We start from the raw sequence: 54,921 nt of genomic DNA, 5'->3' as shown, positions 1-54,921 counted from the left end.
ATCAACAGGATCAGCAAAATCTGCAACGCGACCAGAATGGGCTCGATCCAGTACGCCGGAACCGGCAAGGCCAAAGACTCCATCAGGACAACGCTTCCAGCTCGGCCTGCATCGACTCCAGCACTTCCAGCGCTTCCATCCACGCCTCTTCCAGCTCCGACTCGCGGGTTTTCAGCTTGGCCTGTTCAGCCAGCAGATCACGCAGTTTGTCCTTGTTGGCGGCATCGTAGATGGCGCTGTCGCCTAACGCTGCCTCTATCTTCGCCAGTTTCTCGTGGACCGTGCCGAGTTCTTTTTCCAGCTTCTCGGCTTCTTTTTTGTGCGGGGCCAGTTGCTGACGCAACGCCGCAGCTTGTTGCCGCTGGGCTTTTTTGTCGGTCTTGTCCGGGTTCACCGGTGTGTTGCTGACCGGCGCGTTGCGCTGACGATAGTCCGCCAGCCAGCGGGTGTAGTCGTCCAGATCGCCGTCGAATTCCTCGACCGCACCATCGGCGACCAACAGGAAATTGTCGGTGGTGCTCTTGAGCAAGTGACGATCGTGAGACACCACCAGCACCGCACCGCTGAACTCCTGCAACGCCATGGTCAGCGCCAGACGCATTTCCAGGTCCAGGTGGTTGGTCGGTTCGTCGAGCAGCAGCAGGTTCGGTTTGTCCCAGGCGATCAGCGCCAGAGCCAGACGAGCCTTTTCGCCACCGGAAAAATTCAGCACCGGCTCTTCCAGCCGCGCCCCCCGGAAGTCAAAACCACCGAGGAAGTCGCGCAAAGTCTGCTCTCGTTCGGTCGGCGCGATACGCTGCAAATGCAGCAGCGGACTGGCCTTGGAATCGAGGGAGTCCAGTTGATGCTGGGCGAAGTAACCCACAACGGTGTTCTCCCCACGCTGCAAACGCCCGCTCAACGGCGACAGCTCGCCAGACAGGTTTTTGATCAGCGTGGACTTACCGGCACCATTGGGCCCCAGCAAACCGATCCGGGCGCCCGGCGTCAGTTGCAGTTTGACCTTCTGCAAAATGGTCTTGTCGCCATACCCCAGACGCGCATCAGACAAATCCAGCAGCGGGCTGGAGATCTTGTCGGACTCACGGAAGGTGAAGTTGAACGGCGAATCGACGTGGGCCGCCGACAGCTCCTCCATCCGCTCCAGCGCCTTGATCCGGCTCTGGGCCTGACGCGCTTTGGTGGCTTGGGCCTTGAAGCGGGCGATGTACTTTTCCATGTGCGCGCGCTGCGCCTGCTGCTTCTCGTAGGCCTGTTGCTGCTGGGCCAGACGTTCGGCACGGGCGCGCTCGAAGGCGCTGTAGCCACCGCGATAGAGCGTGATTTTTTTCTGCTCGACGTGGGCAACGTGATCGACCACGGCATCAAGGAAATCCCGGTCGTGGGAAATCAGCAACAGCGTGCCCGGATAACCCTTGAGCCAGTCTTCGAGCCAGAGAATGGCGTCGAGGTCCAAGTGGTTGGTCGGCTCGTCGAGCAACAGCAGGTCCGATGGGCACATCAGGGCTTGTGCCAGGTTCAGGCGCATCCGCCAGCCACCGGAGAAGCTGCCGACCTGGCGTTCCATCTGCTCGTTGGTGAAGCCCAGACCGGCCAGCAGCTTGCGAGCGCGGGCGTCAGCGGTGTAGCCATCGGCACTGTCCAGTTCGGCGTGCAGTCGCGCTTGAGCAGCGCCGTCGTGAGCTGCTTCAGCCGCCGCCAGGTCCTGCTGCACCTGACGCAGACGCAAGTCGCCATCGAGGACATAGTCCACCGCCAGGCGTTCGAGGGTATCGACCTCCTGACGCATGTGGGCAATGCGCCAATCGGCGGGCAGCGAGCAATCGCCGTTGTCAGGGGACAATTCACCCCGCAGCAACGCGAACAGGCTGGATTTACCGGCGCCGTTGGCCCCGATCAGGCCGGCTTTCTGACCGGCGTGCAGCGTCATCTCGGCATCTTCTAGCAGACGCTGCGGACCACGCTGTAAGGTAAGGCTTTGAAGTCTGATCATAATGGCGGCGGAGTCTACCAGCTTCGCCCAAAACGGGTAGATGACGATGCCTTCCGACCTTTGGAGTTTTACCCTCGATTTCTATGCGCGCCCCGGCGTTGAACAGGCTTGTCTCGCGCTACAGGCCAGCGGAGGCAACGTCTGCGCGCTATTGTGCGGGGTGTGGCTGGATCAGCGACGGATCCCGTTCGATCCGATACGCGCCGAAGAAATCAGACAATTGGCGACGCCTTGGCACGACGAAGTGGTCGGCCCTCTGCGGGCGATCCGCACGCAATGGAAAGCGGCAGCCGCTACCGACGAGGAACTCGATGCGTTGCGTGAGCGCTTGAAAGTGCTGGAACTGGATGCCGAACGGGAATTGTTGGTGAGGCTGCAACGTCTGGTTCAGGACTGGCCGGATCAGGCCATGCAGACAACCGGGGCGTGGCTAGAGGCGCTGGCGGGCAAAGCCGCGAGCGAAGCACCCGACGCGCTGCACGTGCTGCAACGCGTCGGGCAGGACGCCGCTTAAGACGCGCTGGACGGCATCGAACCGGTGGCTGGAGCAGCGGCCGGAGTGGTCGGCGCTACAGGAGCAGGGGTCGAGGTCGCTGCGGCTGGAGCAGGCGTCGCGGGCTTGGCAGCCGCAGGCGTAGCAGGCTTGGCCGCTGGTTTTGCAGCAGGCTTGGCAGCGGCAGGCTTGGAGGCCGCTTTGGCGGCGACCTTGGCCGTCGGCTTGGCGGCAGCGGGCTTGGCGGCAGGTTTGGCAGTGGCGGCAGGTTTTGCGGCTGCCGGTTTGGCTGCAGCGGTCGCGGCGGGCTTGGCTGGCGCCTTCGCAGCAGGCTTGGCCGCTGGTTTTGCCGCAGCGGTCGCAGGTTTTGCGGCAGCGGTTTTAGCCGGGGCTTTCGCGGCAGGCTTTGCGGCAGGCTTGGCGACGGGTTTAGCCGCAACAGGCGCCTTGGTGGCAGCCGGTTTGGCCGCTGCAGTTTTGGCGGCTGGCTTGGCGGCCGTCGTTTTCGCAGGGGCTTTTGCAGCAGGCTTGGCCGCTACTGGTTTGGCAGCCGTCGGTTTTGCTGCGGCTGGCTTGGCAGCGGCAGCTTTGGCTGGCGCCTTGGCCGGTGCTTTAGCGGCGGGTTTGGCTGCCGCTTTCGCAGGGGCTTTAGCGACCGGTTTGGCGACTGCCTTCGCCGGGGCCTTGGCCGCGCGATCACTCAACGCCTTGGCGACGGCTTCTTTCACACGACCCACGCCTTGGGCCAGCTTCAGGCTTTCCTGAGCATCGCGCTTGAGATTCTGAATGTAGGTGCGGGTTTCGGTCTGGCGATTTTTCAGCGCATCGAGCAACGCTTCGAGTTCAGCGACAGCGTCTTTGGCCTTGGCCTGTGCCTTGGCTTTACCGGCAGTCGCCGCGTCCTGCAATTTGGTGCGGGACTTGTGCAGTTTTTCCTGAGCTTTACCGCGTTGTTTTTCAAGCTTGGCGAGCAACTTCTCGGCGTCAGCCAAGGCTTGAGAGCAGGCATCTTCAAGATGTTCGAGCAAGCTGCTCGAGAGTTGTTGGAGCAAATGCAACGGAGTGTTTACTGGCTTCTTGGTGGCCGACATGACTTACCTCCTGGCTGATTTGAATGCGGCTCATACTAGACCTCTGCCCGCACCGCCGCTAGGGCATCTTGACACTACAATTTCCGGTCTGTTGCACGGAGCGGAAAAACAGCACATCCAGCCATCACATTCGATCCTCAGCGCTGGCATAATCGCCACTTCCCAGGCCGGAGAGCATTCATGTCGCGCTACCTGTTTATGTCGTTGTTCCTCTTGGTACCCCTTGCCCACGCGACCGATGCCCCACCCGCTGACAACGCTCATGATCTGGCCTACAGCCTGGGTGCGAGTCTGGGCGAGCGTCTGCGCCAGGAAGCCCCCGACCTGCAACTGCCTGCCTTGATCGAAGGCTTGCAGCAGGCCTACCAGAACAAGCCACTGGCGATCAAACAGGAGCGCATGGAGCAGATTCTCAGCGACCATGATGCGGCTCTTGCCCAGGCTGAAAACTCCGGCCAGTCCGAGCCGCAGACCGAAGCTGCGCTCAAGGAAGAGCGTCGCTTCATGGACGCCGAGAAAGCCAAACCCGGCGTACGCCAGCTGGCAGACGGCATCCTCATGACCGAACTGACACCCGGCAATGGCCCCAAGCCGGACATCAATGGCCGCGTTCAGGTGAAATACGTCGGGCGCCTGCCGGATGGCACGATCTTCGACCAGAGCCAGCAACCACAATGGTTCCGCCTGGACAGCGTGATCGCGGGCTGGACCACTGCGCTGGTGGACATGCCGGTGGGTGCGAAATGGCGCCTGGTGATTCCATCAGCCCAGGCGTACGGCGCTGAAGGCGCTGGCGATCTGATCGACCCTTACACGCCGCTGGTGTTTGAAATCGAGTTGTTGGCGGTTTCCCAGTAAACGCAGGTGCCATAAAAAAAGGGTGCCCTCAGAGCACCCTTTTTTGATCGCGGCCAAGTCAGGCTTGAACGGCATCCTGTTCCTTGTGCGCGTTGTGCAGCACTTCGATCAGGCAGTCTTCAAGTTCGAAGCGCTCATGCAGCAAGCCGCCCAGCTCCTTGAATTTCTCGGCAACACATTTGCCTTCATCACAAAGATCGTTGAACGCCAGCAGTTTCTCGGTGATGACGTCGATCCGGGGATAGATCGTATCGGCCAGTTCAAGACCACGCTGGTCGTTGAAGGCCTTGGCTTCGCCAGTCAGTTGTTCGTAGATTTCGAAGTGCCCTGCCGACACATAATCAACGAGCGTGCCGCAGAACTCTTGCAGTTGTTTACGGGTTTCAGACAGCGCTTCGGGTTCGGCACCCAGCACGTCGTAAGCCTGGATCAGCTCGTTGCGCTCGTGCAACCAACGGTCGATCAGCTTGTGAACCCCACCCCAGCGTTCCTGAGCATTCTGACAACTTTCCAGCATGATGTTCTCTCTTCCCTTCAGGGGCACTCCGACCCCGAATCATAAAGGTGATCCGGCGCGGGGCCTATGAAAACCGGCTGTGAAAAACGTCGACAGCAGCATGATCCGATGATGCGTGCGGCCCAGATTATGCCCGCTCGCCGAGGCCTTCAAGGTACGCAGTCGATAAAGTTCATACAAGCGTTTAATCCGAGGTCCCTGTATCCATTGGCCTAGCGCGGCGAAATTCGATGAAAACGTAGTACAGCGAAAACAGCATGAGTCCTGAGAACGCCAGCAAACTCCACTCGGGAACGCTGATACCAAAGAGGGTCCAGTTGATTTCGGAACATCCGGCAGCACCGATCAATGTCAGATAGAGCACTTTCCAGAACGGCTGGGTATCGAGCAGATACTTCAGATTCTCAAGGCAGGACGCCAGGTTGTCAGGCGGCGACTCCTGTAGCCAGACTTGTCGCGCCGCGACCGCCGCACCCAGGGACGCAATGAAAAACAGCCCACCCGAATAGCCACGCCAGCCACTACGACCCGGCTGATGCACAATGGCGAACAAGCAAATAGCCGAACAGACCGACATCAATGCACGCTGTACGAAGCACAATGGGCAAGTGTCTGATCCGGTCAAATGTCCCAGATAGACAGCCGCACCCACGATCAACGCGCAAGCGAGGAACGCCAGAAAAAACAGTGAGCGCGTACGAGCCAGATGCATGGAAAATCCGTAACAAAAGACGAGGGCGATAACGGTAGAGGAAAGCGAGACTCGCTTTCAAGGCGACCGAAGGAGGATGTTTCCGAGTGTGATTACGGATCTATCAACTACGCATACGGGAATTTACTCTCATCTCTCGACAAGCAAGAAAATAGCCTTCGAAGCATTAGGAAAAGCCCTACAGGAATTGGCGAAACGATCACAAAAAAGGCCCTCATTCCGGGCCTTTTGTGCATATGAATACCGGCGCTAAACGCGGGCCAGCGCCGGGAGCGGGCGAGCGAGTAAACGCTCATCCAGCAGGCCCAACCCCTCCTGAAACAATTGGTTGCTACGGTCCGTCTCACCCAATTGACCCAGCAGACGCGCAAGCTCGGCGCACGCTTCAGGATTGCGCTGGAGGTTCAAGCTTGCCTCCAGATAATCGCGAGCCTTGCCCCACAAGCTGCTTTGCAGACTCAAGCGACCTAGCGTCAACAGCAGGCCCGGGTCATCGGAATGCTGCTTGAGCCAACTTTCAGCCGTTTGCAGCTGCTTGGCCGGATCACTGCCACGTACCAGCCCGTACAAGCGTGCCAGATGGCTGCTGTATTCACGCTTTTGGGCGTTGCGCAGCACTTCCTCTGCCTGCACATCGGCACCGTGGCGGCGCAACTGCTCCGCATACGCCAGAATCAACGCAGGCTCCTGACGCTGCGCAGACGTCAGCTGCTGCCAGGCCTTCTCCAGCGCGGGCAGCCCTGCAGCGCCCGATTCGCTCTCCGAATCCCGATAAGCCGCCAACGAGAGGTTTTCGCCCCAGGCACGTTTTTCCAGCTCGGCCAGTTCTTGCGCAGGCAGAACTTTATCCTTGCGCAGTTCCGGCATCAGACGAATCAGATCGGACCACTCACCGCGCTGCCGATACAGTCGCTGCAACTGGCGCAAGACCTGTGGATTGTGCGGATGGCGATCATGCATCGCCTGCAACGTCGTCAACGCGCCGTCGCTGTCACCACGATCAAGCTGCAGTTGCGCGTGATTGAGCGCAATGGCCAGCTCAGCCTGAGGCTGACGTTCAAGTGCACGTTCCAGCAAATTGTCGCTGTCTTCGTAACGACCTTGCTCGTTCGCAGCACGTGCGGCACCGAGGTAATAGAGCAATGGCTGACGCTCAGCTTCGGCTGCGCGATGCAGGTGCTTTTGCGCGCTGGCCCAGCGACCTTCAGCAAGGTCCAGCTGGCCCTGCTCGATGGCCACCTGCACGCGACGACTGCGGTTGCGGCGCGACCATGGGTTGACCACGCCCCCCGAGGTCGTCAGCAGCCGGATCAGCCCTCGCAACAGCCAGACCACCAAACCAATGACCACCAGCAAGGCCAATGCCGCCCACAGGCTGGACTCATAACGGAAGGTGTCATACGCGATCAGGACGTAGCCTGCGTGACGGGAAATGGCCAGTCCCACACAGGCCGCCACGACGATCAGGATGAAGACGATCACATACGCCCGCTTCATGGTTTGCTCCCAGGCTTCGCCCCTTCAGCCGGTTGCTCCAGCGCGCCGCCTACGGGTGTGTGACGCTGCTCAAGGTAAGCCTGCACCGCGCTGAGGCTCTGGGCCAGGTCAGGCGTCAGAACCGAAACCGGCTGCTTGGCCAGTTCGTCCAGACGTTCGCCAATGACTTTGCTCTGCGGGTTGTCCTGATTGAAATTGGCATTCAGCACGCTACGCGCCTCAGCCACAGCTGTGCCGTAGACCTGTTGCTCGCCATTGAGCGCAGCCCACTGGGCCTGTTCCAGCGCAAGGCTCAATGCCAGGCGAACCTGAGTCAGACTTTGTCCCGCCAGCAACGGGCGAATGTTCTTGTCGGCGTGGAAGTCGATGCGGATGTACCGGGAAATCTTGTCCCACCACGTCGCCCAGTAGCTGTCTTCGGAACCGTCGGTGAGACCAAACAGTGACTCGCCTTTGTCCTTGTATTCCGGGGCAAGGGAATTCAACTGAATGGCTTGATCACGCAGTGCAGCCAGTTGCAGGAACAGGCCCGTGCGGTCCGGCTGATCGACGCTGCGCAACGCAGCCATGCTTTTGGCCAGTTGCTCGCGAGCGGCGTAGGCGCCAGGGTCGTTCTGTTCGCGCAGAATTTCGTCAGCCCCCTGAACCAGCGCCTGAGCGCTGTTAATGTCCTGCAACGCGGACAAACGCAGGCTCGCCAGACGCAACAAATGCTCGGCCTCGGCCAGACGCCAGTCCTTGCGGCTGGCACCGAGTACGGTCTCCACACGCTGGCTCAGTCGTTGCTGATCGCCCTGCAACTGAGTCACGAGCCGACGACGGTCCTCCAGCTCCTCGGCAGGTGGCAAGGTGGCCAGACGGGCTGCCAGTTGCTGCTCGCCCTGCTTGAGGGCCTGAGTTTGTGCGCCGATGTCCTGCAGCTGTCCGGCCTGCTGCTGATGACCGGTCTGAATGGCCCGCAGTTGCCACACACTCCAGCCACCGACGGCGACGCCCGCAGCCCCGAGCAGCAAGGCCAGTACGGCCAGACCCGTTCCGGAGCGGCGATTGGAAGGTTCTTTTTGCGCGGGTTCCGGCAACGGCTCAGGTTTGGCCAATACCGGTTCTGCGTCATCTTTTGGCAAGACTGTTTCGCTCACGTATCCATCCTTTGCATTTGGGCGTGATCGCGTAATCCGACGGGTCGATCATTACGCCTGAGAGGCAGGTGCAGGATAGTCCCGCAGCGCTGCCAGCAAGGCCGCAGCGCTGGCGCCACGGCAGTCCACTACGGTCTGAGCCCCGGCCTCACGTGCCAGTTCAGCGACCCGAGGGCTCGGTACGAATAACGGCATCCGCGACAACTCAGGCCAGCTATCGCCCGCCAGCTCTCGCAGATGTTGAAAACCTTGTCCACTGCTGACCACCAGCCCGTTCAAGCGTTCCGCCTGCACGGTATCGGGCAAGGCAAATGCCGGGTATTGCGGGAGCTTGCGGCGGTACAGCGGCAGATAATCGACACTAACACCCCGTTCGCGCAAGCGCTCGGCCAACCATTCGCGCCCGTCTTCGCCCCGCATGATCAGGACCTTGGGGTTGTAAACCGAAGAAAGCGTGGTGTGAAGTTGGGGCATATCGAGCAGCGCTTCGCTGTCGTCGCCGTGCTCGGGGAAGAAGACGCGCAAGTTGTAGTCATCGAGAATCTGCGCAGTGGCAGCACCGACCGTGAACCAGTGCTGCATGGGCGGCTGCGGCCAGATTTCATCGACCCTCTCCAGCCCCAACCGGGCTGCCGGTTTGCTGACGACGATCACGGCACAGTATGTCGCGAGGTTGTAAATGATCGCGCGGGTTTCTTCCGAGACCGGCAGCGGCTCGATGTCCAGAAGCGGCAGGCTGGCGCTGAATATGCCTTCTTGCGCCAGCGTCTCGGCGAGCGCCTGCGACTCTTCAGCCGGGCGCGTGATCAGCAGACGCCATCCATTCACGCCTCGTCCGCCTCGCCATAGACCGCCTTGAGAATCGTCGCAGCGCCCTGCCCCAACAGCGCCTCGGCCACTTGCACACCCAGTGCCTGTGCATCGGCCTGAGGCGCACGAGCTTCGGCACGCAGCAGCAGGCTTCCGGCAGGATCACCAACCAGACCGCGCAGCCAGAGCTGATCGTTCTCCAGCACTGCGTAGCAAGCAATCGGGACCTGACAGCCGCCGTTCAAGTGCTTGTTCAAGGCTCGCTCGGCCGTTACGCGCACAGCCGTTTCGGCGTGATGCAAAGGCGCCAACAAAGCGTGCAGCTCCACATCGACGCTGCGGCACTCGATGCCGACCGCGCCCTGGCCACCTGCCGGGAGGCTGTCTTCGATGCTGATCGCCGAGGTGATGCGGTCTTCGAAGCCCAGACGAATCAAACCGGCCGCCGCGAGGATGATGGCATCGTATTCACCGGCATCCAGCTTGGCCAGGCGCGTGTTGACGTTACCGCGCAGGAAATGGATTTTCAGGTCGGGACGATAGGCCAGCAACTGAGCCTGACGGCGCAGGCTGGACGTGCCGACGATGCTACCCGCAGGCAGATCATCGAGGCTGGCGAAGGTGTTCGAGACGAAGGCATCACGCGGGTCTTCACGCTCGCAAATGCAGAACAGGCCCAGGCCTTGCGGAAAGTCCATCGGCACGTCTTTCATCGAGTGCACGGCGATATCCGCTTCGTTCTCCAGCAGCGCGGTTTCCAGCTCTTTGACGAACAGGCCCTTGCCGCCGATTTTCGACAGCGGCGAGTCGAGCAGCTTGTCGCCGCGACTGACCATCGGCACCAGCGTCACGATGAGGCCCGGATGCGCCTGCTCCAGACGAGCCTTGACGTATTCGGCCTGCCAGAGTGCCAGAGCACTTTTGCGGGTAGCGATGCGGATTTCGCGAGAAGACATGGATCGATCCGTACTGAGTGAATGCGGCGAATGATAACAGCTCGGCCCAATCGGGCCGATGACTGTCTGCGACGCCTCATGATCTCAAATCGTCCGGGCAATGCCATGCGGTGGTGTGTCGCTTCCAATCGCTGTATCAGGTGGTGCACCGAATGTCTGCGGTTGGACGCAGCATCTGTGGGAACCGGCTTGCTGGCGAAAGCGGTGGGTCAGTTGCAATTAACCTGACTGATCGTTCGCGTTCGCCAGCAAGCCGGCTCCCACAAAGCCAGGCGCAATCCAAGAGTCCTTGGCTACAACTGCTGCATCATCTTGCGCACACCTGCCACGTGCCTGCGGCTAACGATCAGTGCGTCGCCATTCAAGCCTTTCAGGAACAACTGAAAATGCCCCAGCGGCGTGCGCTGCAAGCGTTCGATACGATCGCGAGCTACCAGCGCGTTGCGGTGGATACGCACGAAGCGGTCACCGAATTCGTCTTCCAACGCCTTCAATGGTTCATCGAGCAACACCTCGCCATCTTCGTGGCGCAGCGTCACGTATTTGTGGTCGGCAATGAAATAGATCACATGATCCAGTGGAATCAGCTCGATGCCCTTGCGGGTGCGGGCGCTGATGTGGGTACGTGGGCCATTGCCGCTTTCGGCCGCAGGACGCGTCATGGCTGCCAGTTGCACGCGATTGGGTCGCTCGGCCTTCTTCAGTGCTTCCAGCAGATTTTCCGGACGCACCGGTTTGACCAGGTAACCCACGGCGCTGACCTGGAAAGCCTCCAGCGCGAACTCGTCATGGGCAGTGCAGAACACCACCGCAGGCGGGGTGTCGCGTTCACATAATTTGGCTGCCACTTGCAGCCCGTCCAGACCCGGCATGCGGATGTCGAGCAACACCACATCGGGTTTCAGACTATCGATCAGCGTCAAGGCTTCTTCGCCATTGGTGGCGCTGGGTTCAAGGACCCGATAACCCTCGAGGTCGCCGACCAGACGGCTCAGGCGATCACGGGCTAGGGGTTCGTCATCAACGATCAGGACATTCATATTGCACTGGCTTCCTGCGTGAGTCTCGCACAAGGATAGCGTAGACAGGTGAAGTGACGACCGTCACGGCGTTCCACGCTCAGACTCGCGAGAGGGCCAAAAAGTGCCGTGATGCGGGCGCCGATATTTGCCAAGGCCTGCTGAGTGCCGCTTGAAGTCTGCCGCCGGGCGACTTCGTCGTAGGGATTACTGACACGCAATATGAATACTCCCCGTTCGTAGTCCGCCTCGACTCTGACCACGCCGCCTTCAACGCGGGGCGCGATACCGTAGATCAACGCGTTCTCAAGTAATGGCTGCAAGGTTAGCTGGGGAATCGGCAAGTCGTCGGGAATTGCACTGACGTCCCAGTCCAACTGTAGACGCTCGCCGAGCCGATATTGCTCAATCGACAGATATCGTTTGGCCAATTCCAACTCTTCGCGCCATGTGGTCAGGCTGCCGGGCTTGCCCAGGCTGGCGCGAAACAGGTCCGACAAATCCAGCACCGCCTGCTCGGCCTTGACCGGGTCGCTGGTCACAAGGCTCGCGATGCTGTTGAGGGTATTGAACAGAAAGTGCGGCCGGATGCGTGCCTGCAATGACTCGATCCGCGCTCGCAATTCTGCCTGTTGCTGTTTGCGCCACTGACTCTGCAGATAAAAGTAGCGCAACATCAGCGCCGACATGATGAGAGCAATCAACGAATAGCGAACATAGCGTTCAACCACCCCGTCGAGCGAAGTCGCTCCCGTCAGTTGGCAGTAATCCGTGACCGCCGTACACATCAGCGTCACCGCCACTACCAACAAACAACCCGCCGCGCCTGCAATGCCCGGCCTCAGCCGTGCCAGCCAGGGGCGCAGGCCGCACAGCAGACCCGCCGACAGCAGCACGATCCATTGCACGAAGAGCGAAATCAGCGCCAGCCGCACCCAGTCGAATTCGGGGTACATCGGTTCGACCAGCACCAGAACCAGCACCAACAGTTCCGCGAGCACGACCAAGACCAGCAGCGCCTGAGGCAGACACAGTTCCGGGAGGAAGAATTCTTTGCCGGGCGAGGCGCTCTGGCTCGGCGGGTTGCGCTCTTTTTGCATACGATCAGTCTCTGCGCTCATCCCCGCGCGGGCAAGCTGTCCGGCATAAAAAACCGGCAATCCTGTTATCATCGCCCGCGCCTTTTAAAATCGGCCACATCTCCATTCGTACAGTCAACAGCAGAGCAGCGAGCGAATCCATGAGCACCGACAAGACCAACCAGTCCTGGGGCGGCCGCTTCAGTGAACCCGTCGACGCCTTCGTCGCACGCTTCACCGCATCCGTCACTTTCGACCAACGCCTTTACCGCCATGACATCATGGGTTCCATCGCCCATGCCACGATGCTGGCCAAAGTGGGCGTACTGACCGATGCCGAGCGTGACACCATCATCGACGGCCTGAAAACCATTCAGGGCGAGATCGAGGCAGGCTCGTTCGACTGGCGCGTGGACCTGGAAGACGTGCACATGAACATCGAAGCGCGTCTGACCGACCGCATCGGCATCACGGGCAAAAAACTGCACACCGGACGCAGCCGTAATGACCAGGTCGCGACCGACATTCGCCTGTGGCTGCGTGATGAAATCGACCTGATCCTCGCGGAGATCACACGCCTGCAAGAAGGCCTGCTGGGCCTGGCCGAGCGTGAAGCCGAGACCATCATGCCAGGCTTCACCCACCTTCAAACTGCACAGCCGGTGACCTTCGGGCACCACATGCTGGCGTGGTTCGAAATGCTCAGCCGCGACTACGAGCGCCTGGTCGACTGCCGCAAACGCACCAACCGCATGCCGCTGGGCAGCGCTGCGCTGGCGGGCACGACCTACCCGATCGACCGCGAACTGACCTGCCAGTTGCTGGGCTTCGAAGCCGTGGGCGGCAACTCGTTGGACAGCGTCTCCGACCGCGACTTCGCCATCGAATTCTGCTCGGCGGCCAGCGTGGCAATGATGCACCTGTCGCGCTTCTCCGAAGAGTTGGTCCTGTGGACCAGCGCACAATTTCAGTTCATCGATCTGCCGGACCGCTTCTGCACCGGCAGCTCGATCATGCCGCAAAAGAAAAACCCGGACGTGCCGGAGCTGGTGCGTGGCAAAAGCGGCCGCGTGTTCGGCGCCCTGATGGGCCTGTTGACCCTGATGAAAGGCCAGCCACTGGCCTACAACAAGGACAACCAGGAAGACAAAGAGCCGCTGTTCGACGCCGCCGACACCCTGCGCGATTCGCTGCGTGCGTTCGCCGACATGATCCCGGCGATCAAACCGAAGCACGCGATCATGCGTGAAGCGGCGCTGCGCGGTTTCTCTACTGCCACCGACCTGGCCGACTATCTGGTTCGCCGTGGCCTGCCATTCCGTGACTGCCACGAGATCGTCGGTCATGCCGTGAAGTACGGCGTTGAAACCGGTAAGGACCTGGCTGAAATGTCGCTGGAAGAGCTGCGCCAGTTCAGTGATCAGATCGAACAGGACGTGTTCGCCGTGCTGACGCTCGAAGGCTCGGTCAACGCTCGGAACCACATTGGCGGGACCGCCCCAGCTCAGGTCAAGGCGGCTGTCGGACGTGGCAAGCGGTTGCTCGCCAGCCGCTAAGCACGGACTGTAGGAGCGCGCTTGCCCGCGATAGGGTTGTGCCAGACAGCAATTTCGTCACAGGCATACCGCAATCGCGGGCAAGCGCGCTCCTACAAGGCGTTGCTCGCTAGACTGCGACCGGCTTCACCCTCGCCAGAAACACGGGAAAGTCGGCCTCCCGCTCTACGGCGACAACACGTGCACTATCGCGCTCGTTAAGCCGCTCCAGCAATGCCCTCGCCCCCTTCACCTCATCGAGCAGATTCAATCCGAACAATCGCTCGCCCACCTGCTGCGCCAGATCCACGGTGTACATGAAATAGATGTCGGCCAGCGTGAACGTCGACCCCGCCACATAAGGTGCAAAGTGCCCTCTGCGCGCCAGCGCCGCAAAACCCTTGATCAAATCCCTTCGGGCTTTTGCCTTGAGCGCCTCGGGTGTCGCGCGCCCGCCAAACAGCACCTCCACATAGCAGAGCCGCGCGGGCAACTCGATGTACAGTTCGATTTCCTTGACCAGCGTCCAGACTTGCGCTCGCCGAAACGGATCAGCAGGCAGTAATGAAATCTGGGGGTGCACATCCTCCAGATAGCGCAGAATGACGTCGGTTTCGCTGATGAAACCTGCTTCGGTTTCCAGAACAGGGATCTTGCCGCGAGCACTGACGGCCAGCGTTTCAGGATTCTGACAGCCGTGCATCGACACGACGTCAAACGGCAATTGCTTCTCCAGCAACGCCAGCTTGACCATGTTGAAGTAGTTACTCGAAGCGAATCCGTAGAGCTTGAACATTGACAGGCCTCCTTGGCCTCTTTGGGCGATCATTGCCGCTCGGCCCGGCACAAGGGCCTTACGCAGAGCGGCTATCACGCTAGCAGCTCGCCATTGCAGGGTCGTTGATGCGGGTCATGTGCATGCAGAATCACGCGCCCCTCAATTGAAGGTAAACTGCGACTTTCCCGAGGAGTCTGCCATGAGCGACCAGATCGACAATGACGATGAAGCATTTGCTGAATCGACCTTGATTCAAGCCATCGAAAACCAGATCGAAAGCGACAACCCGCCTGCCGCAAAGGCCACGTTCAACAAACTGACTCTGGTCGGTTACGAGCGTGACGACATCCTCAATATGATGGCTCACGTGCTGGCGGTGGAAATCGACGGCATCCTTGAAGAAGATCGCCCGTTCAACACCGAATGGTACGAAAAGGCCCTGCGCGCCTTGCCGGAGCTGCCGCCGGGTGTGGAGCTGGATGACGAGGAGTGACACTCTCCGCCACAGGCTTACTGGGCCTGCGGGAGATTCTATGGTGGGATGCAAACGCTCTGTGTCCGACTGACTGACGATGCTGACTGGTCTATGGTCTTCGCCAGCAAGCCGGCTCCCACAGTTCCAGCGTCGAGAACAAAAATGTGATTCCGGCGCTATCCTTGTGGGAGCCGCCTTGGTGGCGAAAGCGGTGCGTCAGTTAAAGTTGCTGTGTCTGACCTGACGACCGGCCAGATACTTCCTGCAAAAACTCCAGACGCTTACTACACTCCAGATGCCCCGCTGCCGCTTGATCTACGGGGCCGTCCTGTCTGCGATTCCATCGCCGTGTCATCCATTAGAAAAAGTCTGGAGCACCTATGTCGTTCACCCCTGAATTGGTTGCCGAACTGGAAATCCTGTCGCTTTACAACCTGCGCAACACTCAAGAGGGCCTGAAGGTCCACCACATTGCGGCCCCCGCCGCCGTTGCCGCGGCCCAACGACTTTTCGACAAAGGCCTGACGACTCAGGTCGACGGCGGCTACTTGACCAGCCTGGGACTGGATGCAGCCGAACACGCCCAATCGTTGCTGATCATTTTGTCCCCCCAACAGGAAGCGGCCTGAGGCCGTCGCGTCGCGAGACCTTTGTTCAACCCCCTTGAAATAAAGGTTTCGCGAACCCTTCATTTATAAGATGCTGCGCCGATAAAATTCTGGCGCCAGAAAAAAGACAAAGCCGCCTCACGACCGCTAAACCTTCTTGCCTGTCGCCTTGCTCGCCACCCCAGCAGTGCCGTCCGTCGGCTTTGAGTCGCGATGATTCGTAGTTTCGAGATCCGCCCCGATCTGGATGAGGGTATTGACCGCAAGGTCCTCAGCCAGTTGCGCAACCGTTTTCTCACCCTCAACGAAGGGCGGCTGAGTCGCGCCAATGAGGGGCTGTCCACGCGTCAGCAGTCGGTACTGGCGTTGCTGCCACTGTTTTTTCACGTCAACCATCCTCTGCTGCCAGGTTATGTATCAGGCGCTACACCAGCCGGGGTTTCCCACTACGAACCCGACGCTCAGGCCCTGGCCGAAGCTCAGCGGCTGACCCGGTCTTTCTCCTACAAACCCCGTCGCGGCAATCCGCCTCAGCCCATTCATGGCATTTTTCTGATGGGCAGCCTGGGCACGTTGGCTCAGGCCGATAACAGCGACATGGACGTGTGGATCTGCCACGACACCCACCTGTCGCCCGATGAGGTCAACGAATTACGCAAAAAGTGCCAGGCGCTGGAGGCTTGGGCGGCGACGATGGGCGCCGAAGCACATTTCTTCCTGATCGACCCCGAGCGTTTCGTGCTGGGCGAGCGCGATGCCCAACTCAGCGGCGAAGATTGCGGCACCACGCAGCACTATCTGCTGCTCGACGAGTTTTACCGCACGGCCATCTGGCTGGCTGGCCGTACACCCATCTGGTGGCTGGTGCCGGTCTACGAAGAGGCTCGCTACGCCGAGTACACCCACACGCTGCTGTCCAAGCGCTTCATCCGTGAAGACGAAGTGCTCGATCTGGGCAACATGTCCCACATCCCTCCGGGAGAGTTCATCGGGGCCGGGCTCTGGCAGTTGTTCAAGGGTATCGAATCGCCTTACAAGTCCGTGCTCAAACTGCTGCTGACGGAGGCATATGCCAGCGAGCATCCGCAAGTGCAGTGCCTGAGCATGCGCATGAAGAAAGAGATCTTCGCCAGCCGGGTGGACCTCGACGAACTCGACCCCTACATGATGGTGTACCGCCGCATTGAGGAGTATTTGCTGGCGCGGGGCGAGCCTGAGCGACTGGAGCTTGTGCGTCGCAGCCTGTACCTCAAAGTGAACAAGAAGTTGACGGGCTCACCTCGGCAACGGGCAACCCGTTGGCAGCGTCTGCTGTTGGAGCGGCTGGCCAAGGAGTGGAAGTGGGACGAGCGCCAGTTGGCGCTGCTCGACAGCCGCAGCCAATGGAAAGTGCGACAAGTCGCCAGTGAGCGCCGCGCACTGGTCAGTGAACTCAACTTCAGCTATCGCTTTTTGACCCAGTTCGCGCGCACGCAAAACACCGTCAACTCGATCAACAAGCGCGACCTCAACCTGCTGGGGCGTCGTCTCTATGCGGCCTTTGAGCGCAAGGCGGGCAAGGTCGAGTTCGTCAATCCGGGCATCGCCCCGGACCTGGCCGAAGACACGCTGACACTGGTGCAATCCCCCAATAAACGCGAACCCGGCAAATACCAGTGGGGCCTGTATAACGGCAACCTCGGCGTGCATGAGTGGGAATCCTTCGCGCCGATCAAACGTAGCCGCGAACTGCTGGAGTTGCTTGTCTGGTGCCATCGCAACAACGTGATCGACAGCAGCACGCGGCTGGCCCTGCATCCCGGCACCAGCGATCTCACCGAATTCGAACTGTTCAATCTGCAAGGCGCGCTGCAACAGACCATCCCGATGCCACTCGGGATGGTGTCTGACGAAGCGCTGCTACGTCCGAGTGTGCCCAGCGAGATCTTGCTGCTAGTGAACGTCGGCGTCGACCCGCTCAAGCACCACAAGGACCTGAACATCCTGATGACGACCGAGCGCACCGACTCCTTGAGTTATGCCGGGGTCCGGGAAAATCTGGTACTGACCTTCGACCAGATCACGCTCAATAGCTGGAACGAAGTGCTGGTCAATCGCTTCGATGGTCCGAATGCGCTGTTCGATTGCCTGACCGAACTGCTGAACAACCTGCCGCAAACGTCGCCCAAACCCATCATTCACGTGCGCTGCTTCTGCCACAACCGAGCGCCCGCAATTGCCCAGCGGGTCGAGGAGCTGGTGAATACGGCGCAATTGTTGCTGTCCCGACAGTTGAATCATCGCTATCTGATTCAGGTCCAGTATCGCTACCACGTTCTGGAAATGACGCCCGGCCAAGTGAGTCACGTCGTACTGGATAACCTGCCCGCGCTTTACGAGTATCTGGGCGAGGAACTACAGACCTACAGCCCGATTCATCTGGACCCGCAGGCGCTGGACGACAGCGATCTGTCGCTGATAATTCCCCATGGCCAGCCCGAATGCATTCAGGTGTTCTATCGGCTCAACGAGCCAAACGCCGATATTTACGTGCTCGACGAACACAACGCTCTTTGGCATCAGCGCCTGCCCTATCACGACGAGCCGAGTTTGCTGGTGCCACTGCAACGTTTCCTGCAATCGTTGATGTTCCGACGCGGCGCGTTGCTGCCGTTGGACAACCCGCTTGAACCCTCGACGCTGGAAACCCTGTATTACCGCATCACGCCAGACGGCGCCGGCCGCGCGAGGCGGATCGAGCAACGGCTCGGCCCAGTGATGTCGACCGACAAACCCTTCTATGACGTACAAGCCATTGTCGAAGAAGCATCGCCAGGGCAGGTCAACGTCACGCTGTACTGCGACGGGATGGAGTTTTCGGAGCTGGAGTTCGGCGAGCAACTGTTTAGCGTCGTTGCTCGTCAGATTCTCGACCAGCGTCGCGAACCGCAGCGCTATCGGTGCTACATCACGGATCTTGATCTGTCGGGCATTCTGGCGGATACGCGGGGCGAGACGATTCTGTTCCTGCGCTACAAGGCCGAGCTGGAGAAGTCGCTGAATGAGGCGATGGAGGAGGCTTGAGCCGTCATTGTGAACACCGACCTGTGGGAGCCGCCTTGGTGGCGAAAACGGTGGGTCATGTTCATTGATGGCGCCTGACACGCCGCATTCGCCACCAAGGCGGCTCCCACAAGGTCCCGGCGAACCGTAAAGTCAGCGTGGAGCCCGGCGTTGATCCGCCTGCCGCACGATCTCCCGCCGACGCTCATCCGTCGCAGCCCGCCACTCGCGGATGTCTTCGACATGGCGGAAACATCCTGTACAAACTTTCTGCTCATCGAGCCTGCACACACTGATGCACGGCGATGGCACCGCCGGGCTGACGTTGCTGTACAGCGGCTTCGGCGGTCTGACAGGGGCAGCGCTGGTGGTCACGATCAGTTGCCGTCAACCGCGTCGAAATCGACCTCAACGCCTGCCTGGGTGTTCGCCAGACGCGTCAGCATCTCGCCCAGCAGCTCTTCGGTCTTGTCGCACACCCAGCGCTTTTCCTCTTCGTCGTAATCGAAGTGGAAACCACCAGCGACCGCCGCCAGCCACAACTGACGCAGCGGCTCCTGACGGCTGAAAATGAACTGAGTGCCGTTTTCGAATTTCACGGTCAGCACACCGGCCGAACTCTCAAGGTCCAGATCCAGGTCGCTCTCGTCGAAGATATCCTCAAGTTTTTCTTGAGTAGCATCGACCAGGTCATGAAAGCGGGCTTCGGTCAAACTCATTGCGGGAACCTCGAAAGTGTCTGCGGATGGCGCAGCGACGCAAGATACGGTCGCTTGCGCCCAATTGCAAAGCTTACCCGCCCATTTGCAGATTGCCGCGCCAAAAAACGCCCGCCAATCCCTCGCCTCCCGGGCGCCCGCGTCAAAGCCCCGCCGGACGGGAGCCGTGGCGCATAGGCAATCTGTCGGGTGGTCGGTATACTCGGGCGCAATTAATGCTTATACAAAGGATTTCGCCATGAAGCGCCTGATTTCCTCCCTGGCCGCGCTCCTCGCTGTTGCGTGCCTGGTCTCTGCCTGCGGTCAGAAAGGTCCGCTGTACCTGCCGGACGGCGAAACGTCCAATGCCCCTGGCGCGGACAACTCTTCGCACTCGCACAAGCACTCGACCTACTAGGGACTGACCATGGACGCCTTCAACTACCGCGACGGTGAACTGTTCGCGGAAGGAGTGGCATTGTCTGCCATTGCCGAACGTTTCGGCACGCCGACCTATGTCTACTCCCGAGCCCACATCGAAGCACAATACCGCGCCTACGCCGACGCCTTGAACGGCATGCCGCATCTGGTCTGTTTCGCCGTCAAAGCCAACTCGAACCTGGGTGTACTCAATGTCCTAGCGCGTCTGGGCGCCGGTTTCGACATCGTTTCCCGTGGCGAGCTTGAGCGGGTGCTGGCCGCTGGCGGTCAGGCTGACAAGATCGTGTTCTCCGGTGTCGGCAAGACTCGCGACGACATGCGCCGTGCGCTTGAAGTCGGTGTCCATTGCTTCAACGTCGAATCCACCGACGAACTGGAGCGCCTGCAGGTCGTGGCCGCCGAAATGGGCGTTCGCGCCCCGGTTTCCCTGCGCGTGAACCCGGACGTCGATGCAGGCACGCACCCGTACATTTCCACCGGTTTGAAAGAGAACAAGTTCGGCATCGCCATCGCTGACGCCGAAGACGTCTATGTCCGCGCCTCGCAACTGCCAAACCTGGAAGTGGTCGGCGTCGATTGCCACATCGGTTCGCAACTGACCACGCTGTCGCCTTTCGTCGATGCGCTGGACCGCCTGCTGGATCTGGTCGATCGCCTGAGCGACTGCGGCATTCAACTGCGTCATCTGGACCTGGGCGGTGGTTTGGGCGTGCGTTATCGCGATGAAGAACCGCCACTGGCAGGCGATTACATCAAGGCCGTGCGCGAACGCATTGAAGGCCGCGATCTGGCATTGATGTTCGAACCGGGCCGTTTCATCGTCGCCAACGCAGGCGTGCTGCTGACCCGCGTCGAGTATCTCAAGCACACCGAGCACAAGGATTTCGCCATCGTCGACGCGGCGATGAACGACCTGATCCGTCCGGCGCTGTATCAGGCGTGGATGGACGTGAAAGCCGTTCAGCCTCGCGATGGCGCGGCGCGTACCTACGACATCGTTGGCCCGATCTGCGAAACCGGCGACTTCTTGGCCAAAGAGCGCGAGCTAGCGCTGGCCGAGGGCGATCTGCTGACCGTGCATTCGGCCGGTGCCTACGGCTTCGTCATGAGCTCGAACTACAACACGCGCGGCCGTACCGCTGAAGTGTTGGTCGACGGCGATCAGGCATTCGAAGTACGCCGTCGTGAAACCCTGACAGAGCTGTTCGCTGGCGAAAGCCTGTTGCCGGAGTAATCCCATGCTGCTGCGTTTTACCAAGATGCACGGCCTGGGCAATGACTTCATGGTGCTGGACCTCGTGAGCCAGCACGCGCACATTTTGCCCAAGCACGCCAAACAATGGGGCGATCGGCACACCGGTATCGGTTTCGATCAACTGCTACTGGTCGAAGCGCCGAACAACCCGGACGTGGACTTCCGCTACCGAATCTTCAACTCCGACGGCTCCGAGGTCGAGCAGTGCGGCAACGGCGCGCGCTGCTTTGCCCGCTTCGTGCTGGACAAGCGCCTGACGGCCAAGAAGCTGATCCGCGTCGAAACCAAAAGCGGCATCATCGAACTGGACATCCGCAGCGATGGGCAGATCAGCGTCGACATGGGCGCGCCGCGTCTGGCCCCGGCCGATATCCCCTTCGATGCGCCGCAACAGGCGACCAGCTACACGCTGGACGTCGACGGCGAAAGCGTCGAGCTGGCGGCAGTGTCGATGGGCAACCCTCACGCCGTCCTGCGGGTCTACGACATCAATAACGCCCCCGTTCACAGCCTCGGCCCGAAGATCGAGCATCATCCTCGCTTTCCGGCTCGGGTGAACGTGGGTTTTCTGCATGTCGTCGACCGTCAGCGCGCCCAACTGCGCGTTTGGGAGCGCGGCGCCGGGGAAACCCAGGCCTGCGGCACGGGCGCGTGTGCGGCGGCGGTTGCGGCCATCAGTCAAGGCTGGATGGATTCGCCACTGCTGATCGATCTGCCAGGCGGACGCCTGTCCATTGAGTGGGCGGGGCCTGGTCATCCGGTGTTGATGACCGGCCCGGCCGTCAGGGTCTATGAAGGCCAAGTTCGTCTATGAGTGAGAGCATGCAATGACCGACAAGCCTCAGACTTCAATCGACACGCCCGGCGAGACCTTCGCCGATCAGACAGTGCCTGCGCTTGAAGCCGAGGCTGTCGCGGCCTGGCTGCACAAACACCCGGACTTCTTTGCCGAGCACGATGAACTGCTCGCCGCGATGCGCATTCCTCATCAGCGCGGCGACACCGTTTCTCTGGTCGAGCGCCAGTTGAAGTTGCTGCGCGAGCGCAACATCGAGATGCGTCACCGCCTCTCTCAATTGATGGATGTGGCGCGTGACAACGACCGACTTTTCGAGAAAACCCGTCGCCTGATCCTTGCGCTGATGGACGCCACCAGCCTTGAAGAAATCGTCATGGCGGTGGAAGACAGTCTGCGTCAGGACTTTCAGGTGCCGTTCGTGAGCCTGATCCTGTTCAGCGACAACCCGATGACCGTCGGCCGCTGGGTCAGCAGCGCAGAAGCACAGAAAACCATCGGCAGCCTGCTGTCCGGCGGTAAGACCGTGTGTGGCGCTCTGCGCGAGCACGAACTGGAGTTTCTGTTCGGTGCCGATCAAAGCAAAGAGGTCGGTTCCACCGCCATCGTCGCGCTGAATCATCTGGGCCTGCATGGCGTGCTCGCCATCGGCAGCCGCGACCCGCAGCACTACAAAAGCTCGGTGGGCACGCTGTTCCTGACCTACATCGCCGACGTGCTGAGCCGCCTGCTGCCGCGCTTCACCAACGCCTTGCGCTCGGTGCGCTAGCCATGGAACGGCAACTGGACGCTTACTGCACACACCTGCGCAGCGAGCGCCAAGTGTCGAGCCACACGCTGGAGGCTTATCGTCGGGATTTGAGTCGCGTGATGGGCTTTTGTGACAAACAGCGCATCACCGACTGGAAAGCGCTGGACCCGGCCGCCATGCGCACCCTTGTCGCTCAACTCCACCATCAAGGCCAGTCCTCTCGCAGCATCGCGAGACTGCTGTCTGCCGTGCGCGGTTTCTACCAGTATCTCAATCGCGAAGGGATCTGTGAGCACGATCCTGCCAATGGCCTGTCGCCGCCGAAAGGTGAGCGCCGGCTGCCGAAAACGCTGGATGCAGACCGCGCGCTGCAATTGCTGGAAGGGGGCGTTGAGGACGAGTTTCTCGCGCGCCGCGATCACGCGATTCTCGAACTGTTTTATTCGTCGGGCTTGCGGTTATCAGAGCTGACCGGGCTTAACTGTGAGCAACTTGACCTCGCAGACGGTCTGGTTCAAGTGCTCGGCAAGGGCAATAAGACTCGCGTGCTTCCGGTCGGCCGAAAAGCCCGTGAAGCGCTGGCGGCGTGGTTAAAACAACGCGCACTGGCCAACCCTCAGGATGATGCGGTGTTTGTCAGCCAACAAGGCCGACGTTTGGGGCCGCGCGCGATCCAGGTTCGGGTCAAGGTCGCTGGCGAACGCGAACTGGGCCAGAACCTGCACCCGCACATGCTGCGGCACTCGTTCGCCAGCCATCTGCTCGAATCATCCCAGGACTTGCGTGGCGTGCAAGAACTGCTTGGCCACGCCGACATCACCACGACTCAGATTTACACCCACCTGGATTTCCAGCACCTGTCGAACGTGTACGACAGCGCTCATCCTCGGGCCAAACGCAAGGATTCTTCTGAATGAGCATCAAGCTGATCACCTTCGACCTGGACGACACCCTGTGGGAAACCGCACCCGCTATCGTCAGCGCAGAGGCTATGTTGCGCGACTGGCTGGGTGCCAATGCGCCAAAACTGGGCCCGGTGCCGGTGGAGCACTTGTGGGAAATCCGCGCGCGCCTGGTCGAGGCCGATCCCAGTTTCAAGCACCGGATCAGTGCACTGCGGCGCCGGGTACTGTTTCACGCGCTGGAAGATGCAGGCTACAGCCACAGCGAAGCGCAGGATCTGGCGGAACAAAGTTTCGAAGTGTTCCTGAGGGGGCGCCATCAGCTGGATATCTTCCCGGAAGTGGTGCCAACGCTGGAAATCCTCACCAAGTCTTACACCTTGGGCGTCGTGACCAACGGCAACGCAGATGTCCGCCGCTTGGGTCTGGCAGACTATTTCGCCTTTGCGCTGTGTGCGGAGGATCTGGGCATCGGCAAGCCCGATCCTGCGCCTTTCCTCGAAGCCCTGAAGCGCGGCAAGGCCCAAGCCGCTCATGCCGTTCACGTGGGTGATCATCCGGGCGACGACATTGCAGGCGCCCAGCAGGCGGGCTTGCGGGCGATCTGGTACAACCCGAGCGGCAAGGCGTGGGAGGCGGACATATTGCCGGATGCCGAGATCAATAGTCTGACGCAGTTGCCTGAGGTGTTGGCGCGGTGGGGGTGAGGGCGTTTGGCTTTAGATCGCTACATTGATGCCTTTCAGGCCTATTCGCCAGCACGGCATCAGAGTAAGAATTCCAAGCCAAAACCCAAAATTAAAAAACCAAAGCCAAAAAAAAAGCCCGCAGCGACAGCGGGCTTTTTTCAGCAGGGATCAGACGCCTTCAGATAGGGCGGCTACCGTACTTGTTGTCAGGCTTCTTTGGCGGATCGGCGACCACATTGGCCTCCACTTCCTGGATCTTGCCACCACGGGCCAGGAACTCTTCCATCGCACGAGCCAGAGCATCACGCTCTTTGTTCTTGGCTTCAACGCTGGGCAGTTCATCGACCGAGACCGCAGCCTTGGCTTTACCTTTGGCGGGAGTCGCCGGGGCATCGGAACTGTCGTCTATTTCCGCGCCGTCGTCTTCAGGAGCAGCCGCAAGCTCCTCACCCTCGTCCTCACCTTCCAGATCGTCGTCAAGACTTTCGTTATCGATGTCGTCGTCGCTCATGTTCTACCTCATGACTTGCGAAAGCAGATTAGTTATAGCCCAGCTGCGCTTAATTTCTAAGACAGCCGGAAAAAATTCAACTACCGCCGACAATCAGCGGTCGTGCCCCTCTCCCTGAAGGGTTGCGAGGACTTTACGCGCACCGCCTGAATCGCGATGCTCTCCTAAATAGACACCTTGCCAGGTTCCCATCGCCAACCGTCCGCCCGTGACCGGAATGAGCAGCTGACAGCCCAGCAAGCTGGCTTTGAAGTGCGCTGGCAGGTCGTCCGGGCCTTCATCATCGTGTTCATAATCGCTGCGTCCTTGTGGGATCAGGCGATTGAAGAAACGTTCGAAGTCACGTCGCACTGCCGGGTCGGCATTCTCGTTAATGGTCAACGACGCCGAGGTATGCTGCAGCCACAAATGCAACAGGCCGACTCGGCAATCACGCAGTCCGGGAAGCCCTGCGACGATCTCGTCGGTCACCAGATGAAATCCGCGGGGCCTTGCCCGCAGGGTGATTCTGGTCTGTTGCCACATACAGTTCTCCGCCCTTCGGCGCGCATTCTAACGCGCTAGAAAAAAAAGCAAAGCGGGTAATGAGTGACGTTTATTGTAAGCCTCGAACCTTCCCGCGCAGACCGCCTCAATCCTTGCCGAATCGGCTCGGACCTCGCATTGAACAGGATCTGGATTGCATCTTCACGTCACTGGCTGGTCGCTCTGCCTATCGACAAACGCCAGACAAAAAAATGCCCGGAAATCCGGGCATTTTTTCTCAACAGCCGTGATTACAAGTTGTAGCCACGCTCGTTGTGCTGCGCAAGGTCCAGGCCCACGGCTTCTTCTTCCTCGGTGACACGCAGCCCCATCACTGCGTCCAGCACCTTGAGGATGATGAAGGTTACGATCGCGGTGTAGATGATCGTGAAGCCAACGCCTTTGCACTGAATCCAGACTTGAGCTGCGATGTCAGTCACGGTGCCGAAGCCGCCCAGCGAAGGTGCAGCGAAGACGCCCGTCAGGATCGCGCCCAGGATACCGCCGATACCGTGTACGCCGAAGGCGTCCAGGGAGTCGTCGTAGCCCAGTTTGCGTTTCAGGCTGGTGGCGCAGAAGAAGCAGACCACGCCCGCCGCCAGACCGATGATCAGGCCGCCCATTGGGCCGACAGTACCGGCCGCAGGGGTGATGGCAACCAGACCGGCAACCACACCCGAGGCGATGCCCAGTGCGCTTGGTTTGCCGTGGGTCAGCCACTCGGCGAACATCCAGCCCAGTGCAGCGGCAGCGGTTGCGATCTGGGTGACCAGCATCGCCATACCGGCAGTGCCGTTGGCCGCAGCAGCGGAACCGGCGTTGAAGCCAAACCAGCCTACCCACAGCATCGCAGCGCCCACCAGGGTATAACCCAGGTTGTGCGGCGCCATTGGGGTGGTCGGGAAACCTTTACGCTTGCCCAGTACCAGGCACGCCACCAGGCCAGCCACACCGGCGTTGATGTGAACAACGGTGCCGCCTGCGAAGTCGAGAACGCCCCAATCCCACAGCAGACCACCCACACCACTCCAGACCATGTGCGCGATTGGCGCGTAGACCAGAGTGAACCAGATAGCCATGAAGATCAGCATCGCAGAGAACTTCATGCGTTCTGCGAAAGCGCCGACGATCAGAGCCGGGGTAATGATGGCGAAAGTCATCTGGAAGGTGACGAACACCGCTTCTGGGAACAGGGCGGTCGCACCGGTAATGCTGGAAGGCGTGATGCCTGCCAGGAACGCCTTCGACAGGCCGCCGACGAAGGAGTTGAAATTAACGACATTGGCTTCCATACCAGTGGTGTCGAACGCCATGCTGTAACCGTAGATGCACCACAGGATGCTGATCAGGCCAGTGATGGCGAAGCATTGCATCATCACCGACAGCACGTTCTTGGAACGCACCATGCCGCCGTAGAACAGCGCCAGGCCCGGCACGGTCATGAACAGCACCAGAGCGGTGGAAGTCAGCATCCAGGCGGTGTCGCCTGAGTTCAGTACCGGGGCTGCAGGGGCTACCACTTCGTCCGCCGCCATGGCCAGGCCAGGGATTACGAGGGACAACAGGGCTCCTAGCCCTGCGATTTGACGCAGAGTCATATTGTTTACTCCTGGGGCGTTGGGTGTTGGCGGCTTAGATTGCGTCGGTATCGGTTTCGCCGGTACGGATGCGAATAGCCTGTTCCAGATTGACCACGAAGATCTTCCCGTCACCGATCTTGCCGGTGTTGGCCGCTTTGGTTATCGCCTCGATAACGCGGTCCAGATCCTTGTCGTCAATCGCAACATCGATCTTCACCTTGGGAAGGAAGTCGACTACGTATTCCGCACCGCGATACAGCTCGGTGTGGCCTTTCTGACGTCCGAAGCCTTTGACTTCAGTTACCGTGATGCCCTGCACGCCGATTTCGGACAACGACTCGCGTACGTCGTCGAGCTTGAACGGCTTGATGATGGCAGTGACTAGCTTCATGAAACTTTCTCCCGAATTGGTGGACTTGCCCCAGGAAAACAAACCCGACTCAAGTCTAAGCGCAGTGTCTGGCTTTGTAACGCGTCGATGGCCCGAAACAGACCTGACCAACTCCAGAAAACCGCTTCTGACGAAACACTTCCCCGCTCCGCCTGCCGCACTGCATTCGTCACAGCGACTGCATCAGTGCATGGGTCATATGCCACTAAGCAGAAACCTTGCCATTTCGTGAAAACCCGCGAATTACGCCGCCTTGTGCCCGGTATCGAGGGGCCAGATCGCCATCATCCAATCCGCCCGCACAACAACAGTGCGCACGTGCACCGCCTCATGCGCGAAAACCGTGCAAACCAAGGTGCGTGAAATGACTATAGACGCTGCGTGATACACTGCCGCCCATCTGATTCGGGAAGACCCTCATGCTCGCACCCAAAGCTTTTCTGGACGCCCTGAGCGGCCACGCCTCCCGCCTGTTCAACGGCGAGACGCCACTGCCGCGCAATGAATTCGAAACCCAGTTCAAGGCCCTGCTGCAAAGTGGGTTCAGCAAACTGGACCTGGTCAGCCGCGAAGAATTCGACAGCCAGATGGTCGTCCTGGCGCGCACCCGTGCCCGCCTTGAGGCACTGGAGGCGAAGATGGCAGAGATGGAAGCGCAGTTGGCGGGACAACCGAAGGTATGAAACGCAGCATGCACCGGCATTGGCCGGGCATGCTGGTTGTGCTCATGCGCAGTGCGTGATGGGTTGAACTTGTGCCCTGATCGCAGAGCCTCGCTCCATTTCAGCCTTGCGCAAGTCGTGGATGAGCTGCAGGTTCATCCAAAACTCTGGAGTCGTTTCCAGGCACGCCGCCAAACGTAGCGCCACATCGGCGCTCACACCTCGCCTTTGCAACACGATGTCATTGACAGTGGGTGTGGAAACATTGAGCGCCCGCGCCAATGCTGCCGAGGTCAGGCCCAGCGGCTCCAGATATTCCTCTTTGAGCACCTCGCCGGGGTGGACCGGACGCATTCCATTTCTGTTCATGGCTACCTCAGTGGTAATCAACGATTTCGACTTCTTCCGGCCCATTCGCGCCCCACACGAAGCAAATACGCCATTGCGCGTTGATGCGTATGCTGTGCTGTCCTTTGCGATCACCACCGAGCGCCTCTAGCCGGTTCCCGGATGGTGACTTGAGATCTACCAACGATGTGGCAGCATCAAACATGGTCAATTTGCGTTCGGCCATCGAGAGAATTGAGGACCACACACGGGTTTTGCCATGCCGAAAAAGCGATTCTGTGTCCGTACATTTAAAACCTGCAATCATTGCTAACGCTTAACGTTACTCGTTAAGAATCTATGCTAGATCGCCTTTCTCACCAGAGCAATGCGGAAATCCGTTGTGAAACGTATACAGACGATCCACATCGTCTCGGTGAAATGATCGATCATGACCCTTTCGCCACACTGAACCCCGAAAACAGGCTCGTCGCCGGGCTGTGGTCGCCTTCGTTTCGGTACTGGCCGAACTTGGCGTAAGAGTCGCTGCTGTGGGTATCGAACATGGTCGAGATGCCTTTTTTGTCGAAGACGTTCTCGCCGTTCTTGGTCACCGAGATTTCGCCATCGCCGATACCGCGTTTGAAATCGATCTGAAAATCCGCCCACTTTCCAACATCTTTGGCGGCATCGCCAGGCTTGCCAATGTTGAACACTTTCGAAGGCGCGTTGCTGTCTTCACTGGTTTTCAGGTGCAACTGATACTGACCATCCTTGGTCGCCAGCCAAGCGCGAGGGCTGGGCTTGGCGTTGTTGTGGTCCAGCACCTGGAAGAACGTGCCGTCATTGTTGGCCTCGCGCTTCATGCCGAATTTGAAACTGTAGGGCTCGCCTTCCTGCAGCTTGGTGCCGTCCTTGATCTCGGCGCGGGGGCTGGTGGAGTGTTCGGTGTAATGACCTTTGTTGAAGTCGACCTTGATTACATCACCACGCTCAGGGTCTTTGGCCATGCCGATCTTGTCTTCCGGGGATTTCTGCACGCTCAGTTGATTACCCAATGAGTGCTCGGAAAACTGGCCATTCGCGGGACTGCTGCCGCCCTTGCCCGCTTGAGGCGTGCCTTGAGTCGAGGCGTGATTGTCCACGGGGTTGTGTCCAGAGTTTCCACCCACCTTGCCACCGCCAGTGACTGCGTTGTTGGACGGGGTGTTCACCGATCCCGAGTTGCCCTGCATCAAGGCCTGCAAGCGTTGCAGCAGGTCTTGAATCAAGGTCATCAGTTGGGTCAACGGATCCGCCTGCCCTCCATTTGCTGAAAAATTGCTCTGCGGCTGTTGGAGCGCGTTGTTCGCCCCGCCAAAGTTGACCTGCGCGTTCTGCGGCTGCGACATGAAAGAAACGGGCGTATTGCCGCTTCTGGCAGATATCCCTTGCTCCTGTTGCGATCTGGAGTCTGGAAAATGCTGCGTGCTCGACACGTCGAGCGGCGTGGTACGAATCAGCGAGTTGATCGGTGTCATGGTCTGGTCCTGGCGTTGAGAGTCAGAAGTTCGATGCCCGAGAAGGCACTTCAATGTGAGGACTGAGTGGCCGGATCGAGGCCGCAGTTCCCAGTTGGGACACATGCCGTAGAACTTGCGTGAGCGGCCGGATCAATTCGCTGACTATCCTTCAGCCCGCCGCAGGAAGCGGTGCCGCCCCAAGGATCGACATGTCCCTCGCCATCGTTCTCAGCCGTGCCCAAGTGGGTGTCGAAGCTCCCGCCGTTACCGTCGAAACTCATCTGGCCAACGGATTACCAAGCCTGACGCTGGTCGGCTTACCCGAAGGCGCGGTGAAAGAAAGCAAGGACCGGGTGCGCAGTGCGATTCTGAATTGTCGGCTGGAGTTTCCGGCGCGGCGGATCACGTTGAATCTCGCTCCGGCGGATCTGCCCAAGGATGGCGGGCGGTTTGATCTGGCGATTGCATTGGGGCTGCTTGCTGCGAGCGCGCAGGTTCCGACGCTGGCGCTGGACAATGTGGAATGCCTTGGCGAGCTGGCGTTATCCGGGGCAATTCGGCCGGTGCAGGGCGTCTTGCCCGCCGCACTGGCCGCTCGGGATGCCGGGCATACGTTGATCGTCCCCGCTGTAAACGCAGAGGAGGCATGCCTGGCGTCAGGCTTGAAGGTCATCGCGGTCGGTCATCTGCTGGAGTTGGTGTCGCACCTTAATGGCCATACGACGATTGCACCTTACAAATCCAACGGGCTGATCCTGCAACCGCTGCCTTACCCCGATTTGAGCGAAGTTCAGGGCCAGACTGCCGCCAAGCGTGCGCTGCTGGTCGCCGCAGCCGGGGCGCACAACCTGCTTTTCAGTGGGCCTCCAGGGACCGGCAAGACGTTACTTGCCAGCCGCCTGCCGGGGCTTCTTCCACCGCTGGATGAGCGCGAGGCGTTGGAGGTAGCGGCGATTCAATCGGTCGCCAGTCACGCACCATTGACCAGTTGGCCGCAGCGTCCATTCAGGCAACCTCATCACTCTGCGTCTGGTCCGGCATTGGTGGGTGGCGGCAGTCGTCCGCAGCCTGGCGAAATTACGCTGGCGCACCACGGTGTCCTTTTTCTGGATGAGCTACCCGAATTTGACCGGCGCGTATTGGAGGTTTTGAGAGAGCCGTTGGAATCAGGCCATATCGTTATCTCACGGGCGCGGGACCGTGTACGGTTTCCCGCCCGATTTCAGCTGGTCGCGGCCATGAATCCCTGCCCTTGCGGCTATTACGGAGAGCCAACCGGGCGCTGCCGTTGCTCGACCGACCAGATCCAGCGCTATCGCAACAAACTGTCCGGCCCGCTGCTGGACCGGATCGACCTGCACCTGACAGTCGCCCGCGAGACGACCTCACTGGCGGCCCCTGCACAGATCGGCGAAACCAGCGCGCAGGCTGCCCAGGTGGTGTCCGAGGCCCGCGAACGTCAGCAAAAACGACAAGGCTGCGCCAACGCCTTTCTCGACCTGCCAGCCCTGCGCCAACACTGCGTGTTACTGCCTGAAGATGAGGCCTGGCTCGAAACAGCGTGTGAGCGTTTGAACCTTTCGTTGCGCGCAGCCCATCGATTGCTGAAGGTGGCACGCACGTTGGCGGATTTGGAGCGAGCGAACGCGATATCAAGAGCGCACATTGCCGAAGCGTTGCAGTACCGGCCATCGTCGGGGTGAAAATGACTCATTGCCTGTATCTCATATGAGATACATAGTGAGCCTTTTAGAGGGATACATCATGGCCACTCAGACATCGATGCTGCACGTAAGAATTGACGACGAACTCAAGACTCAAGCCGCCGAAACGCTCGCAAAATTCGGACTCACGGTATCTGATGCTGTGCGAATCTTGCTGACGCGTGTCGCCAGAGAAGGCGCTCTGCCTCCCGGCTTCACCTGCGATGCAGAGGCTTACGACAAGTGGTTCAGGGCCAAAGTGCGCGAGGCCATGGAGGACACAAGCCCGACCGAATCTCACGAAAGCGTGATGGCCGAGGCGACCAATCTACTCAAAAGGAAGCACGGTGCTGACAGTTGAATGGAGCAAATACGCCAAGGCAGACCTGCTGGCGATTCTGGCTTACATCTCAGATCACGACTCGGCGGCTGCCTGGCGATTGAAAGACGAAATTGATCTGCGAATCGGGCATCTGCCTCAACACCCAAGGCTTTATAAAACAGGTCGAGAGCCCGGGACGAGGGAAATGGTGGTCATGCCCAATTATCTGGTGATCTACGCCGAAAACGCCTGCTCGATCACCATCCTGCGAGTTCTGCACGCCGCTCAGCAATGGCCATCATCGGCAGAATGAGTGGCCAGCCGAGGTTTATCTAAACCGATCCACTTCCTTACGCAAATCCGCCGCCAGCGCGTTCAGCTCTTGCGCTGTCACCGCCAGGTTCGACACCACTTCACGTTGCTCGCTGTTGGCCAGCGCAATGCTTTGCAGGTTGGCACTGAGTAGCGTCGCAGTGTTGCTTTGCTCCTGAGTCGCCGTGGTAATCGAGGCGAACTGCTCGCCTGCCGAGCGGCTCTGTTCGTCGATCTGGGCCAATGCAGCCGCGACCTTGGCGTTGCGCGAGAGGCCTTCTTGCATCAGCGTGTTGCCCTGCTCCATGGTGCTGATGGCGTTGCCGGTTTCCTGCTGGATACTGGCAATCATGCCGGAAATCTCATCGGTGGCCTGACGGGTGCGCGAGGCGAGATTGCGCACTTCATCCGCAACCACAGCAAAACCACGGCCTTGTTCGCCCGCACGCGCAGCTTCGATGGCGGCATTGAGGGCCAGCAGGTTGGTCTGTTCGGCGATGGAAGTGATGACACTGACGATCCCGCCGATTTCCTGCGAGCGCTGACCAAGCGTGTCGATGACCGCAGCGGTGCTTCCCAGCGACCCGGCGATTTGCTCCAGCGACGCCGAGGCCTCTTCCATCGATGCACGACCAATGCGCGTCTGTTGGGCATTGCCCTGCGCCAAGCGTTCGGTATTGCCCATGTTGTCGGCGATGGTCAGCGCCGTGGCGCTGAATTCTTCGACGGCCCCGGCCATGCTGGTGATTTCGCCGGATTGCTGCTCCATGCCTTCATACGCGCCGCCGGACAAACCGGACAACGCCTGCGCCCGCCCGCTGACTTCCTGCGCCGCCGTACGAATGTGTGAAACCATGGTTTCCAGTGCTTGGCCCATCTTGTTGAAGCTACCGGCCAACTGGCCAATTTCGTCGTGACTGGCAATATTCAGACGCACGCTCAGGTCACCCGCACCCAGCGCCTCGGCCTGATTGACCAGATCGGACAATGGCTGCAATTTGCTGCGCAGCAGCCAGATGGCCGAACCCACAGCGATCAGCATCGCCAACAGGCTGCCGATCGCTAACTGAGTGCCAACGCTCCAGGTCACCGCACTGATCTCATCTTTTGGCATCACCGCCAGAATCGACCACGGGCCGCCGTTGAACGGCTCGGCCACGGTGTAGAAATCATTGCCGGCGTCTTGCCAGAAACGGCCCACGCCCGGGGTTTTGACGAAGTCAGCCAGTCCCTTTGCTGCCTGATCAAGATCCTTCACCCCGGCAGGCGGCACCAGCCATTTGTTCTGCTCGTCGAGCAAGGCCAGCGAGCCCGTCGAGCCGATACGGAAACTCTTGAGGTTATCGAACTGCGCCTTTTGCGCGTCGGTGTAATCGAAGCCCACGAACAATACGGCGATGACCTTGCCACTGCTGTCGCGCACTGGGGAGTACTGGGTCATGTACAGGCGATCGAACAGCAGCGCGCGGCCCACGTAGCCCTGCCCGGCCAGCAGCTTTTCGTAGGCCGGATGTTTGTGATCCAGCACCGTACCGATGGCGCGGGAGCCGTCTTGCTTGCTCAGCGAGGTGCTGATCCGGATGAAATCGTCACCACTTCGCACGAACACGGTCGCCACGCCTGCGGTCATTTTCTTGAAGTCGTCGACTTCGGCGAAATCGTTGTTCAGTGGGTTGCCATTGAGCAACAAAGCCGGGGTCTGTACGCCCGCGACAGCGATCTGTTGGTCGGCTTGAACCGTCAGGCCACTGAAGCGTTTTTCGAACAGGCCGCTCAAGCGTTGAGTGCTGTCACGCAGGGTGCTGTGGAAGGTATTCAACTGATCAGCCAGCAACCGCGCTTCGCTGCCCATGTGCTCTTCGCGGATAGCCAAGTTCGCCGAATCCAGCGAGCGCAGGGCAAACAGCGTGCTGCCGCTGATGACGACGGCCAGAATGACAGCCAGGGCAATGCCGAGCTGCGAGGCAATACGGGCACGGGGTTGAGGCATGGAGACTCCTTGCCGAACGACCGGATCGTCCTGATCTCAGGCAAACCATTCGGACTGTTTCTAATAGAGGGTATTGATGGGCCGATAGAGAAGGATCGGCTCTGCAATGAGGAATCGGCTGACAGCCTGAATACTTGAGTCCTACGCCGGGTTTTAGGACAGATGGCTTCTGGCCGAAGGCCGAAGGAGCGTGGCTTGCCCGCGATCTTCTGCGAAGCGGCAGTAAAATCTGCTACCTCGTCACTTCAGACATACCGCATTCAACTGGGTTGCCGCCGCTTCGCGCCAGATCGCGAACAAGTTGCGCTCCTACGGCCTTCGGCCAGAATCAAGAGCACGTTTGCGCCTTATTCCAAAATGGTCACCTCAGGCAACTCCATCGCCTGCACTTCACTCTGCAAAAAATCGCTCAATCGGCGCAGTCGCTCACCACCGGGCCGGGTCTTGGGCCAGACCAGATAGTAGTTCTCGCCACTGACCACCGCCGTTCGCCAGGGCAGGCTCAAGCGACCTTGCAGCACATCCTCAGCCACCATCAACAGGTCGCCCATGGACACGCCATACCCCCGCGCCGCCGCGATCATGCCCAGCTCCAGCGTGTCAAACACCTGGCCACCCTTTAGCGACACCTGATCCGACAAGCCCATGCGCTCCAACCAACTGCGCCAGTCACGACGATCGGGGGTGGGGTGCAGCAGTTCAGTACTCGCCAGCCGTTCGGCGTCCCAAGGCGCATCGTCGAGCAAGCTGGGTGAGCCGACCGGAATCAGCAGTTCGGGAAACAGGTAAGTCGCCTCCCAGTCCGGCGGAAAATGGCCACGACTGAGCAACACAGCACAATCGAACGGCTCCTGAGTGAAGTCCACATGGTCGACGTCCATCCACGCGCTGGTCAGTTGCACCTCGTTGCCGACTTGCAAATGGCGAAACCGGCTGAGTCGTGCCAACAGCCAGCGCATGGTCAGGGTCGACGGGGCTTTCATGCGCAGGATGCCCTCTTCGGCCATCAGTGCGCTGCACGCCCGCTCCAGCGCAGAGAACCCTTCGCGCACACCCGGCAACAGCTCTCGCGCCGCTTCGGTCAGTTGCAGGTTGCGACCATTGCGGCGAAACAGCCGACAGGCGAAGTGCTGCTCCAACGTGTGGATGTGCCGACTGACGGCACTTTGAGTGATCGACAGCTCTTCAGCCGCGCGGGTGAACGAGCTGTGTCGCGCAGCGGCTTCAAATGCACGCAGCGCATACAAGGGCGGAAGACTACGAGGCATCTGGCGCTTTCCTCTTTGCCTGATGGCGATGCAAAGCACTCTACTGCAAAACACTCAGGATGAGTTTTACTCATGCAACTGATCGTATTTATCCCTTTGTGCATCGCGGGGCGAATCACCACAATGGGCAGCTCACCAATGCCTCTCCCTCCCGAGCGTCCAACCATGCAACAGCACGCCTTCAAAGAACTGTGGATCATCCTGCGCCTGGCCGGGCCGCTGATCGCTTCCCAGATGGCGCATATGCTGATGGTCTTCACCGACACCGTGATGATGGGCAAGCTCGGCCCTGAATCCCTGGCGGGCGGTGGGTTGGGCGCGGCCAGCTACAACTTCGTGTCCTTCTTTTGCGTCGGCGTGATGGCTGCCGTCGGTACACTGGTGGCCATTCGCAAAGGCGCTAACGATGACGCGGGCGCCACCCGTCTGACTCAGGCAGGGCTGTGGCTGGCGTGGGGCATGGCGCTGATCGCCGCACTTATCCTCTGGAACCTCGCACCGATTCTGGCTCACTTCGGTCAGGACGAAGCCAACGTGCACATGGCCAGTCAGTTTCTAATCACCTTGCCGCTGGCGCTGCCGGGACTGCTGAGCTTTATGGCGCTGCGGGGCTTCACCAGTGCGCTGGGCCGGGCCACCCCTGTCATGGTCATCAGCCTGGTGGGCGTTGTGGCCAACTTCGGACTCAATTACGCCTTCATCCACGGGTTGTTCGGCTTGCCGCATTGGGGGCTGATGGGGATCGGGTTGGTCACGGCGATTGTCACCAACAGCATGGCGCTGGCCCTGTGGCTGCACATTCGCTACCACCACGCGTACGCGGCGTACCCGATTCACAAAGACCTGATGAACCTGTCGCGGACCTGCCTCAAAGAGCTGTGGCGTCTGGGCCTGCCGATTGGCGGCACTTATGCGGTGGAGGTCGGCCTGTTCACCTTCGCCGCGTTTTGCATGGGCGCAATGGGCAGCACGCAAATGGCGGCGCACCAGATCGCCCTGCAATCGGTGTCGATGGCCTTCATGATTCCCGTCGGGATTTCCTACGCCGTGACCATGCGCATCGGCCTGCATTACGGCGCAGGCAATCTGCTGCTGGCGCGTACGGCGGGCCGCATGGGCATCGCGTTCGGCGGCCTGTTGATGCTGACGTTTGGCATCCTGTTCTGGGTCGCGCCCCATGCGGTGATCGGCTTGTTCGTGGATCTGAACGACCCGAAGTATCAGGACGTGGTCGAGTTGGCCGTGAAACTGCTGGCAATTGCCGCGTGGTTCGAAATCCTCGACGGCACGCAGACGATTGCGATGGGGGCAATTCGGGGATTCAAGGACGCCAAAACCACCTTTCTCATTGGCCTGATCAGCTATTGGCTGGTGGGCGCGCCGTTGGCGTGGGGCTTTGGCTTTGTAGGCCACTACGGCGCTGAGGGGGTCTGGTGGGGCCTGGCGTTGGGGCTGCTGTGCTCGGCCGTGGCGCTGACCTGGGCGTTTGAGCGCAAAACCACGAAGCTGCTGCGCAAAGAGGCAACGGGCGTTGTGGTGATGGGCTGATTCTATGTGGTCTGATCAACCGCATTCGTCACCCAGCTGGCTCCCACAGTTTCAGCGCTGAATACTAGATTTGGATGCGGCGCGATATTTGTGGGAGCCGGCTTGCTGGCGAAAGCGGAGTGTCAGCTGACTCATCAATGTCTGGCCTGACGCATTCGCCAGCAAGCCGCCTCCCACAGATTCAGCGTTAGCCGGACATATTCACTTATTCACAACCCCCGCATCACCCGCCCATCCCGCTCCCCAAACATCAGGTAATCCAGCAACTCCGGCAACGGCAGCGGATGACTGATCAGATACCCCTGCGCCTGATCGCAATCGAAACTGCGCAACAACGCCAGTTGTGCCGGGGTTTCGACGCCTTCGGCCACCACTTCAAGGCTCAGGTTATGCGCCAGGTTGATCATGGCGTGGACCAGTTTGCGGTTCTCTTCACGCTGCTCCATTTCGCCGACAAAGCTCTTGTCGATCTTGAGCAAGGTGATCGGCAGGCTGTTCAAGTGCACGAATGACGAGAAGCCGGTGCCGAAATCATCCAGCGAGAAGCGCACGCCCAAGCGGCCCAGAGCGTCCATGGTCTGTTTGACCAGGTCGCTGCGGCGCATGACTGCGGTTTCGGTGAGTTCGAATTCCAGCCACTGCGCATCGATGCCGCGATCAGCAATCAAACGGCTCAGCGTGGGCAGCAGTTGGTTGTCCTGAAACTGGCGAAACGACAGGTTGATCGCCATGTGCAGCGGTGGCAGGCCTTTTTCGCGCAGGGTTTGCATGTCACGCAACGCACGAGAAATCACCCAGTAGCCCAGCGGCACGATCAAGCCGCTTTGCTCGGCCAACGGCACGAACTCACTCGGTGGCAACAGGCCCCGCTCGGAGTGGCGCCACCGCACCAAGGCTTCCAGCCCCAGAATCTTGCCGGTATTCAGGCACAGACGTGGCTGGTAATGCAGCTCCAGCTCATCGCGGCGCAACGCACGGCGCAGCTCGCTTTCCAAATCGGCGAGGCTGCGGGCATTGCGGTTGATGCGCTCGTTGAAAACGTGAAAGGTGCAGCCCTGCGTGCTTTTGGCCTGCTGCATGGCAATGTGCGCATGCCACATCAGCGGGTCGGCCCCAGCGTCGGCTCGGGCGTGGGCGATACCCAGACTGCAACCGATCAACAGGCTTTCACCGTCGATCCAGTAGGGCTCGGACAACGCCTCGGTAATGCGCTCGGCCATCCATTCGGCGCGCTCCGGGGCGCGGCGGGTGTCGATCAACAAGGCAAACTCATCGCTGCCCAGGCGCGCTAGCTGATCACACGCCTCAAGCTGACTCTTGAGCCGCGCGACCACCTGCAAAATCAAACGATCCCCGGCCTGATGCCCCAAGGCATCGTTGGCACGGCGGAAGTTGTCCAGGTCCAGATGCCCCAGCGCCAACCCGCGCCCGTCGAACTCGGCCAGTCGTGCCGCGAGCAGGGTCTGAAAGCCCTGGCGGTTGGCGATGCCGGTGAGCGGGTCCTGCTCGGCGAGCCGTTGCAGGGTGTTTTCCAATAAGCCGCGCTCACGCACGTGGCGCAAACAGCGGCGCAGGCTTTGCGGCGTCAGCGAATCACGCACCAGCCAGTCGGCCACACCAATCGGATCGGTATCCGGTTCGCTATCGAGCAGCAGGACCGTTGGCCAGTTGCATTGGCCAGCGAGGGGTTGCAGATGGGGCGGTGTGAACAAAATGAACGCATGAGCGGGGTCGGCAGGATCGCCAATAGCGTCCCAGCCCGACGCGCAGTCGAGAAATACGGCGCCGCCCAGTGGCGCCAGGCACTCGCGTAGTAACGCTGGCCATTCCGGCGTGTCCGCCAGAAGCAGCAAACGCAAGGGTTCGACAGGCGTAGACAAGCTAGCTCCCCACACAAACAAAAGTCTTCGGCGCCCACTCAATCGAATGGCGTCAAACGCGGTGATCCATCGCGTGATGCGCAAATGTAACAAAACGGCGAAATATAGATAGCGTGACGCATCACAGTGTCAGACGGTCGCTGCACAATCCCTGGACCCTGTTAAAATGCCCGCCCATTTTTCTGGTTACCCCCTTTTTCCCCATGTCCCGACTCAATCCCCGGCAACAAGAAGCCGTGAACTACGTCGGCGGCCCTCTTTTGGTGCTCGCCGGTGCTGGCTCCGGCAAGACCAGCGTGATCACGCGCAAGATTGCCCACCTGATTCAGAATTGCGGCATCCGCGCGCAGTACATCGTCGCCATGACCTTCACCAACAAGGCGGCGCGGGAAATGAAGGAACGAGTCGGCACCCTGCTGCGCAAAGGTGAAGGGCGCGGGCTGACGGTTTCCACGTTTCACAACCTGGGCCTGAACATCATCCGCAAGGAATATGCGCGCCTGGGTTACAAACCGGGTTTCTCGATCTTCGACGAGACCGACGTCAAGGCCTTGATGACCGACATCATGCAGAAGGAATACTCGGGCGACGACGGCGTCGACGAGATCAAGAACATGATCGACTCGTGGAAGAACGACCTGATCCTGCCTGCAGAAGCGTTGGCCAACTCGCGCAATCCCAAGGAGCAGACCGCCGCCATCGTCTACACCCACTACCAGCGCACGCTCAAGGCGTACAACGCGGTGGACTTCAACGACCTGATCCTGCTGCCGGTGAAACTGTTCGAAGAGCACGCCGACATCCTCGAAAAGTGGCAGAACAAGGTGCGCTACCTGCTGGTAGACGAATACCAGGACACCAACGCCAGCCAGTACCTGCTGGTGAAAATGCTCATCGGCACCCGCTGCCAGTTCACCGTGGTCGGCGACGACGACCAGTCGATCTACGCCTGGCGCGGCGCGCGGCCTGAAAACCTGATGCTGCTCAAGGAAGACTACCCGTCGCTGAAAGTGGTGATGCTGGAGCAAAACTACCGCTCGACGAGCCGCATCCTGCGCTGCGCCAACGTGCTGATCTCCAACAACCCTCACGAATTCGAGAAGCAGTTGTGGTCCGAAATGGGCCACGGCGACGAAATTCGGGTGATTCGCTGCAAGAACGAAGACGCCGAAGCCGAGCGCGTGGCGGTCGAGATTCTCAGCCTGCATTTGCGCACCGACCGGCCCTACAGCGATTTCGCGATCCTCTATCGCGGTAACTACCAGGCCAAGCTGATCGAGCTGAAACTTCAGCACCACCAAATCCCGTATCGTCTGTCGGGCGGCAACAGCTTTTTCGGGCGTCAGGAAGTGAAAGACCTGATGGCCTACTTCCGCCTACTGGTGAACCCGGACGACGACAACGCCTTCCTGCGCGTGATCAACGTGCCGCGCCGGGAAATCGGCTCGACCACGCTGGAGAAACTCGGTAACTACGCCACCGAACGCGGCGTCTCGATGTACGCCGCCACCGACGAACTGGGACTGGGCGAACATCTGGACAGCCGTTTCACCGACCGTCTCAAGCGCTTCAAGCACTGGATGGACGGCGTGCGCCAGCAATGCGCGCTCAACGACCCGATTGCCGCCTTGCGCAGCATGGTCATGGACATCGACTACGAGAACTGGATTCGTCAGAACAGCTCCAGCGACAAGGCCGCCGATTACCGCATGGGCAACGTGTGGTTTTTGATCGAAGCGCTGAAGAACACGCTGGAGAAAGACGAAGAAGGCGGCATGACCATCGAGGAGGCCATCGGCAAGCTGGTCCTGCGTGACATGCTCGAACGTCAGCAGGAAGAGGAAGACGGCGCCGAAGGTGTGCAGATGATGACGCTACACGCCTCCAAGGGTCTGGAATTTCCCTACGTGTTCATCATGGGCATGGAGGAGGAAATCCTCCCGCACCGCTCCAGTATCGAAGCCGACACCATCGAGGAAGAGCGCCGACTGGCCTACGTGGGCATCACCCGCGCCCGCCAGACGCTGGCGTTCACCTTCGCCGCCAAGCGCAAGCAATACGGCGAAATCATCGACTGCCTGCCCAGCCGCTTCCTCGATGAACTGCCCCCGGACGACCTGGCGTGGGAAGGCAACGACGACACACCGACCGAAGTGAAGGCCGTGCGCGGAAACACCGCGCTGGCGGACATCCGGGCGATGCTCAAACGCTAAGCTCTGACACACAACCTTTATATTTGCGCGTTTTGCGCCCTGAGGAACACCAACGTGGAAGCACTGCACAAGAAAATTCGCGAGGAAGGCATCGTACTTTCCGACCAGGTATTGAAGGTCGACGCGTTTCTCAACCATCAGATCGATCCAGCTCTGATGCAGCAGATCGGTGACGAGTTCGCCACGTTGTTCGCAGACTCGGGCATCACCAAGATCGTCACCATCGAAGCCTCGGGCATAGCGCCTGCAGTGATGACCGGCCTGAAACTGGGTGTTCCGGTGATCTTCGCGCGCAAACACCAGTCGCTGACCCTGACGGAAAACCTGTTCTCGGCGACCGTTTACTCGTTCACCAAACAGACCGAGAGCACCATCGCCATCTCCACGCGCCACCTGACCAGCAGCGACCGCGTGCTGATCATCGACGACTTCCTGGCCAACGGTAAGGCGTCCCAGGCTCTGATCTCGATCATCAAGCAGGCAGGCGCAACCGTGGCCGGTCTGGGCATCGTCATCGAGAAGTCCTTCCAGGGCGGCCGCGCAGAGCTGGACGAGCAAGGCTATCGTGTAGAGTCGTTGGCACGGGTCAAATCGCTGGCCGGTGGTGTGGTTACATTCGTCTGACCCATCGACGCATACCCTGCAGGAGCGTGGAGACATCTTATGATCATCGGCGAAAAACTGAGCATCGAAGCGTTCTTCGACCCAAACACCTGGACCATCAGCTACCTGGTCGTGGACCGCTCGACCCTCAAGGCCGCACTGATCGACAGCGTGCTGGATTACGACCCGAAGTCCGGCCGCGCGAAGACCGAATCCGCTGACAAACTGATCGCCCGCGCCCGCGAACTGGGCGTTAGCGTGGAGTGGATTCTGGAAACCCACGTCCATGCCGATCACGTTTCCGCTGCGGCCTACCTCAAGGCGCAGCTCGGCGGCACGGTTGCCATTGGCAGCCATATCACCCGTGTGCAGAAGGTCTTCGGCACCCTGTTCAACGCCAAAGGCGAATTCGCCCGCGATGGCAGCCAGTTCGATCGGCTGCTGGAGGACGACGCGCATTTCCAGATCGGCTCCCTGCAGGCCCGCGCCATGCACACTCCCGGCCACACCCCGGCGTGCATGACCTACCTGATCGAAGTCGGTAACGAAACCGTAGCGTTCGTCGGCGACACGCTGTTCATGCCCGATTACGGCACGGCCCGTTGCGACTTCCCCGGCGCCGACGCGCGAATGCTCTACCGCTCGATTGGCCGGATTCTCAGCCTGCCGCCGCAAACCCGCCTGTTCATGTGCCACGACTACCTGCCCAACGGCCGCGAGCTGATGTACATGACCACCGTCGCAGAGCAACGCGCCAGCAATATCCACATCCGCGAAGGCATCGATGAGGACGCGTTCGTCGAAATGCGCGAGAAGCGTGACGCCACACTGGACATGCCGGTGCTGATCCTGCCCTCGGTGCAGATCAACATGCGCGGCGGGCACATGCCCGAACCCGAGGACAATGGGGTCAGCTATCTAAAGGTGCCAATTAACGCCCTATGACAGAACACGAACTGATCGGAGCCGGCCTCGGTACGATCATTGGCGCCGTACTTGCCCTGACCGGCGCAGGGGGCGGGATTCTTGCGGTGCCGTTGCTTGTCTTTGGCCTTGGCCTGTCAATGGTCGAAGCCGCGCCAGTCGGACTGCTGGCTGTAGGTCTGGCCGCGGCCGTCGGCGCACTGCTTGGTCTACGCCAGGGCATCGTGCGCTATCGCGCCGCGCTGTTCATCGCCGGAATCGGCGTCTGCTTCACCCCACTGGGCCTGTGGTTTGCGCATCAATTGCCCAATACGCCACTCGCTTTGGGGTTCTCGTTGGTGCTGTGCTACGCCTGCGCACGTATCTATCGCAAAGCCGCTCACGAACTGCATCACGGCAAACCGCCAGAACGGGCCGAGTTTTTACCGTGCGTGCTCAATCCACTGGAAGGCCGTCTGCGCTGGACCCTGCCCTGCGCACGTTCACTTGCGATAACCGGGGTGATGTCCGGGTTGCTGTCCGGATTGCTGGGGGTGGGTGGCGGTTTTGTGATCATCCCGGCACTGACCCGCTACACCGATCTGGACATGAAAAGCATCGTCGCGACGTCATTGGCTGTGATTGCGCTGGTGTCCATGAGCAGTGTGGTCAGCGCCAGCGTGAGCGGGGTAATGCACTGGGCCGTGGGCTTGCCGTTCGCGATAGGTGCGGTGGTGGGATTGATTGCCGGACGACAGGTGGCGCGGTTTCTCGCCGGGCCAAGGTTGCAGCAGGTGTTTGCGGTGACCGGGTTTGTGGCGGCGGGGCTGTTGGTCATCAAAACCCTGTCCTGACACCCCGCGCTCTGCTTCTGTGGGAGTAAGCTTGCTCACGAAAGCGGTATTTCAGCCGCTTCAGGTGTGATGATCTGGCCCCATCGTGAGCAAGCTCACTCCCACAGAGGGAACTGCGCTGTCCGAGTACTAACTCGTCGCCTGCAACCCCGCCAGCAATAGCCGCTGATACAGCTCCTCGCGCAACCCCTGCGGATCATCCAGCCCCATGCGCTTGAGGTGTTCAGGAAATGCGCCAGGCTCTGGCGCCTCCAGTGTCGCTTTACCCAACTCAAAAATCTCAGTGAGTTTGAATTTGCTCTTCAGCCAGTTCAGCGCCCGCAACAAATCGCGTTCTTCGGCACTGAAATCGCTGCCCAGAGGGTACTCAACGAACAGCGACGGAAACTGATCGCGAATTTCCTTCAGTCGCTGCGGCGTGTTCTGGCTGAACAACGGGTCGAGACGAAAGCTCTTCGGCAACTTGCCCGCCTTCTGCGCCTGGTCGATCAACCCCTGCTGAAAACGCGAATCGGTGACATTTAGCAGCGCTTCAATCACGCCTGCATCCGTCTTGCCTCGCAAATCGGCAATACCGTATTCAGTGATGACGATGTCGCGCAAATGCCGGGGAATCGTCGTATGCCCGTATTCCCACACGATGTTCGAACTGACCTCCCCGCCCGATTCACGCCAACTGCGCAGAATCAGAATCGAGCGCGCCCCTTCCAACGCATGGCCTTGGGCGACAAAGTTGTACTGCCCACCGACGCCACTGACCACCCGCCCGTCTTCCAGTTGGTCCGACACAGCGGCCCCCAGCAACGTGACGGTGAACGCGCTGTTAATAAATCGCGCATCACGTCGCTGTAGGCGTTTCAACGTCTCATCGCCATAAAGTTCGTTGATGTAGCTGATGGCCGTCATGTCGATTTGGGCTTTTTGCTCGGGAGAAAGCTCCCGAAGCCGCTGATAGAAGCTGCGCGGCCCCAGAAAGAACCCGCCATGAATCGAAACGCCATCGCCATGCAGAGACTCGTCCAAGGCTCCGGCATTGGCCAACGTCTGTCGCTCGACGTCGGGGTAAACCTTGCGCCGAATAATCCCCGCATCGAAGAGCACCAACAGGCCGTTGACCAGCATTTCACTGCACCCATACAGGCCGTCCGCGAAAGGCGTGACCCCGCCTTCGCCTTCGATCAACGGTTTCCAAGTGGAAATCCCATGCAGCTCGGCCAGACACGCGCGGTAGCTTTCGTTGTTGGCTTGGCGAGCGAGCAAGGCAGCGGTCAAGGCGTCTCCCATCGACCCGATACCAATTTGCAACGTGCCGCCATCACGCACCAACGTGCTGCCATATAGGCCGATAAAGTGATCTTGAGTGCTCACCGGCATGTTGGGTGTGGAGAACAGCGTGCTGCGCTCCTCGTGCTCGATCAACAGGTCGAATGTCTCGACGCTGACCTCGGCATCGCCCGGCATATAAGGCAGATCGGCATGCACATGGCCTAGCACCAGAACCGGCTCGCCTGCTGCGCGACGCTTTTCCAGCATAGGCAGCAAATCGAGGGTGATATCGGGGTTGCAGCTCAGGCTCAACGTGTCTGGACGATCAGTGTCATGGCCAACCAGCTGCGCTATGAGGTTCACACCACTGGCATTGATGTCCCGGGCTGCATGGCTGTAGTTGCTGCTGACGTAATCCTGCTGCGCCTGGACGCTGCCCAGCAGGCTGCCGGGCTGCATGAAGAACTGCTCGACATGCACGTTGAGAGGCAGGTTGCTTTTATGCAGATCCGTGAGGAAATCCAGTTCGGGATAATCGCCGAAAACACGCTCCAGAAACGGCTCAAGGAAACGCCCCTGCAAACCGTCGCCAGCTTTTGGACGCCCCAGACACAGCGCGGTGTAGATCGTCAGTTGTCGGTCAGGCAGGGATTTGATCCGGTTGTACAGCGCATTGGCGAAGCGATTGGGCTTGCCCAACCCCAATGGCATGCCCATGCGAATGTGGTTAGGTAGCTCGGCCAGTACATGATCGACAGCTTGCTCGATCGAGCAGGAATGCGGCATCCGGCCTCTCCTGGGTTGTTATTAGATGGAGGTTGGACCGGGGATGGTAACGAATTTCTCCACACGCTTTTGCTCTCGTAGAAGCGCGCTTGCCCGCGAACATATTTCAGTCGCATCGGTTTTGACTGGCACGACGCCTCGCGGGCAAGCGCGCTCCTACAGAAAAAGGTTCTATTGCAACCCCGACATCTTCTTGATCGCGCCAATCAACTCATCATCCGAACAATCGGCGCAGGTGCCTTTCGGGGGCATGGAGTTGATGCCGGTCTTGGCCTTGGCCAGCAGGCCTTCAAGGCCGCCCTGCTCCTTGGCCCGCTTGCCCCAGTCGGCGCTGTCGCCGATCTTCGGCGAACCCAGCAAGCCGGTGCCATGGCAGGCGTTGCAGTGTTTGCCGATCACGTCATCAGGGGATTTGGCGCCGCCCGCACCACCCGCCGTCGCGGCCACGTCCATACCGGGACATTCCTTACCCTGAACGCAGACTTGTCCGACGGGTTCGAGCCGTTTGGCCAGGTCGTCCTGGGTCGTGGCTTGCGCCGCAAATATCCACCAGGCAAGCAGTGCAACAACAGCCAGGATCTTATTAGTTATGTTCACGCTTTCACCCTCATGGTGGCTATCACGCTGCTGCGGTCACGGTCAGCCGCAGGTTGCGAAAGTATAGCGGGTGCCCCGTCGGGCGTCGGGCCACTGAGTGATGCGAAGTTGTTGGGGGGGGGGGCAATTCGCCCCACCCGCTGGACGCAGGTGAGGCGGCGATCAGAAGTTCGCTGGCGTAGCGGCACTGATCAGTCGTGCAGGCGCATCGAACGGATTGCGGAAGCGATGGGGCCGCGTGCTTTCGAAGTAGTAGCTGTCGCCGGCTTCGAGCACATAGGTGTCGATCCCGACCACCAGTTCCAGTCGGCCTTCGACCAGAATCCCGGTCTCTTCGCCTTCGTGAACCAGCATTTCCTCGCCCGTGTCTGCACCCGGCGGGTAGACCTCGGTCAGAAAGGCAATCGCACGACCCGGATGGGATTTGCCGACCAGCTTCATGGTGACAGCCCCGTCCGAAATATCGATCAGTTCGCTGGCCTTGTAGACCACCTGAGTCGGGTTTTCTGGCTCCAGTTCTTCGGAAAAGAACTCGACCATGGACATCGGAATGCCGCCCAGCACCTTGCGCAGCGAGCTGATCGAAGGGCTGACGCTGTTTTTCTCGATCATCGAAATGGTGCTGTTGGTCACACCCGCTCTTTTGGCGAGTTCACGTTGCGACAGACCTTTTAATTTGCGAATGGATTGCAGTCGTTCACCGACGTCCAATGCGGGGGTCCTCCTGGTAGTCAAGCACGGTCACGTGGTCGCCATGATGGCAACAGCGTTCAGTATTTACAACACTTGAGCAGACAAGGAAATCCGCGAGGAGACTGGCGGCCAGCGCGGGCCGCCGAGGGTTTTGCACAGACGGGCTGTCAGGCCCCGGAGTAGAGCCTTGGCACGCGCTTGAGGTTGCAGAAGATTTGATACGGAATAGTGCCCGCACTGGCGGCGACCTCACTGGCCAGCACGTTATTGCCCCAAAGCTCGACGCGACTCCCGACACCCGCCGTTGGCACGTTGGTCAGGTCGACGCACAGCATGTCCATCGATACGCGGCCCAACAACTGGCTGCGCTGGCCGTCGATCATGACGGGCGTGCCCGTTGGCGCCTGACGCGGATAACCGTCGGCGTAGCCCATGGCTACGACGCCGATGCGCATGGTGCGATCCGTGACGAACGCGCCGCCATAGCCCACCGGCTCACCGGCAGGCAATTCGCGCACGCAGATGACTTTGGATTCCAGGGTCATGACCGGTTGCAGGCGATCGGCCACCGACTGCGGCTGATCGAAAGGGGTTGCGCCATACAGCATGATGCCAGGGCGCACCCAGTCGCTCGGCACGTTCGGCCAGCCCATCACGCCCGGTGAGTTGCGCAGGCTGACTTCTGCCGCCAGCCCTTCGCGGGCGGCCTGAAATATCGCCACTTGTTCGTCGGTTCGTACGCTGCCCAGTTCGTCAGCGCGGGCGAAGTGAGTCATCAGCACGACTTTTGCGACTTTGCCGGTCGCCAGCAAACGCTGGTAAGCGGCCTGATAATCTGCCGGGTGAACCCCGACGCGATGCATGCCCGAGTCCATCTTCAGCCAGATGTTCAGAGGCTTGCCGACGCTGGTTCGCTCGATCGCTTCCAGTTGCCACAGCGAGTGCACCACGCACCAGAAATCGTGCTCGACGATCAGCGCCAGTTCATCGGCCTCGAAAAACCCTTCCAACAGCAGAATCGGCGCACGAATCCCGGCCTGACGCAGCTCCAGCGCCTCTTCGATGCACGCGACGGCAAAGCCGTCTGCTTCGGCTTCCAGCGCCTGTGCCACGCGGACCGCGCCGTGACCATAGGCATCGGCCTTGATCACGGCAAGAGCCTTGGCGCCAGTGGTTTCACGGGCCAGTTGGTAGTTGTGGCGCAAGGCCTGGAGATCAATGAGGGCGCGGGCTGGACGCATGGTGGGGCTTCTTATCAGAAAGTTTTGAACTGGGGGATGTAAGCAATTACGGCAGTGCAGCGATCACCGACATCTCGATCAGCACGTTCGGCGCGGCCATCTTCGCCTCAACGGTTGCACGCGCAGGTGCGACGCCTTTGGCCAGCCATGTGTCCCAGATGCCGTTCATGGTGGCGAAGTGCGAGCCGATGTCGTTCAGGTAAATCGTCACCGACAGCAGACGGCTTTTGTCGGTCCCGGCCAGATCCAGCAAACGCTCGATGTTGCCGAGCACCTCACGGGTCTGCTGTTCGATACCCGCTGTCAGGTCGTTACCCACTTGCCCGGCAAGGTAAACGGTGCCGTTGTGAACGACGATCTGACTCATGCGCTCATTGGTGAGCTGGCGCTGTACTGACATGCTTGGCGATCTCCTTGGAACTTCCATAACGGGAAATATCGAGGCCTTCGGCGCTGATCTGTGGTTTTTTGCGGGCAATCAGGTCTGCCAGCAAACGGCCGGAGCCGCAGGCCATAGTCCAGCCCAATGTCCCGTGGCCGGTATTGAGGAACAGGTTGCGATAAGGCGTGGCACCGACGATTGGCGTGCCATCGGGCGTAGTCGGGCGCAGGCCGGTCCAGAAACTGGCCTCGCTCAAATTGCCGCCCTGAGGATAGAGATCGTTGACGATCATCTCCAGCGTTTCGCGCCGACGCGGATTAAGCGACAGGTCAAAACCGGCGATTTCCGCCATGCCGCCCACGCGAATGCGGTTGTCGAAGCGGGTGATTGCGACCTTGTAGGTCTCGTCGAGAATGGTCGAGGTCGGTGCCATGTCCGGATTGGTGATCGGCACGGTCAGGGAGTAGCCCTTGAGCGGATAAACCGGGGCCTTGATGCCCAGCGGCTTGAGCAATTGCGGTGAGTAGCTGCCGAGCGCCAGCACATATCGATCCGCCGTTTCCAATTTGCCGCTGATGCGAACGCCATTGATGCGATCGCCCGCGAAATCAATCGACTCGATGGACTGGCCGAAACGGAATTCAACGCCTAACTTCACACACATCTCGGCCAGGCGGGTGGTGAACAGTTGGCAATCACCGGTTTGATCGTTCGGCAGACGCAGTGCGCCGCTGAGGATGTTGCTGACGCTGGCCAGTGCCGGTTCGACGCGGGCGATGCCTTCGCGGTCGAGCACTTCGTACGGCACACCGGCTTGTTCAAGCACGGCGATGTCCTTGGCGGCGTTATCCAATTGCTCCTGAGTGCGGAACAGTTGCGTGGTGCCCAGGCTGCGGCCTTCATAGGCGATACCGGTCTCGGCGCGCAGTTCGTCGAGGCAGTCGCGGCTGTATTCGGACAGGCGCACCATGCGCTCTTTGTTCACGGCGTAGCGACTTTGCGTGCAGTTGCGCAGCATTTGCGCCATCCACAGGTACTGATCGATGTCGCCGGTGGCCTTGATCGCCAGCGGCGCGTGACGTTGCAGTAGCCATTTGATGGCCTTGAGCGGCACACCCGGCGCGGCCCACGGCGATGCGTAGCCCGGTGAGACCTGGCCTGCGTTGGCGAAGCTGGTTTCCAAAGCGGCAGCAGGCTGACGGTCGACGACGGTCACCTCGAAACCCGCGCGGGCCAGGTAGTAAGCACTGGTGACACCGATTACGCCACTTCCAAGGACCAGGACGCGCATGTTGATTACCTCATCGCGGATATCCGCTGACGTTTTGAAGTTTTAAGCAAGGATGTGCGCAGTATAAGCAGCGCCAAGCAGTGCTTTTCACTATATAAACGCCTATATTCGGCGGTAATTCTCGACAACCATCGGTTTAGCAGAGGGGCTTCGCCAATGCGTACCCAACACCAGTCAAAACGTGAACTGGACAAGATCGATCGCAACATCCTGCGCATCCTGCAAAACGACGGCCGGATCTCGTTCACGGAACTGGGAGAACGCGTCGGCCTGTCTACCACGCCGTGTACGGAGCGGGTCCGTCGTCTTGAGCGCGAAGGCATCATCATGGGCTACAACGCCCGTCTCAATCCGCAAAACCTGAAGGCTAGCCTGCTGGTGTTCGTAGAGATCAGCCTGGATTACAAATCAGGCGACACTTTCGAGGAATTCCGCCGAGCGGTCCTCAAACTGCCCCATGTGCTGGAGTGCCATCTGGTGTCGGGGGACTTCGACTATTTGGTGAAGGCGCGGATTTCCGAAATGGCCTCCTACCGCAAGCTGCTGGGCGACATCCTGCTCAAACTGCCCCATGTACGGGAGTCCAAGAGCTACATCGTGATGGAAGAGGTGAAAGAGAGTTTGAATCTGCCGATTCCAGAGTGAACGTACCGATCACCTGCGAGCATTGTGGGAGCCAGCTTGCTTACGAAAGCGGTGAATCAGGCGCAATCAATGTGCTTGACCTGACGCATTCGCCAGCAAGCCGGCTCCCACAATGAGCAAGGCGATTTCAAGAGCGGCGTCAGACCAACACCTGCCGCGTCGACGCCATGAAGTCATGCACCTGTTTCTCCACCCGAGGATGAATCAGCACCTCGGGGCGTCGGCCATTGGGGCATGGCAGCGTAGGCGTTGTGCCAAACAGACGGCAGATCAACGGACGCTCGTCGTAGACCGTGCAGCCGTTCGGCCCCAAATGCACGCAATTCAGCTCGTTCAGCGCCGCTTCCTGCTCGGCAGCGGTCTTGCGCGGCAGACGGGACATTTCCTCGGTGGACGTGGTCACCGGGCCACAGCAATCGTGACAGCCGGGCACGCATTCGAATGACGGAATCTGCCGCCGTAGATCGCGGATTTTCTGGCTGTTGCAGCTCATGGCAGCATTTTTCCCTGTGAAAGACGTCATTGTGCATGAAGCGCGTCTTCATGAAATCCCTCATGGCAGCACGGGTTGCCCCTGCCATCCCACCTCGCTACCCTCCGTACATTTTCAAGCCCGCCGTCCGAGACTGACCGAATGAACACCGCCCCCCACGCCGCCTCTTATTACGCGGCCAGTAGCCACGCCCAGCCCGATTACCCAACCCTGACGGGCGAGGTGAAGGTGGATGTCTGCGTGGTAGGTGGTGGATTTTCGGGGCTGAACACCGCCATCGAATTGGCAGAACGCGGTTTGAGCGTCGCTCTGTTGGAAGCACACAAGATCGGCTGGGGCGCGAGCGGGCGTAATGGCGGGCAGTTGATTCGCGGCGTGGGCCATCATGTCGAGCGCTTTCGCAACGAGATCGGCGATGAAGGCGTGCGCCAGCTAAAGCTCATGGGGCTGGAAGCGGTCGAGATCGTGCGTCAGCGTGTCGAGAAATATCAGATCGACTGCGACCTCACGTGGGGCTACTGCGACCTGGCCAACAAACCCAAGGAGTTCGAAGGCTTCGCCGAGGACGCCGAAGAACTGCGCAGTTTGGGCTACACGCACGACTTGCAACTGATTGCCGCCGACAACATCCGCAGCGTGATCGACTCCGGCAACTACGCAGGCGGCCTGCTGGATATGGGTTCCGGGCACCTGCACCCGCTGAACCTGGCGCTGGGCGAAGCCCGTATTGCGCAGTCTCTCGGCGTGTACGTGTTCGAACATTCCGCCGTGACCCGCCTGGAATACGGTCCACAGGTCAAAGTGCATACAGCGCAGGGCCTGGTGCGCGCCGATACGCTGGTGCTCGGCTGCAATGCGTATTTGAATGGCCTCGATCCGACATTGAGCGGCAAGGTCCTGCCTGCTGGCAGTTACATCATCGCCACCGAGCCGTTGAGCGAAGAACTGGCGCAACAACTGCTGCCGCGCAATACCGCGATGTGCGATCAACGCGTCGCTGTGGATTATTTCCGACTGTCGGCGGATCGTCGCTTGTTGTTCGGCGGCGCCTGCCACTATTCAGGGCGCGATCCGCAAGACATCGGTGCGTACATGCAACCGAAGATGCTCAAGGTGTTTCCACAGCTCAAAGACGTGAGGATCGATTATCAATGGGGCGGCATGATTGGCATCGGTGCCAACCGATTGCCACAGATCGGGCGCCTCAAGGAACAGCCCAATGTGTTTTATGCGCAGGCCTATTCAGGCCACGGGGTGAACGCCACGCACCTTGCAGGCAAGTTGCTCGGTGAGGCCATCAGCGGCCAACACAGCGAGGGGTTCGAGCTGTTCGCCAGGGTCCCGCACATCACCTTCCCCGGCGGTAAGCATTTGCGCTCGCCGTTGTTGGCGTTGGGGATGTTGTGGCATCGGCTCAAAGAGCTGACGTGAGGGCAACGCTCCTACAAGGAATCGAGCGCACCATGCCCCCCCATCAATCCCTCCAAAACGGCTTCAACCCTTCACGCCGGGCCTGTTCATAGCTCAGGCCGATGTCACGCAATTGATCATCCGTCAGCCCCAACAGCGCGCGCCGGGTGGTGCGGCGGTGTTGAAACAAGCCCCACACGCTCAATCCTTTCGGTGTGTTGAGACGCACTTTGGCGTCCTGCTTTTCCACCAGCTCCTGTGCATACAGCGTTAACCGGACATCACTGATTCCACTCATTTGCAGACACCTCATCATGGGTTTCAAGTGATTCCATGATGCGTCTGTATGGAAAACCATTACAGATCCAAAAAACTCATATTTTTTTAATACAGATTCCGCACACAAGCGCCTGAATGCTGTATTTTTGCCCCATCTGTATCGGTAGACCGACAGACCGCTGTGCGGAGTACGCCATGACCCTCTACGTCAACCTTGCCGAGCTGCTCGGCACACGCATCGAAAACGGCTTCTATCGTCCCGGCGACCGGCTGCCATCCGTCAGGGCTTTGAGCGTTGAGCATGGCGTCAGTTTGAGCACGGTTCAGCAGGCCTATCGTTTGCTCGAAGACAACGGTCTGGCGTCACCGCGACCGAAGTCCGGTTACTTCGTCCCCTCAAGTCGCAAGGCACCTGCCCTGCCCGCTGTCGGACGCCCGGCGCAACGGCCGGTGGACATTTCGCAGTGGGACCACGTTCTGGAACTGGCCAAAGCGGCACCCAGCCCGGACGTCGTGCAACTGGCGCGCGGCATGCCGGACATCACTAGCCCGACCCTGCGCCCGCTGACCCAAGCCTTGGGCAAGATCAGCCGCCGCCAGGACATGCCAGGCCTGTATTACGACAACATTCACGGCACCCAAACCCTGCGCGAGCAGGTCGCGCGCCTGCTGCTGGATTCGGGCACCAGCGTCGCGCCTGACGATCTGGTCATCACCACCGGCGCGCAAGAAGCGCTGGCCGTGAGCCTCCGCTCGATCTGCCAACCAGGCGACATCGTTGCCGTCGACTCCCCCAGCTTTCATGGCGCAATGCAGGCCCTCAAAGGGCTGGGCATGAAGGCACTGGAGATCCCGACCGACCCACTGACCGGCATCAGCCTCGATGCGCTGGAACTGGCGCTGGAGCAGTGGCCAATCAAGGCCATACAGTTGACCCCCAGTTGCAACAACCCACTGGGCTATAACATGCCCGAAGACCGCAAACGTGCGCTGCTGATCCTCGCACAGCGGTTCGACGTGGCGATTATCGAAGACGATGTGTATGGCGATCTGTCTTACACCTATCCTCGCCCCCGCACGATCAAGTCCTACGACGAAGACGGACGCGTCCTCTTGTGCAGTTCATTCTCGAAAACGCTCGCTCCTGGCCTGAGGGTGGGCTGGATCGCACCGGGTCGCTATCTGGACCGCGTGCTGCACATGAAATACATCAGCACTGGTTCGACCGCGACCCAACCCCAACTGGCGATCGCCGAATTTCTTCAAGCTGGGCATTACGAGCCGCACTTGCGCCGCATGCGCGCGCAATACCAACGCAGCCGCGATCTGATGACCGATTGGGTCATGCGCTATTTCCCGGACGGCACCCGGGTCAGCCGCCCACAAGGGGGCTTCATGCTGTGGGTCGAATTCAACGAGGATTTCGATTCGCTGCGCCTGAACCGGGCGCTGGAAGGGCAAGGTGTACAAATCGCCATTGGCAGCATTTTCTCAGCGTCCGGCAAGTACAGAAATTGCCTGCGTATGAACTTCGCTGCCAAGCCGACACCGCAAATTGAAGCGGCTGTGCGTAAAGTGGGTGAAACGGCAGCGCGGCTTATGGCTGAATCCTGACCGAACAGGCTTAACCTTTTGCCGAACGTACGGTCATATCGCCATGGCGTGACTTCTGGATGACAGCGTTGACGAACAATTGGGCACTACCTCTTCTTCTGGCCTTTGCCCTCGGCGTCAGCGGCTGTGCCAGCACGCCTGCGCAACAGGATGGGCCGACTCAGGCCATCCCTGCTTCCGCGTCACCCTTTGGACGCTCTATTCTGGCCGAGGCGGCGCCTTATGGAGGGCGTTCCGGCTTTCGGTTGCTGTCCAACAGCACCGAAGCGTTCACGGCGCGTGCGGAATTGATCCGCAACGCCAAAACCAGCCTGGACTTGCAGTACTACATCGTCCACGACGGCCTCAGCACCCGCACGCTGATTGACGAGTTGTTGAAAGCCGCCGACCGGGGCGTGCGGGTGCGCATTCTGTTGGACGACATGACCAGCGACGGGCTGGACGAAAGCATCGCGACGCTGGCGGCTCACCCCAATATTCAGATTCGCCTGTTCAACCCCCTCAACCTGGGGCGCAGCACCGGCGCCACACGCTCGCTAGGCCGCCTGTTCAATCTGTCTCAGCAACATCGACGCATGCACAACAAACTGTGGCTGGCCGACAGCGCGGTGGCGATCGTCGGCGGGCGCAATCTGGGTGACGAATACTTCGACGCTGAGCCGAATCTCAACTTCACCGACGTCGACCTGCTCAGCGTCGGGCCTGTGGCCGAGCAGTTAAGCCACAGCTTCGACCAGTACTGGAACAGCACCCTGAGCAAGCCCGTGGATGATTTCATTTACTGGCCGCCAGACATGAAGGACCTGGCCGAAGCGCGCAAACGCCTCGCCGCCTCCCTGGAGCAAGCCCACGTCGAAAAAAAGGCGCTCTACGAACGGTTGATGGCCTACAAAACCCAGCCGCACTTGAAAACCTGGCTCAACGAACTGATCTGGGCGCACAACCAGGCACTGTGGGACGCGCCCACAAAGGTGCTGTCCCGGGGCGATCCGGACC

57 protein-coding genes (2 of these 57 only partly in view) are annotated in these 54,921 nt (G+C 60.0%); 25 read left to right on the top strand and 32 right to left on the bottom strand.

Features of this window, described 5'->3' with window-relative positions; genetic code table 11:
* Both ACI5GA_RS17145 and ACI5GA_RS17140 read right to left on the bottom strand, forming a co-directional pair.
* On the bottom strand, positions 1–83 hold the beginning of the coding sequence (locus ACI5GA_RS17145; protein ID WP_404635371.1) for a mechanosensitive ion channel domain-containing protein. The gene continues 523 nt to the left of window position 1, outside the view; 83 of the gene's 606 nt are visible here — the first part of the coding sequence; its start codon is at positions 81–83; the stop codon falls past the left edge of the window.
* On the bottom strand, positions 83–1,993 hold the full coding sequence (locus tag ACI5GA_RS17140) for an ATP-binding cassette domain-containing protein (RefSeq protein ID WP_404635373.1): 1,911 nt from the start codon (positions 1,991–1,993) through the stop codon (positions 83–85). Before ACI5GA_RS17140 ends, ACI5GA_RS17145 begins: the two co-directional genes overlap by 1 nt.
* Positions 1,994–2,039: 46 nt before the next feature.
* Here ACI5GA_RS17140 and ACI5GA_RS17135 point away from each other — a divergent pair, with 46 nt between their 5' ends.
* Positions 2,040–2,507, top strand: coding sequence for a TIGR02444 family protein (locus ACI5GA_RS17135; protein WP_421423514.1), 468 nt, complete (start codon positions 2,040–2,042; stop codon positions 2,505–2,507).
* On the opposite strand, the gene ACI5GA_RS17130 is transcribed toward ACI5GA_RS17135, so the two are convergent.
* The gene (locus ACI5GA_RS17130) at positions 2,504–3,577 is read right to left on the bottom strand and encodes an AlgP family protein (protein WP_421423513.1); all 1,074 of its coding nucleotides are present in this window, start codon (positions 3,575–3,577) and stop codon (positions 2,504–2,506) included. The genes ACI5GA_RS17135 and ACI5GA_RS17130 overlap by 4 nt on opposite strands.
* Positions 3,578–3,757: 180 nt before the next feature.
* On the opposite strand from ACI5GA_RS17130, the gene ACI5GA_RS17125 reads away from it, so the two are divergent.
* Entirely contained in the window at positions 3,758–4,435 is a 678-nt protein-coding gene (locus ACI5GA_RS17125) for an FKBP-type peptidyl-prolyl cis-trans isomerase (RefSeq protein WP_404635379.1), read from the top strand.
* A gap of 58 nt (positions 4,436–4,493) precedes the next feature.
* Here the strand turns inward: ACI5GA_RS17125 and rsd are convergent, their stop codons facing one another.
* The 8 genes from rsd to ACI5GA_RS17085 all read right to left on the bottom strand — a co-directional run bounded on the left by rsd (position 4,494) and on the right by ACI5GA_RS17085 (position 12,185).
* Positions 4,494–4,952 (bottom strand): sigma D regulator, encoded by a 459-nt coding sequence (gene rsd / locus ACI5GA_RS17120; RefSeq protein WP_404635381.1) that lies wholly within the window; start codon positions 4,950–4,952, stop codon positions 4,494–4,496.
* Positions 4,953–5,136: 184 nt separating this feature from the next.
* Positions 5,137–5,664 carry a disulfide bond formation protein B gene (locus tag ACI5GA_RS17115; RefSeq protein ID WP_404635383.1) on the bottom strand — a complete coding sequence of 176 codons (528 nt, stop codon included), beginning with the start codon at positions 5,662–5,664 and terminating at the stop codon, positions 5,137–5,139.
* A gap of 249 nt (positions 5,665–5,913) precedes the next feature.
* The gene (locus tag ACI5GA_RS17110; RefSeq protein ID WP_421423512.1) at positions 5,914–7,161 is read right to left on the bottom strand and encodes a heme biosynthesis protein HemY; all 1,248 of its coding nucleotides are present in this window, start codon (positions 7,159–7,161) and stop codon (positions 5,914–5,916) included.
* Positions 7,158–8,300 carry a uroporphyrinogen-III C-methyltransferase gene (locus ACI5GA_RS17105; protein ID WP_404635387.1) on the bottom strand — a complete coding sequence of 381 codons (1,143 nt, stop codon included), beginning with the start codon at positions 8,298–8,300 and terminating at the stop codon, positions 7,158–7,160. The genes ACI5GA_RS17110 and ACI5GA_RS17105 overlap by 4 nt, the downstream gene beginning before the upstream one ends.
* A 51-nt stretch (positions 8,301–8,351) precedes the next feature.
* Entirely contained in the window at positions 8,352–9,128 is a 777-nt protein-coding gene (locus tag ACI5GA_RS17100; RefSeq protein WP_421423511.1) for a uroporphyrinogen-III synthase, read from the bottom strand.
* Positions 9,125–10,066 (bottom strand): hydroxymethylbilane synthase, encoded by a 942-nt coding sequence (gene hemC, locus ACI5GA_RS17095; RefSeq protein ID WP_421423510.1) that lies wholly within the window; start codon positions 10,064–10,066, stop codon positions 9,125–9,127. Before hemC ends, ACI5GA_RS17100 begins: the two co-directional genes overlap by 4 nt.
* A gap of 293 nt (positions 10,067–10,359) precedes the next feature.
* The gene (locus ACI5GA_RS17090) at positions 10,360–11,106 is read right to left on the bottom strand and encodes a LytR/AlgR family response regulator transcription factor (RefSeq protein WP_404635392.1); all 747 of its coding nucleotides are present in this window, start codon (positions 11,104–11,106) and stop codon (positions 10,360–10,362) included.
* Positions 11,103–12,185, bottom strand: coding sequence for a sensor histidine kinase (locus ACI5GA_RS17085; RefSeq protein ID WP_404635702.1), 1,083 nt, complete (start codon positions 12,183–12,185; stop codon positions 11,103–11,105). Before ACI5GA_RS17085 ends, ACI5GA_RS17090 begins: the two co-directional genes overlap by 4 nt.
* A gap of 140 nt (positions 12,186–12,325) precedes the next feature.
* Between ACI5GA_RS17085 and argH the strand changes: the two genes are divergently transcribed.
* The gene (gene argH, locus ACI5GA_RS17080; RefSeq protein WP_421423508.1) at positions 12,326–13,720 is read left to right on the top strand and encodes an argininosuccinate lyase; all 1,395 of its coding nucleotides are present in this window, start codon (positions 12,326–12,328) and stop codon (positions 13,718–13,720) included.
* Between the two features lie 109 nt (positions 13,721–13,829).
* Here argH and ACI5GA_RS17075 read toward each other — a convergent pair whose 3' ends face one another.
* A complete protein-coding gene (locus ACI5GA_RS17075) occupies positions 13,830–14,495 on the bottom strand; it encodes a glutathione S-transferase family protein (RefSeq protein WP_404635395.1) in 666 nt (221 codons plus the stop codon).
* Positions 14,496–14,676: 181 nt separating this feature from the next.
* Between ACI5GA_RS17075 and ACI5GA_RS17070 the strand changes: the two genes are divergently transcribed.
* The 3 genes from ACI5GA_RS17070 (at position 14,677) to ACI5GA_RS17060 (ending at position 18,623) form a co-directional block, all read left to right on the top strand.
* Positions 14,677–14,970, top strand: coding sequence for a hypothetical protein (locus ACI5GA_RS17070; RefSeq protein ID WP_404635397.1), 294 nt, complete (start codon positions 14,677–14,679; stop codon positions 14,968–14,970).
* 362 nt (positions 14,971–15,332) lie between these two features.
* Positions 15,333–15,581 (top strand): TIGR02647 family protein, encoded by a 249-nt coding sequence (locus ACI5GA_RS17065; protein ID WP_421423506.1) that lies wholly within the window; start codon positions 15,333–15,335, stop codon positions 15,579–15,581.
* A gap of 192 nt (positions 15,582–15,773) precedes the next feature.
* Complete coding sequence (locus ACI5GA_RS17060) at positions 15,774–18,623, top strand: class I adenylate cyclase (RefSeq protein WP_421423505.1); 2,850 nt, start codon at positions 15,774–15,776, stop codon at positions 18,621–18,623.
* Between the two features lie 132 nt (positions 18,624–18,755).
* On the opposite strand, the gene ACI5GA_RS17055 is transcribed toward ACI5GA_RS17060, so the two are convergent.
* Entirely contained in the window at positions 18,756–18,977 is a 222-nt protein-coding gene (locus ACI5GA_RS17055; RefSeq protein WP_404635403.1) for a DUF1289 domain-containing protein, read from the bottom strand.
* A gap of 2 nt (positions 18,978–18,979) precedes the next feature.
* Entirely contained in the window at positions 18,980–19,321 is a 342-nt protein-coding gene (gene cyaY, locus ACI5GA_RS17050; protein ID WP_404635405.1) for an iron donor protein CyaY, read from the bottom strand.
* Between the two features lie 238 nt (positions 19,322–19,559).
* Between cyaY and lptM the strand changes: the two genes are divergently transcribed.
* From lptM to ACI5GA_RS17020, 6 genes are read left to right on the top strand one after another with little or no spacing between them, the layout of a single operon-like run.
* The gene (gene lptM, locus ACI5GA_RS17045; RefSeq protein WP_404635407.1) at positions 19,560–19,718 is read left to right on the top strand and encodes an LPS translocon maturation chaperone LptM; all 159 of its coding nucleotides are present in this window, start codon (positions 19,560–19,562) and stop codon (positions 19,716–19,718) included.
* Positions 19,719–19,727: 9 nt separating this feature from the next.
* On the top strand, positions 19,728–20,975 hold the full coding sequence (lysA, locus tag ACI5GA_RS17040) for a diaminopimelate decarboxylase (RefSeq protein ID WP_421423504.1): 1,248 nt from the start codon (positions 19,728–19,730) through the stop codon (positions 20,973–20,975).
* A 4-nt stretch (positions 20,976–20,979) separates the two neighbouring features.
* Positions 20,980–21,810, top strand: coding sequence for a diaminopimelate epimerase (dapF, locus tag ACI5GA_RS17035; RefSeq protein ID WP_404635409.1), 831 nt, complete (start codon positions 20,980–20,982; stop codon positions 21,808–21,810).
* 13 nt (positions 21,811–21,823) lie between these two features.
* Positions 21,824–22,561 (top strand): DUF484 family protein, encoded by a 738-nt coding sequence (locus ACI5GA_RS17030; RefSeq protein WP_421423503.1) that lies wholly within the window; start codon positions 21,824–21,826, stop codon positions 22,559–22,561.
* 2 nt (positions 22,562–22,563) lie between these two features.
* Positions 22,564–23,460, top strand: a complete 897-nt coding sequence (gene xerC / locus ACI5GA_RS17025; protein ID WP_404635411.1) for a tyrosine recombinase XerC — start codon at positions 22,564–22,566, stop codon at positions 23,458–23,460.
* The gene (locus ACI5GA_RS17020) at positions 23,457–24,152 is read left to right on the top strand and encodes an HAD family hydrolase (RefSeq protein ID WP_404635412.1); all 696 of its coding nucleotides are present in this window, start codon (positions 23,457–23,459) and stop codon (positions 24,150–24,152) included. The genes xerC and ACI5GA_RS17020 overlap by 4 nt, the downstream gene beginning before the upstream one ends.
* A gap of 160 nt (positions 24,153–24,312) precedes the next feature.
* Here the strand turns inward: ACI5GA_RS17020 and sutA are convergent, their stop codons facing one another.
* The 4 genes from sutA to glnK form a co-directional block, all read right to left on the bottom strand.
* Positions 24,313–24,645, bottom strand: a complete 333-nt coding sequence (gene sutA, locus ACI5GA_RS17015; protein ID WP_404635414.1) for a transcriptional regulator SutA — start codon at positions 24,643–24,645, stop codon at positions 24,313–24,315.
* Between the two features lie 93 nt (positions 24,646–24,738).
* Positions 24,739–25,170, bottom strand: a complete 432-nt coding sequence (locus tag ACI5GA_RS17010) for a secondary thiamine-phosphate synthase enzyme YjbQ (protein WP_421423502.1) — start codon at positions 25,168–25,170, stop codon at positions 24,739–24,741.
* A gap of 251 nt (positions 25,171–25,421) precedes the next feature.
* Entirely contained in the window at positions 25,422–26,768 is a 1,347-nt protein-coding gene (locus ACI5GA_RS17005) for an ammonium transporter (RefSeq protein WP_404635418.1), read from the bottom strand.
* 34 nt (positions 26,769–26,802) lie between these two features.
* Complete coding sequence (gene glnK / locus ACI5GA_RS17000; protein WP_002555808.1) at positions 26,803–27,141, bottom strand: P-II family nitrogen regulator; 339 nt, start codon at positions 27,139–27,141, stop codon at positions 26,803–26,805.
* A gap of 419 nt (positions 27,142–27,560) precedes the next feature.
* On the opposite strand from glnK, the gene ACI5GA_RS16995 reads away from it, so the two are divergent.
* A complete protein-coding gene (locus ACI5GA_RS16995; RefSeq protein ID WP_421423499.1) occupies positions 27,561–27,824 on the top strand; it encodes an accessory factor UbiK family protein in 264 nt (87 codons plus the stop codon).
* A 42-nt stretch (positions 27,825–27,866) separates the two neighbouring features.
* On the opposite strand, the gene ACI5GA_RS16990 is transcribed toward ACI5GA_RS16995, so the two are convergent.
* The 3 genes from ACI5GA_RS16990 to ACI5GA_RS16980 form a co-directional block, all read right to left on the bottom strand.
* Positions 27,867–28,172: a HigA family addiction module antitoxin gene (locus ACI5GA_RS16990; RefSeq protein WP_421423498.1), complete on the bottom strand. Its 306-nt coding sequence runs from the start codon at positions 28,170–28,172 to the stop codon at positions 27,867–27,869.
* Positions 28,173–28,179: 7 nt separating this feature from the next.
* On the bottom strand, positions 28,180–28,458 hold the full coding sequence (locus tag ACI5GA_RS16985; RefSeq protein WP_421423497.1) for a type II toxin-antitoxin system RelE/ParE family toxin: 279 nt from the start codon (positions 28,456–28,458) through the stop codon (positions 28,180–28,182).
* A 121-nt stretch (positions 28,459–28,579) separates the two neighbouring features.
* Positions 28,580–29,650 carry a heparin lyase I family protein gene (locus ACI5GA_RS16980; protein WP_404635434.1) on the bottom strand — a complete coding sequence of 357 codons (1,071 nt, stop codon included), beginning with the start codon at positions 29,648–29,650 and terminating at the stop codon, positions 28,580–28,582.
* A 191-nt stretch (positions 29,651–29,841) separates the two neighbouring features.
* Here ACI5GA_RS16980 and ACI5GA_RS16975 point away from each other — a divergent pair, with 191 nt between their 5' ends.
* From ACI5GA_RS16975 to ACI5GA_RS16965, 3 genes are all read left to right on the top strand, one after another.
* Complete coding sequence (locus ACI5GA_RS16975; RefSeq protein WP_421423495.1) at positions 29,842–31,335, top strand: YifB family Mg chelatase-like AAA ATPase; 1,494 nt, start codon at positions 29,842–29,844, stop codon at positions 31,333–31,335.
* A gap of 61 nt (positions 31,336–31,396) precedes the next feature.
* On the top strand, positions 31,397–31,696 hold the full coding sequence (locus ACI5GA_RS16970) for a type II toxin-antitoxin system RelB/DinJ family antitoxin (RefSeq protein WP_404635438.1): 300 nt from the start codon (positions 31,397–31,399) through the stop codon (positions 31,694–31,696).
* Positions 31,683–31,970: a type II toxin-antitoxin system RelE/ParE family toxin gene (locus tag ACI5GA_RS16965; protein ID WP_404635440.1), complete on the top strand. Its 288-nt coding sequence runs from the start codon at positions 31,683–31,685 to the stop codon at positions 31,968–31,970. The genes ACI5GA_RS16970 and ACI5GA_RS16965 overlap by 14 nt, the downstream gene beginning before the upstream one ends.
* A gap of 15 nt (positions 31,971–31,985) precedes the next feature.
* Here ACI5GA_RS16965 and ACI5GA_RS16960 read toward each other — a convergent pair whose 3' ends face one another.
* Positions 31,986–33,959, bottom strand: a complete 1,974-nt coding sequence (locus ACI5GA_RS16960) for a methyl-accepting chemotaxis protein (RefSeq protein WP_404635442.1) — start codon at positions 33,957–33,959, stop codon at positions 31,986–31,988.
* 347 nt (positions 33,960–34,306) lie between these two features.
* Complete coding sequence (locus tag ACI5GA_RS16955) at positions 34,307–35,227, bottom strand: LysR substrate-binding domain-containing protein (RefSeq protein ID WP_404635444.1); 921 nt, start codon at positions 35,225–35,227, stop codon at positions 34,307–34,309.
* A 165-nt stretch (positions 35,228–35,392) separates the two neighbouring features.
* Between ACI5GA_RS16955 and ACI5GA_RS16950 the strand changes: the two genes are divergently transcribed.
* On the top strand, positions 35,393–36,775 hold the full coding sequence (locus tag ACI5GA_RS16950) for a NorM family multidrug efflux MATE transporter (RefSeq protein ID WP_404635446.1): 1,383 nt from the start codon (positions 35,393–35,395) through the stop codon (positions 36,773–36,775).
* Positions 36,776–36,984: 209 nt separating this feature from the next.
* Here ACI5GA_RS16950 and ACI5GA_RS16945 read toward each other — a convergent pair whose 3' ends face one another.
* On the bottom strand, positions 36,985–38,655 hold the full coding sequence (locus tag ACI5GA_RS16945; protein WP_404635448.1) for a putative bifunctional diguanylate cyclase/phosphodiesterase: 1,671 nt from the start codon (positions 38,653–38,655) through the stop codon (positions 36,985–36,987).
* Between the two features lie 203 nt (positions 38,656–38,858).
* Here ACI5GA_RS16945 and rep point away from each other — a divergent pair, with 203 nt between their 5' ends.
* The 4 genes from rep to ACI5GA_RS16925 are packed head-to-tail and all read left to right on the top strand — an operon-like array spanning position 38,859 to position 43,228.
* Positions 38,859–40,868, top strand: a complete 2,010-nt coding sequence (gene rep, locus ACI5GA_RS16940; RefSeq protein ID WP_404635450.1) for a DNA helicase Rep — start codon at positions 38,859–38,861, stop codon at positions 40,866–40,868.
* A gap of 54 nt (positions 40,869–40,922) precedes the next feature.
* Positions 40,923–41,492, top strand: a complete 570-nt coding sequence (locus tag ACI5GA_RS16935) for a xanthine phosphoribosyltransferase (protein ID WP_404635452.1) — start codon at positions 40,923–40,925, stop codon at positions 41,490–41,492.
* Between the two features lie 39 nt (positions 41,493–41,531).
* Positions 41,532–42,416, top strand: coding sequence for an MBL fold metallo-hydrolase (locus ACI5GA_RS16930; protein ID WP_421423494.1), 885 nt, complete (start codon positions 41,532–41,534; stop codon positions 42,414–42,416).
* Positions 42,413–43,228 carry a sulfite exporter TauE/SafE family protein gene (locus ACI5GA_RS16925; protein ID WP_421423493.1) on the top strand — a complete coding sequence of 272 codons (816 nt, stop codon included), beginning with the start codon at positions 42,413–42,415 and terminating at the stop codon, positions 43,226–43,228. Before ACI5GA_RS16930 ends, ACI5GA_RS16925 begins: the two co-directional genes overlap by 4 nt.
* 129 nt (positions 43,229–43,357) lie before the next feature.
* Here the strand turns inward: ACI5GA_RS16925 and ACI5GA_RS16920 are convergent, their stop codons facing one another.
* The 6 genes from ACI5GA_RS16920 to dadA form a co-directional block, all read right to left on the bottom strand.
* Positions 43,358–45,280, bottom strand: coding sequence for an acetyl-CoA hydrolase/transferase C-terminal domain-containing protein (locus ACI5GA_RS16920; protein ID WP_421423492.1), 1,923 nt, complete (start codon positions 45,278–45,280; stop codon positions 43,358–43,360).
* A 171-nt stretch (positions 45,281–45,451) separates the two neighbouring features.
* Positions 45,452–45,877: a c-type cytochrome gene (locus tag ACI5GA_RS16915; protein ID WP_421423491.1), complete on the bottom strand. Its 426-nt coding sequence runs from the start codon at positions 45,875–45,877 to the stop codon at positions 45,452–45,454.
* Between the two features lie 162 nt (positions 45,878–46,039).
* Positions 46,040–46,588 (bottom strand): cupin domain-containing protein, encoded by a 549-nt coding sequence (locus ACI5GA_RS16910; RefSeq protein WP_108236183.1) that lies wholly within the window; start codon positions 46,586–46,588, stop codon positions 46,040–46,042.
* Positions 46,589–46,737: 149 nt separating this feature from the next.
* Complete coding sequence (gene alr / locus ACI5GA_RS16905) at positions 46,738–47,811, bottom strand: alanine racemase (protein ID WP_404635464.1); 1,074 nt, start codon at positions 47,809–47,811, stop codon at positions 46,738–46,740.
* A 46-nt stretch (positions 47,812–47,857) separates the two neighbouring features.
* Complete coding sequence (locus ACI5GA_RS16900; protein WP_404635466.1) at positions 47,858–48,211, bottom strand: RidA family protein; 354 nt, start codon at positions 48,209–48,211, stop codon at positions 47,858–47,860.
* On the bottom strand, positions 48,183–49,484 hold the full coding sequence (gene dadA, locus ACI5GA_RS16895; protein WP_404635468.1) for a D-amino acid dehydrogenase: 1,302 nt from the start codon (positions 49,482–49,484) through the stop codon (positions 48,183–48,185). The genes ACI5GA_RS16900 and dadA overlap by 29 nt, the downstream gene beginning before the upstream one ends.
* A gap of 156 nt (positions 49,485–49,640) precedes the next feature.
* Between dadA and dadR the strand changes: the two genes are divergently transcribed.
* Positions 49,641–50,129, top strand: coding sequence for a transcriptional regulator DadR (gene dadR, locus ACI5GA_RS16890; protein ID WP_081564731.1), 489 nt, complete (start codon positions 49,641–49,643; stop codon positions 50,127–50,129).
* Positions 50,130–50,268: 139 nt separating this feature from the next.
* On the opposite strand, the gene ACI5GA_RS16885 is transcribed toward dadR, so the two are convergent.
* Positions 50,269–50,622, bottom strand: coding sequence for a YkgJ family cysteine cluster protein (locus ACI5GA_RS16885; protein ID WP_404635470.1), 354 nt, complete (start codon positions 50,620–50,622; stop codon positions 50,269–50,271).
* A 141-nt stretch (positions 50,623–50,763) separates the two neighbouring features.
* Between ACI5GA_RS16885 and ACI5GA_RS16880 the strand changes: the two genes are divergently transcribed.
* A complete protein-coding gene (locus ACI5GA_RS16880) occupies positions 50,764–52,053 on the top strand; it encodes an NAD(P)/FAD-dependent oxidoreductase (RefSeq protein WP_421423490.1) in 1,290 nt (429 codons plus the stop codon).
* Between the two features lie 43 nt (positions 52,054–52,096).
* On the opposite strand, the gene ACI5GA_RS16875 is transcribed toward ACI5GA_RS16880, so the two are convergent.
* Entirely contained in the window at positions 52,097–52,330 is a 234-nt protein-coding gene (locus tag ACI5GA_RS16875; RefSeq protein WP_421423489.1) for a DUF1127 domain-containing protein, read from the bottom strand.
* Between the two features lie 176 nt (positions 52,331–52,506).
* Between ACI5GA_RS16875 and ACI5GA_RS16870 the strand changes: the two genes are divergently transcribed.
* Together ACI5GA_RS16870 and ACI5GA_RS16865 are read left to right on the top strand one after the other, a co-directional pair.
* Positions 52,507–53,925, top strand: a complete 1,419-nt coding sequence (locus ACI5GA_RS16870; RefSeq protein WP_421423488.1) for a PLP-dependent aminotransferase family protein — start codon at positions 52,507–52,509, stop codon at positions 53,923–53,925.
* Positions 53,926–53,993: 68 nt separating this feature from the next.
* Positions 53,994–54,921 carry the 5' portion of a phospholipase D family protein gene (locus ACI5GA_RS16865; RefSeq protein ID WP_421423487.1) on the top strand. Its footprint extends 656 nt past the window's final position, so 928 of the gene's 1,584 nt are visible here — the first part of the coding sequence; the start codon lies at positions 53,994–53,996; its stop codon lies off the right edge, out of view.

The organism is Pseudomonas sp. Pseu.R1 (assembly GCF_045764065.1).
In the GTDB taxonomy this organism is placed as follows: domain Bacteria; phylum Pseudomonadota; class Gammaproteobacteria; order Pseudomonadales; family Pseudomonadaceae; genus Aquipseudomonas.
This window is presented reverse-complemented; position numbering and strand designations above follow the sequence as displayed.

Excerpts from the sequence above, each read along its gene's own strand:
- ACI5GA_RS17140 (WP_404635373.1), bottom strand. The coding sequence starts at position 1,993 with ATGATCAGACTTCAAAGCCTTACCTTACAGCGTGGTCCGCAGCGTCTG.
- ACI5GA_RS17135 (WP_421423514.1), top strand. The coding sequence starts at position 2,040 with ATGCCTTCCGACCTTTGGAGTTTTACCCTCGATTTCTATGCGCGCCCC.
- ACI5GA_RS17130 (WP_421423513.1), bottom strand. The coding sequence starts at position 3,577 with ATGTCGGCCACCAAGAAGCCAGTAAACACTCCGTTGCATTTGCTCCAA.
- ACI5GA_RS17125 (WP_404635379.1), top strand. The coding sequence starts at position 3,758 with ATGTCGCGCTACCTGTTTATGTCGTTGTTCCTCTTGGTACCCCTTGCC.
- rsd (WP_404635381.1), bottom strand. The coding sequence starts at position 4,952 with ATGCTGGAAAGTTGTCAGAATGCTCAGGAACGCTGGGGTGGGGTTCAC.
- ACI5GA_RS17115 (WP_404635383.1), bottom strand. The coding sequence starts at position 5,664 with ATGCATCTGGCTCGTACGCGCTCACTGTTTTTTCTGGCGTTCCTCGCT.
- ACI5GA_RS17110 (WP_421423512.1), bottom strand. The coding sequence starts at position 7,161 with ATGAAGCGGGCGTATGTGATCGTCTTCATCCTGATCGTCGTGGCGGCC.
- hemC (WP_421423510.1), bottom strand. The coding sequence starts at position 10,066 with ATGTCTTCTCGCGAAATCCGCATCGCTACCCGCAAAAGTGCTCTGGCA.
- ACI5GA_RS17090 (WP_404635392.1), bottom strand. The coding sequence starts at position 11,106 with ATGAATGTCCTGATCGTTGATGACGAACCCCTAGCCCGTGATCGCCTG.
- ACI5GA_RS17085 (WP_404635702.1), bottom strand. The coding sequence starts at position 12,185 with ATGCAAAAAGAGCGCAACCCGCCGAGCCAGAGCGCCTCGCCCGGCAAA.
- argH (WP_421423508.1), top strand. The coding sequence starts at position 12,326 with ATGAGCACCGACAAGACCAACCAGTCCTGGGGCGGCCGCTTCAGTGAA.
- ACI5GA_RS17075 (WP_404635395.1), bottom strand. The coding sequence starts at position 14,495 with ATGTTCAAGCTCTACGGATTCGCTTCGAGTAACTACTTCAACATGGTC.
- ACI5GA_RS17070 (WP_404635397.1), top strand. The coding sequence starts at position 14,677 with ATGAGCGACCAGATCGACAATGACGATGAAGCATTTGCTGAATCGACC.
- ACI5GA_RS17065 (WP_421423506.1), top strand. The coding sequence starts at position 15,333 with ATGTCGTTCACCCCTGAATTGGTTGCCGAACTGGAAATCCTGTCGCTT.
- ACI5GA_RS17060 (WP_421423505.1), top strand. The coding sequence starts at position 15,774 with ATGATTCGTAGTTTCGAGATCCGCCCCGATCTGGATGAGGGTATTGAC.
- cyaY (WP_404635405.1), bottom strand. The coding sequence starts at position 19,321 with ATGAGTTTGACCGAAGCCCGCTTTCATGACCTGGTCGATGCTACTCAA.
- lptM (WP_404635407.1), top strand. The coding sequence starts at position 19,560 with ATGAAGCGCCTGATTTCCTCCCTGGCCGCGCTCCTCGCTGTTGCGTGC.
- lysA (WP_421423504.1), top strand. The coding sequence starts at position 19,728 with ATGGACGCCTTCAACTACCGCGACGGTGAACTGTTCGCGGAAGGAGTG.
- dapF (WP_404635409.1), top strand. The coding sequence starts at position 20,980 with ATGCTGCTGCGTTTTACCAAGATGCACGGCCTGGGCAATGACTTCATG.
- ACI5GA_RS17030 (WP_421423503.1), top strand. The coding sequence starts at position 21,824 with ATGACCGACAAGCCTCAGACTTCAATCGACACGCCCGGCGAGACCTTC.
- xerC (WP_404635411.1), top strand. The coding sequence starts at position 22,564 with ATGGAACGGCAACTGGACGCTTACTGCACACACCTGCGCAGCGAGCGC.
- ACI5GA_RS17020 (WP_404635412.1), top strand. The coding sequence starts at position 23,457 with ATGAGCATCAAGCTGATCACCTTCGACCTGGACGACACCCTGTGGGAA.
- sutA (WP_404635414.1), bottom strand. The coding sequence starts at position 24,645 with ATGAGCGACGACGACATCGATAACGAAAGTCTTGACGACGATCTGGAA.
- ACI5GA_RS17010 (WP_421423502.1), bottom strand. The coding sequence starts at position 25,170 with ATGTGGCAACAGACCAGAATCACCCTGCGGGCAAGGCCCCGCGGATTT.
- ACI5GA_RS17005 (WP_404635418.1), bottom strand. The coding sequence starts at position 26,768 with ATGACTCTGCGTCAAATCGCAGGGCTAGGAGCCCTGTTGTCCCTCGTA.
- glnK (WP_002555808.1), bottom strand. The coding sequence starts at position 27,141 with ATGAAGCTAGTCACTGCCATCATCAAGCCGTTCAAGCTCGACGACGTA.
- ACI5GA_RS16995 (WP_421423499.1), top strand. The coding sequence starts at position 27,561 with ATGCTCGCACCCAAAGCTTTTCTGGACGCCCTGAGCGGCCACGCCTCC.
- ACI5GA_RS16990 (WP_421423498.1), bottom strand. The coding sequence starts at position 28,172 with ATGAACAGAAATGGAATGCGTCCGGTCCACCCCGGCGAGGTGCTCAAA.
- ACI5GA_RS16985 (WP_421423497.1), bottom strand. The coding sequence starts at position 28,458 with ATGATTGCAGGTTTTAAATGTACGGACACAGAATCGCTTTTTCGGCAT.
- ACI5GA_RS16980 (WP_404635434.1), bottom strand. The coding sequence starts at position 29,650 with ATGACACCGATCAACTCGCTGATTCGTACCACGCCGCTCGACGTGTCG.
- ACI5GA_RS16975 (WP_421423495.1), top strand. The coding sequence starts at position 29,842 with ATGTCCCTCGCCATCGTTCTCAGCCGTGCCCAAGTGGGTGTCGAAGCT.
- ACI5GA_RS16970 (WP_404635438.1), top strand. The coding sequence starts at position 31,397 with ATGGCCACTCAGACATCGATGCTGCACGTAAGAATTGACGACGAACTC.
- ACI5GA_RS16960 (WP_404635442.1), bottom strand. The coding sequence starts at position 33,959 with ATGCCTCAACCCCGTGCCCGTATTGCCTCGCAGCTCGGCATTGCCCTG.
- ACI5GA_RS16955 (WP_404635444.1), bottom strand. The coding sequence starts at position 35,227 with ATGCCTCGTAGTCTTCCGCCCTTGTATGCGCTGCGTGCATTTGAAGCC.
- ACI5GA_RS16950 (WP_404635446.1), top strand. The coding sequence starts at position 35,393 with ATGCAACAGCACGCCTTCAAAGAACTGTGGATCATCCTGCGCCTGGCC.
- rep (WP_404635450.1), top strand. The coding sequence starts at position 38,859 with ATGTCCCGACTCAATCCCCGGCAACAAGAAGCCGTGAACTACGTCGGC.
- ACI5GA_RS16930 (WP_421423494.1), top strand. The coding sequence starts at position 41,532 with ATGATCATCGGCGAAAAACTGAGCATCGAAGCGTTCTTCGACCCAAAC.
- ACI5GA_RS16925 (WP_421423493.1), top strand. The coding sequence starts at position 42,413 with ATGACAGAACACGAACTGATCGGAGCCGGCCTCGGTACGATCATTGGC.
- ACI5GA_RS16920 (WP_421423492.1), bottom strand. The coding sequence starts at position 45,280 with ATGCCGCATTCCTGCTCGATCGAGCAAGCTGTCGATCATGTACTGGCC.
- alr (WP_404635464.1), bottom strand. The coding sequence starts at position 47,811 with ATGCGTCCAGCCCGCGCCCTCATTGATCTCCAGGCCTTGCGCCACAAC.
- ACI5GA_RS16900 (WP_404635466.1), bottom strand. The coding sequence starts at position 48,211 with ATGTCAGTACAGCGCCAGCTCACCAATGAGCGCATGAGTCAGATCGTC.
- dadA (WP_404635468.1), bottom strand. The coding sequence starts at position 49,484 with ATGCGCGTCCTGGTCCTTGGAAGTGGCGTAATCGGTGTCACCAGTGCT.
- dadR (WP_081564731.1), top strand. The coding sequence starts at position 49,641 with ATGCGTACCCAACACCAGTCAAAACGTGAACTGGACAAGATCGATCGC.
- ACI5GA_RS16885 (WP_404635470.1), bottom strand. The coding sequence starts at position 50,622 with ATGAGCTGCAACAGCCAGAAAATCCGCGATCTACGGCGGCAGATTCCG.
- ACI5GA_RS16880 (WP_421423490.1), top strand. The coding sequence starts at position 50,764 with ATGAACACCGCCCCCCACGCCGCCTCTTATTACGCGGCCAGTAGCCAC.
- ACI5GA_RS16875 (WP_421423489.1), bottom strand. The coding sequence starts at position 52,330 with ATGAGTGGAATCAGTGATGTCCGGTTAACGCTGTATGCACAGGAGCTG.
- ACI5GA_RS16870 (WP_421423488.1), top strand. The coding sequence starts at position 52,507 with ATGACCCTCTACGTCAACCTTGCCGAGCTGCTCGGCACACGCATCGAA.